Source organism: uncultured Brevundimonas sp. (genome assembly GCF_963977465.1).
Classification (GTDB): Bacteria; Pseudomonadota; Alphaproteobacteria; order Caulobacterales; family Caulobacteraceae; genus Brevundimonas.
Genome location: NZ_CAXBOQ010000007.1, coordinates 1 through 54,960, shown reverse-complemented (window position 1 = coordinate 54,960; position 54,960 = coordinate 1). Strand labels below are relative to the sequence as shown.

Genomic DNA, 54,960 nt, shown 5'->3' with positions numbered 1-54,960 from the left:
GCTAACCATCGAATATGACGGCCGCGCCTATCACGGCTTTCAGGCCCAGGACGGCCTGCCGACGGTCCAGGGGGCGATCGAAGCGGCGATCACCGGCTTCAGCGGTCAGACGGTGCGCATCGCCGCCGCCGGCCGCACCGACACCGGCGTCCACGCCACCGGCCAGACTGTTCACCTCGACCTCGACAAGGCCTGGGCCGCGGGCACGGTGATGAATGCTCTCAACGCATGGCTGGTGCGCGAGGCGGTGGCGGTGCTGGACTGTGTGGTGGTTGCCGACGACTGGCACGCGCGTTTCTCGGCCACCGGCCGCCGCTATCTGTTCCGCCTGCTCAACCGCCCGGCCCCGCCGGTGCTCGACGCGGGTCGGGTCTGGCATGTGAAAAAGCCGCTGGACGCCGACCGGATGCAGGCGGCGGCCCTGACCCTGATCGGGTTGCACGACTTCACCACCTTTCGCGATATCGGCTGTCAGGCCAAATCCCCGCTGCGCACCCTCGATGTCGCCCGGGTCAACCGGGTCGGGGATGAGGTGCGTCTGGAGTTCGCGGCCCGCAGCTTCCTGCACAGCCAGGTCCGCTCGATGACCGGCACCCTGGTCCAGGTCGGGCTCGGCCGCTGGAGCGTCGAGGACGTCTCCGCCGCCCTGGCCGCCCGCGACCGCGCCGCCTGCGGCCCGGTCGCCCCGCCCGACGGTCTCTATCTGACCGGGGTCGCCTATGATCCGATGGATCCGGTCTCCGCCGCATAGCCAGGCACGGGGTCGATCTGCTAGCAGCGGCCTATGACCCAAGCGCCCAACACCGCCGCCCGCCGTCTGGTTGAAACCCTCGTGATGAACGGGATCGACCGCGTCTTCTGTGTGCCCGGCGAAAGCTATCTGGCCGTGCTCGACGCCCTCGCCGACGTCCGCGACAAAATTCAGGTCATCGCCTGCCGTCATGAAGCGGGCGCTGCCAACATGGCTGAGGCCTGGGGCAAGCTGACCGGCAAGCCGGGCGTCTGCATGGTCACTCGCGGGCCGGGCGCGGCCCACGCCTCGATCGGCGTCCATACCGCCCATCAGGACTCGACTCCGATGATCCTGTTCGTCGGCCAGATCGCCCTGACCGACCGCGGCCGCGGGGCCTTCCAGGAGGTCGATTATCGCGAAGTGTTCGGCGGCCTGGCCAAATGGGCCACCGAGATCGAGAGTCCGCAGCGCACGGTCGAGATCGTCGAACGCGCCTTCGCCACCGCCCTGCAGGGCCGGATGGGGCCGGTGGTCATCGCCCTGCCCGAAGACCTGCTGCACGAGGACGGCGGCCCGGCACCGATCCGGCCGGTGGTTCCGGCCCGCGCCGGGCTCGACCCCGCCTTCGCCGATCAGGTTCGCGCCCGTCTGGCCGCCGCCGAACGGCCGCTGCTGGTGCTGGGTGGCTCCGGCTGGAGCGAGGCGGCCACGACGGCGATCGGCGACTGGGCCGAGAAGATCGGCCTGCCGGTCAGCCTGTCGTTCCGGCGCAAGGACCTGCTGTCCAACGACCGTCCGAACTACGCCGGCGATCTCGGTCTCGGCTGCAACCCGGCCCTGACGGCCCGGGCCAAGGGGGCCGACCTGATCCTCGCCATCGGGGCCCGTCTCGGCGAAAATCCGACCCAGGGCTACACCCTGTTCACCCGGGAACAGACCGCCGAACGCCTGATCCACATCCATCCTGGTGCCGAGGAACTGGGCCGGGTCTGGACGCCGTCGCTCAGCGCCACCGCTGATAACGCCTTGGCCGCCCTGGCGTTGTCGTCGATCGATCCCGGTCGCGCCTGGCATGACCAGTCCGCCGCTGCCCACGCTGACTATCAGGCCTTCTCGACCCCCGTATCTGTCACCGGCGCGGTCAACATGAGCGAATGCATGGCCCATCTCGGCGAGGTGCTGCCGCCGACCGCCATCGTCACCAACGGCGCGGGCAATTTCGCCGCCTGGCTGCATCGCTTCTATCGCCACCGCGCCTGCCGCACCCAGCTGTCCCCGACCTCGGGCGCGATGGGCTACGGCTATCCCGCCGCCATCGCCGCCAAATCGGTCCACCCCGACCGCGACGTGATCTGCATCGCTGGTGACGGCGACTACCTGATGACCGGCCAGGAACTGGCGACGGCGGTCCAGTACGGCATCAATGTCGTCGTCGTGGTCGTCGACAACGGCACCTACGGCACCATCCGCATGCATCAGGAGATGCACTACTCGGGCGCCGACCGGGTCATCGCCACCGATCTGAAGAACCCCGATTTCGTCAAATATGCCGAGGCCTTCGGAGCCTTCGGCATCCGCTGTGAGACCACCGCCGACTTCCCCGCCGCGCTACAGGCCGCACGGAACGCCGGCCGTCCCGCCCTCGTTCACCTGATCACCTCGGCCGAAGATATCGCGCCCAACCGCACCATCACCGGCATGCGCTCAAAATAGGAGCCGCCATGCACGTCCTGCCCGTTCTGCTCGCCTCGACCGCCCTGCTGGCCGCCTGCGCCACGCCCATGGAGCCCGGCCCCGGCGGCCCGCCCATGGCCGACAATGGCGACGACTGCGCCGTCATCGCTGCGGTCGCCCGCGAACACTACAAGTTCAACACCACTGACGCCCTGCCGCCGCCGCTGTGGCTGGATGATGACGGAACCGGCTGGGCTCTGCGCTGCGACTGGGGTCGCTACGGCCTGCGCTTCCCGGAAACCCACGACCCCGCCCGCAGCCCGGCCTCGAGTCAGCCGCTGCGTTGGGTCCAGTTCAAACAGCCGCGCTATGACAGTCAGGGGGCACTGGTCGACAGCGCCATCATGCACGGCCCGCTCGCCGGCAACGGCATCCAGTGCCGCGTCCGCTCCGGATTCGCCGGCTGGACGGTCAGCGACTGCCGCATCACCTGGGTCAACTAGTCCCGGTTGGGGGTTGCGCCGACCCGGGTGAGCAGGGATGGTCGCGGCTGCTTTTTAGGGGGTCCCATGCGCCGCATCCTGATTTCATCCGCTTCTGTCCTGCTTCTGGCCGCCTGTGCCGGTACGTCTGGTCCGGTCGCGCCGTCCGGCATTCCGGTCGCCGCCATTCCGGCACAGAGTGAGGACGCCCGGCTGGACGCTTTCTTTGATCAGGCCTTCCGCGAACAGATCGCCCTCAGCCCCCAGTCGATGACCGCTCTCGGCATCAAGACCGACTACGACCGGCTGAACGACTACACATCCGCTGCCGACGCGCGCCAGCTGGCCTTGTCCGAAGCCCAGCTGGCGCGGATGAAGGCCGGTTTCCGCTTCGACGCCCTGAGTCCCCAGAGCCAGCTCTCGTGGAAGCTGTTCGAGGAAAGCGTCGAGCGTCAGGTGTCCGGCGCGCGCTGGCGCGACCACGACTATATCTTCGCCGCCAACGGTAATCCGGCGACCAGCCTTCCGGTGTTCCTGATCAACAGCCACCGGATCGACAGTCCTGATGACGCCCGCGCCTATATCGCGCGTCTGGTCGAGGTCGAACGGGTGCTGGGCGAGATTTCGGCCGATGTGGAGCATCGCGCCGCCGAGGGCTTCGTCTCCCCGGCCTTCGTCTTTCCCATCACCCTGACCGACACCCGCAATGTCATCTCCGGGGCCCCTTTCGACAGCGGTTCTGACAATCCGGTCTGGGCCGATTTCCAGAAGAAGGTCGCGGCCCTCGATACCAGCGACACGGAAAAGGCCACGCTGCTGGCCGCCGGTCGTGACGCCCTGACCGGCCCGTTCAAGCGCGGCTATGACGGCATCCTGGCCACGATCGAACGCGTCCAGCCGCTGGCCACCTCCAACGACGGCGTGTGGCGGCTGCCCGACGGCGACGCCTACTATGCCGAGCGGGTGCGGCAATCCACGACCACAGACCTGACCCCCGACCAGATCCACCAGATCGGCCTGTCCGAGGTGGCGCGCATCCAGGCCGAGATGGAGACCATCAAGGGCCGCGTCGGCTTCACCGGCTCGCTCCAGGACTTCTTCGCCCACATCAAGAGCGATCCGCGCTTCCAGTATCCGAACACGGCCGAGGGCCGGGAGGCCTATCTGGTCGACGCCCGTGCCGCCGTCGCCGACGCCATGCGGGTCGCGCCGCAATGGTTCCACACCCTGCCGCGCGCGGCCCTTGAAGTGCGCGCGGTCGAGGCCTGGCGTCAGGAGACTGCCTCGGTCGCCTTCTACAACCGGCCGGCACCGGACGGCTCGCGCCCCGGAATCTACTACGTCAATCTGGCCGACATGACCCAGGTGCTGAAGCCCCAGGTCGAGGCCATCAGCTATCACGAGGGTGCGCCGGGTCACCATTTCCAGATCGCCTATGCCCAGGAGATCGAAGGCCTGCCGCGCTTCCGCCGCTTCGGCGGCTACGGGGCCTTTTCCGAGGGCTGGGGCCTGTATTCCGAGCTGCTGGGCAAGGAGATGGGCTTCTATCAGGATCCCTATGCCGACTTCGGCCGCCTCTCGCTGGAAATTTGGCGGGCCGCGCGCCTGGTCACTGATACCGGCCTGCACTCCAAACGCTGGAGTCGCGAACAGGCGATCGCCTATTTCCAGCAGAACACGCTCGTGTCCGAACGCGACATCGTCAAGGAGGTCGAGCGCTACATTACCAACCCCGGCCAGGCGACCAGCTACAAGATCGGTCAGCTGAAGATTCTCGAACTGCGCGCCCGCGCCCGTCAGGCGCTGGGCGACCGGTTCGACATCCGTGACTTCCACGCCGTGGTGCTGGGCGGCGGCGGCGTGCCGCTGGACGTGCTGGAAACCCAGGTCGACGCCTGGATCGCAGCAGGCGGCGGCCGTCCGGTGCGCTGATTACGGCCCTTGTCCTGAAGCCGTGCGGTGTCCTGCCGTATTCAGGACGGTGACGGGCAGGATCGCGGCGGTGACGGCGGGGAGAAGGGCTCAAGTTCTCTGACGATCATCATCGCGGATCTCTCGGGCACCGTCTCCGGATCGACCGCCTTGAAGGCCGCGCGGTTGTCGGCGAACAGTTGCTCACGCCGGGCCCGGGTCAGGGTGTCGATGTTCGCTTCGTTCCAGCGCTGCCCCGTGTCGTCTTCAAGCGCCAGGGTGAAGCGGCCGCCGGCGGCCATGGCGTCCAAAAGGCCTGGCGTGGCCACGGCCCCGGGGCCTCTGGCTCCTGTGGACCCACTGGACCAGTCATGAGACCGGTCGGGTCCCGCCGGGACGTTCGTGCGAAAGCCACGCCAGACCTGGCCGGCGGGACCGATCAACACGGACTGAACCCAGCTGTCGCGGTTCCGGCAATAGGCCCCGAGCTTGACTGTCCATCCTACCGAGCGTGGTGCGCCGAGTTCGGTACCCTCGCTGTCGAAAAAAACACCCAGCGAGAAGAGCGAATCCTGTGTGTCGGCCCCCGCTTTCAAGACCGAATCGCCCATCCGGGGCGGCTTCCCCGGATCCCGCAGGATTTCGAGCGGCATCGTCGCCTGATGGACCGAAGGTGCGGTAGCGCAGGCGGACAGGGCCAGCAGAACGAACGGGAGCAACAGGGTGCGCATGGAGTCTCCTGGAGTCGGAGAGTCGATTTGAGGGTCCGGGCCTTTAAGGTCAATTGCCAATTGCCCCGGCCACCGCTTCGGGCCTGCCGGGACCGTCTCGCCGCCGGCCCGGCTTTCCTGTATGAGCCGCCGCCATGCCCTTTACCGCCACCGTCCTGACCATGTTCCCCGAGGCCTTTCCCGGCCCGCTCGGCGTGTCGCTGATCGGCACCGCTTGGCGTGAGCGGAACCTGTGGGCGCTCGAGACAGTGGACATTCGCGCGTTTTCCGAAGATAAGCGCGGCTTCTTGGACGACACCCCTGCGGGTGGCGGTCCCGGAGCCGTACTCAAGGCGGACGTGGTGGCCCGGGCACTCGACAGTGTTTCCGGGTCGGCCAACCCTTCGAAAGGGGGTCCGCTTTTGTACATGAGTGCCCGGGGTCGGCCCCTGACCCAGGCGCGCGTCAAGGACTGGGCAAAGGCGGACGGGATCACCGTCCTCTGCGGCCGGTTCGAGGGGGTGGACCAGCGCGTGCTCGACGCGCGCGGGTTCGAGGAGGTCGCCGTCGGCGACGCGGTTCTCGCCGGTGGCGAGGCGGCGGCGATGGTGGTGATCGAGGCGTGCGTACGACTGATCCCCGGTGTTCTGGGCCAGGCCGAAAGCCTGTCATCCGAGAGCTTCGAGGACGGCCTTCTGGAACACCCGCAGTACACGCGACCGCGGACGTTCGAGGGGCTGGAGATTCCCGAGGTGCTGCTGTCGGGCGACCATAAAAAGGTCGCTGCCTGGCGTCAGAGACAGCGGGAAGAGACCACGCGGGAGCGACGGCCGGACCTCTGGGCGGCGCATCCTGCACAGACGACCGCGGGGCATGACCCCGCCAAATCACAGGTAAAGAGCGCAAAGCTCGAGGAGAAGTAGATATGAATATCGTCCAGCAGATCGCGGCTGAAGAAAAAGCCCGCCTGACCGACATCCGTCCGATCCCGGTCTTCCAGCCCGGCGACACCCTGCGCGTCAACGTCAAGATCAAGGAAGGCGAGCGCGAGCGCGTCCAGGCCTTTGAAGGCGTCTGCATCGCCCGCGCCGGCGGCGGCATCAACGAGAATTTCACCGTCCGCAAGATCAGCTTCGGCGAGGGCGTCGAGCGCGTCTTCCCGCTGGTCTCGCCGATGATCGAGTCCATCGAGGTCAAGCGTCGCGGCGTCGTGCGGCGCGCCAAGCTCTATTACCTGCGTGACCGTCGCGGTAAATCGGCCCGGATCGCCGAGAAGCAGACCGTGCGCCCGGACAAGAAGGCCGCTGCGCCCGAAACCGCCAAGGCCGAGACGCCCGCCGTCGAGAGCTGATCCCTCCGGATCACCCCAATTGATCAAGGCCCCGGCGGGATCCGCCGGGGCCTTTTTCGTGGTCGCGTCGTCGGATCGCTCGTTGGGGGACGGGCGGTCGTCGGAGTCCTATTGCCGTTCCAGGCTGTGCTTCAGGTCGCGCATCTGGTCGTGACCGTCCTTGACCGTCGAATAGGCGCGGCGGATGGTTTCGCGGGTCGAGGCCGAGACATCGGAATCCTCAAGCGCCTTCTCGAACTTGGCCTTGATGAAGTCCTCGCCGTTCTCGACCGAATTGACCACGGCCTGTTCGTCGCGGAGCAGGGCGTGTTTGACGTCGAGAAAGGCGCGGTGGGCCTTGGCCAGCACCGAACCGTCATCCTCGGGCTCGCCGCCCAGGGTCAGCACCGCGCCCTTGAGGTCACCGGCCAGGCCCTGACGCTCGAAGCTGCGCTGCTCGAACAGGGACTTGAAGCGCCGGTCCTCGGTCTCGCTGGCGGCCTCGCGATAGCCGTCGGCGCTGTCGAGGGTGGTCTCGATCAGACCGTTCAGGACGTGGATGTCGTGGGATTGGGGGGTGCTCATGATTGTGCCTTTCGCTGTGGGAGGAACAGCAGCAAAAGTGCCGAGACTGCGCTTTGGTTTCAGCTTGGCCGTTCAGAGTTTGGTGCGCAGCGACCACAATTCCGGGAAACAGCGCCGCTCCAGGGTCGAGGCCAGATAGGCCACACCCTCGGTTCCACCGGTGCCGCGGCGCCGCCCGATGATGCGTTCGACCGTCACCACATGTTTGTGTCGCCAGGTCAGCAGGGCGTCGTCCAGATCGACCAGTTTCTCGGCCAGCTGGTACAGGGGCCACCAGCGGGTGGTGTCGCGATATACCTCCAGCCAGGCCGCCTCGACGCCTTCCGAGGCCACATAGGGCTGGCGCACGTCACGGTTCAGCACCTCGGTCGGGACGGGCAGGCCCGCCGCCGCCAGCTGCGACAGGGCGTCGTCATACAGGCTGGGCGCATCCAGTGCCGCCGTCAGGGCGGCGTGGGCTTCGGGTCGGTCGGTGTGGAATTTCAGGAAGCTGTCGTCCTTCAGCCCCAGCATCGTCTCGACGCGGCGGAACTGGTCGCTCTGGAAACCCGACGAGGTGCCCAGCGATCCGCGAAAGCGCAGATAGTCGGCCGGGGTCATGGTCGCGAGGATGTCCCAGCTGTGTGTCATCACCGCCTGGATACGGCTGACCCGGGCCAGACTCTTGTAGGCAGGCACCAAATCGCCGGCTCGCACCAGCCGCTGGGCCAGGGCCAGTTCGTGCAGGATCTGCTTGAGCCACAGTTCCTTGGTCTGGTGGATGATGACGAACAGCATCTCGTCATGTTCGTCCGAGCGCGGGTTCTGGGCGCTCAACAGGACGTCGAGGTCCAGATAGCTGGCATAGGTGAGCCTGGACGTGTCGTCGGCAGTCGCTTCGGGGGTCTGGTCGGTCATGACCAATCCATACCGCCGTCCGCCCGTCGGGAGCCAGTCCCGGGCCGCCGATTCCGGATCAGGGCTGGCCGTTGGCCGTGCTGTCACGCGGCGCGTTGAAGGCGTCGCGGGCGTTCTTGTAGATGAATCCGTAGGTCGGATAGACGGTCGAGCCCAGGTCGTTGATCGGATTGTACCAGACCTTGACCCGGCTCCAGTCGCCGTCACCGGACACGTCGACGACGGTGACGTTTTCCTCGACCTTGCCGCGGCTGCCGCCCCAGTTGGCGTGGGTCACGCGAATTACCCGGTCGGTCAGGATGTCGGAGACCACGGCGACGTGGCCGCGGCTCATCCGGCCCTCGGGCCGGAACACCAGCACCGACCCGGTCTCGGGTGCGTCGCCGGTCCGCAGGCGGTTGACCGCCTGGCTCCACCAGGTCCAGGCGTCGCCGAAGATATTGATGCCCGAGAACATCCGGGCAAAGGTCACGCACTGCCAGTAGGGATCATCGGCCTTTGCCGGTGCTGCGCCCAGGGCAAAAAACCCGAGGGTGGCGGCAACCAATGCGGCGGTGATCCGTTTCGTCATACTGGCGTGTTTCCAATTGTTTCCGGAAAGTAGCCTTAGACGATAGTTTCCGAAGGTTGAAGAACCCTTTCCGGGGAATTTACCCTATCGGCGGTATCCGCTTGTCTGGCGCGCCGCCGTTCGGCCATGCCCCGCAGCGCCGTTCGCGCGGGGCGCTCGACCACATGATAAGACAGGGCCGCCACCACCGGCAGCAACGCCACGACAACCAGCCACACGGCCAGCGACAGTTGCTTGTCCTCGGCACCGGTCAGGCGGGCCGCGACGTTCACTGCCAGGATCTGCCACGGCACACAGACCATATAGATCGAATAGCTGATCTCCCCCAGATAGACGGCCGGCTTCGACGCCAGCCAGCCGGCTTCGGCGTTGGTCATCGAGGCCAGGCCCAGGATCAGGGCACCGGCCGATAGCACGGTGAACCCGTCCCATGCGCCCAGCGAGGCGCTGACCGCCATCCCCGTCGCCCCCGCGGCCGCCCATAGCCCGCCCCGCTTCAGCGGCGCGCGGCGATAGACCAGGTACAGCGCGCAGCCCAGGGCGAAGCACGGCACGATCCGCAACGCCCCCCAGGCGAAGGTCGCCTCGGTCAGGGAAAATCCGGCCGCGGCCTCGAAGGCCAGATACAGGCCGATCAGGAACAGGGCCGCCCCCGTCACCGCCAGCCAGGGCCGCGCCCGCAACCGCCAGGCCACAAAGGCGAAGGCCGGAAAGGCCAGATAGGCGAACCATTCAGCCGAGATCGACCAGGACGGATGGTTGAACGCGGCCGCCGGGGCCAGGCCCCAGGCGTGGGTCATCGTCAGCTGCGCCGGCAGGGAGGCCCAGCCCAGGACATTGGCATCGATGGTCAGGCCCGCGGCCACCGCGCCCAGTCCCAGGGCCATGATCCCGGCCAGGGTCGCCAGATGCAGCGGATAGACCCGCGCGATGCGGGCCCACAGGAAGTCGCCGTAGCGGAACCGCTTCTCGCCCGCCGCCTGCAGATAGACGTGGCTGAGAATGAAGCCGGACAGAACAAAGAAGGTCTCGACCCCCAGATAGCCCCGCGTCACAGCCACCGGCACGAAGCCGACCTTCAGGTCCGGCCAGAAGGTGAACATCACCACCCAGGCTGCGGCGAGAAACCGCAGCGAGGTCAGGGCGCGCAGGTCAGCGGGAGTCGATACCGGAGTCATGGTCGCCATCTTGCCGGAACACCGCTTGGCGAAGCGTTAAGCCGCGCCTCCCAATGCCGGTAATTTCGCAATTGGCCGCCGTTCGGGTAACAAGGATCTTTGTGGCGGCTGGCTGTGGAGTACGCCAGCGGCCAATCCGGGGAACCGGACATGCAAGATCCCGAGGGGGGATACCGTCATGAAGAGCCTGGCCGTCCTTTATGGAGCCGCGGCCTACGCCGTGTTTCTCGCGAGCTTTCTCTATTCCATCGGCTTTGTCGGTGGCTTCGCCGTGCCGAAGACGATCGACAGCGGGACACCCGCCCCTCTGGTCGAGGCCCTGATCGTCAACAGCCTGCTGCTCGGTCTGTTCGCGGTTCAACATAGCGTCATGGCGCGCCCGGCCTTCAAGTCGTGGTGGGCGCGGCTGGTGCCGCCGGCCATCGAACGGTCGACCTATGTCCTGCTGTCCAGCCTGGCCCTGTTCCTGCTGTTCTGGCAGTGGCGGCCGATGACCCACGTCGTCTGGTCGGTCGAGTCACCGGCCCTGACGACCGTACTCTGGATCGTGTTTGCGATCGGCTGGGTGACGGTGCTGCTGTCGACCTTCCTGATCAATCATTTCGACCTGTTCGGTCTGCGCCAGGTCTGGGCCTACCGGCGAGGCCATCAGGTGCCGCCGAGCGATTTCCGCACCCCGCTGTTCTACAAGCTGGTGCGTCATCCGATCTATCTCGGCTTCATCATCGCCTTCTGGGCCGCCCCGACGATGACGCTGGGTCATCTGTTCTTCGCCGTGGCGACCAGCGCCTACATCCTGATCGGGATCCGGCTGGAGGAACGCGATCTGGTCGACTATTTCGGGGATCGCTACCGCGAGTACAGCGCCCGCACCGCCATGTTGTTTCCGTTTCCGCGTCGCGCCCCGCCGAACAGGCCCTAGGGCGGCCTCCCCGCGGGGTCAGTCCTTGTCGACCACCAGCCCCGATTCCCCGGCCGTCGCCAGGGCCGAGATTGATGCGGCGCAGCCGGTCAGGGTCTCGCCGTCCACCTTGACCACGGCGGTCAGCGGATAGGTGCGGTCGCTCATGCCGTCGGAACAGGTGGTGGCGATCAGGGCCACCGTCAGCGGCTTGCCGGTGCCGGTCGTCGCCTCATAGCGGGCGGTGGTCCCCTGCAGCAGCGGCCCGGGGTTGTCGGCCCGCTGCTCGGGCCGGTCGACGCCGGAATAGACCAGACCCTCCGGCTTGATCTCCACGGCCCAGAACGGCTCGTTGCCCAGGGCCCGGATCGGGCGGCTCAGATCGACGCCGGCCAGGGTGGCGGGCGAGACGTCGATCGGCGGGGCCTCCGGGGTCTCGGGCGACGGCGAACAGGCAGCCAGCACAAGGATGACCAGCACGAGGGCGGGCAGGCTGAGAAGGGGGACGATACGCATGACGGGCTCCGCAAGATCGTGTGTATGGAGCGCCGCCTCCCGGCACCGGTCAAGAGGGGGGCGCCAGCCGTATCGGCGTGCCCTATGCTTCCCCCATGACGATTCGCGTCGATGTCTCCGCTATGCCGGCCGCCGCCGCTCCGCCCGTGGCGTGGGAATTCTTCGCCGGGGGTGGTCTGGCCGGGCTCGGTCTGGCCGGGTTCAGCATCGGTCTGGCCAATGACATCGACGCGATGAAGGCGACGGCCTTTCGCGCCAATCATCCCGATATTCCGTTTCACAAAGCCGACGTCTGGTCCCTGTCGGCGGCCGACCTGGCCGGAACGCCCGACCTGTGCTGGGCCTCGTCGCCCTGCCAGGACCTCAGCCTCGCCGGCGCACGCGGCGGACTCCAGGCGACCCGCTCCGGGGCCTTCTGGGGTTTCTGGCGTCTGATCCAGCAACTGGACGCCGGAGGGCGTGCTCCGCCCGTCATCGTCGTCGAGAATGTCGCCGGCCTGCTCAGCTCCGGCGGCGGTGCCGATTTCGCCGCCGTCTGTCAGGCTATGGCGGCTGCCGGCTATCGTGTCGGGGCTCTCGAGATGGATGCCGCCCTGTGGCTGCCCCAGTCACGGCCACGTCTGTTCATCGTCGCCATGCGCGGGGTCGCGAGGCCGACCGTGCCGGGGCCCGTCGCCCCCTTCCACTCCGCTCGACTGGTCGCCGCCCATGATCGCCTGCCGGAAGCCGTGCGCCATTCCTGGGTCTGGTGGTCGTTGCCGGCTCCCGCCCGGCGCAATCTCGACCTGTCGGCCGTGCTGGAGCCGGACAATGCGGTCGACTGGTTTGATGCCGCGCGCACCGAAGCTCTGCTGGCCCTGTGCGCGCCCCTGCACCGGACACGGCTGGACCGGGCCGCCGCCGACGGCGCGCGTCAGGTCGGGGCCGGCTATCGCCGCGTCCGCACCGAGGCCGGACGCAAGGTCCAGCGACTCGAACTGCGTTTCGACGGTCTGGCCGGCTGTCTGCGCACCCCGGCGGGTGGCTCGTCGCGGCAATATGTCGTGGTCTGCGCCGACGGCCGGATCAGGGCCCGTCGGCTGACGGGGCGCGAGGCGGCGCGGCTGATGGGGGTCGATGACGCCTATGTCCTGCCGGCAGGTGAGGGGGCGGCGCTGAAACTGATGGGCGACGCCGTGGCCGTGCCGGTGGTCCGCGCCCTGGCCGACGGTCTGCTGTACCCGGCCCTGTCAGGGCGCTTTTAGGTTTCCGGCGGGGGCGGGATCTTCGAGTCTGCCGCCTCGTCTTCCGCCACGCTGTCGGCCCGATCGTCCCAGCCGTCCCGATCCGAACGGAAGGCCAGGGCCATCAACACCCAGGCCAGGGCCACAGTGCCACCGATGCCGAGGACCATGGCGACCCAGCCGTGAATCGACAGCGGTGCGCCGCCAATCCCGATCCAGATCCGCGCCGTGCCGATCGAGCCCAGTACGGCCAGGGCCACGACCGCCACGGCGATCAGGACCCGTTTCTGCAGGATCGACATGGCGGACCTAGCGCCTGACCCACTGGCCGTTGGTCGTGCGGTACCACTGGCCGGTGGTCATGCGTGGCAGCAGCTGGCTTTCAAACATCCGGGCCGCGGCCACTTCAGTCGTGGTCCCGGCGGCGGCGGCGCTCTCGGTATAGAGCTGGCGGCGCGCCGTATTGATGGTCTGGACCGCGATCGTCAGCTCGGCGTTGGGGGCCGGGACGCGGAAGCCCAGATAGCCGTCGGCCTGTTCGCCGACCACCCCTTCAGCCTTGGCCGTGTCGACCATGGCCTTCTGCGACGGAGACTGGGCGATGGCGGCCCCGGCGGCGACGCCCAGGGCAGCGATGGCAGCCCCGACGACGAAGATCTTGCGCATGTTCATCTGAGCGACTCCCTAGAACAGGTTGGGGTTTTCGACGAGGAGGTCCTGGAGCTCCTTGTCGAGACGGATGCGCACGTCGGCATCCAGCTTGGCATAGATCTGGATCGGGTCGACCTGCAGCCGGATGGTCGGCGTACAGGCCGTCAGTCCGGCGGTGGCCAGGCTACCGGCGAGTATCAGGCCGAGATGGCGCTTGGTGATCATATCGAGGCGCTCCGGGGGTGGGAGGTGCGGTTGTACTCATCTAACACAAGTCGGCGTGAATGGGTCCTGAACGGCGGGCTGACGGCTACCGCGGACCGACCCCGCCGTTGCGGGCATGGTTCAGATCCAGCAGGTCGCTGACAAGCTGATTGACGTTCAGCGTTGTGTCCAGTGTCAGGTCGATCGCCGTTCCTGACGGCAGGGGCAGGGTTTCCTTCAGGAAGTCGCGCCGGATCAGCTGCGACAGGGTCAGGCGGATTTCCTGCTTCTGCGGCGGATCGTGGCGCCCCTTGATATGAAACAGCACCGACAGCCGCCCCTCGTCCATGCTATTGACCTCGGCGGTCAGGATATCGAAGGCTAGGTTCTCCATCGCCTGATAGGCCAGGTCCTCGACAGTCGACGGCGGCACGGCACCGCCGCCCCCTGCCTCGAGATCGCTCAGGGCGGTGCGCTGGATCGACAGTCGCCCCGGCCGCGCCGCATACAGTGACCCGCCGGTGACCTTCACCCCCCTGGCGGGGTCCGAGACGAACGGCACGCGACCGGACACGACCGCGTCCATCTGCACCCGGTCGCCGAACCCGGCCCCGGCGATGATTTCGCCCAGTTGCAACTGGTCCAGCACGATGACCCCGGTGAAGGGCAGGCTGCGGTCCAGCGGCAGGCTGAACGGCTCGAGCCGGATCGTGCCCCCGGCCACGGCCAGTTCGCCGCCCGCGACGGTGATCGCCGCCGCGTCGAGGCCGAAGTTCAGGTCCAGGTCGGTCAGCGGGGCGAACGACTCCAGCCGACTGGCGGTCAGCACCTGCCCGGGGGCGGTGATCAGCGGCGTCAGGCTGGTGAAGGCGATGTCGCCCTTCAACCCGGTCACCGGCCCGAACGGGCTGGTGAAGTCGAGCCCGGGTACGGTCAGCAGGCCGGAACTCGTGCCCGCGCGGTCGGCGGTCCAGTCGACCCGCCCCTCGAACCGGGCCGTGCCGGTCACCGGCGGTCCCAGTAGCGCCGCCAGCGGCGTCAGTTCGGCCGGCTGCAGTCCGCCCTCGGCGAAGACCAGTTCGGGCGTGGTGATGTCGATACCGCCGGTGCCGCTGCGGCCGTCGTGGGTCAGCACCAACCGGCCCAGCCGGTGCCCGCGGCGGTCCAGGTCGAAGGTGCCGCGCCAATTCTGGTCGACCAGCCGCGCCGCGCCGGCCGCATCGACCGGATAGAAGCGCACCGGGCTGGTCGTGTCGGCAACGCGGGCCGCGTCGATCCGGGCGTCCAGACCAATGCCGGCCGGTCCCCCGGTCGCGGTCAGGGTTCCGCCAACCTCGCCAAATCGCATGGCCAGGAAGGGGGCTTCGGCGCTCAGTCCGCGGACCGCGCCCCCGGCCTGCCAGCGGCCTCCGGCCACGGTCACCAGCGGGCGCCCGTCCGGACACAGGTCGCCGGTCACGCCGGTGACGTCATTGTCGCCCAGCTCCAGTCGCGCCACCGTGGTCGCGACGCAGTCGGTGGAGCTGTAGGTCAGCCGACCCCGGTTCGTGGCCAGCACGCCACGGGTCTGCAGGGTCAGTCCGCGGGCCAGGTCGAAGTCCAGCGCTGCGCGGCCGTCCAGATCGGCGGCGAACCCCCCCGGGGTCAGCCGCCAGGCCGGAACGGCGAAAGTCGCCTCAGGCAGGCCGGGCCCGCGTGTCGCCGTCAGGTTCAGGGCCCCGCCACCCCTCTGTCCGCTCGGGGCAGCGAACACCGGTTCTGCCGCGGGCGTCAGGGTTAACACGCCGCCGCTGGCCGGGGTCACCCGCACCGGACGGTCCATGACCAGCCGCACCCCCGGCTCCCCGGCCGACAGGCTCAACCGTGGCGCGTTTAACGAGAAGTCGCCCAGGGCCCGCTTCATTGCGGCCAGGTCGGGCAGATCGTCGGCCCTGGCCGTGCCGAACAGGGGCCAGGCCCCGTGCGCCGCCCGCAGCGATCCCGCCGCCTCCAGCCGCAGCCCGGCGTCGAAGATCAGGTCCAGATCCAGTGCGCCGACCACATCCTTCAGGTCCAGGTCGCTCCATACCAGCCGTCGCGCCGTCAGCCGCACCGGGCCGGCGGCCTCGACCGCCGCACCGCGCCCGCCGACGGCGAAGCGCGATCCGGTAACGACCAGTGCGGTGCCGTCGACGCCGGCGGCCCGGGCCCGGGCGGCGCGCAGGTTCGCGGCTCCGTCCAGACGCCAGCCCAGACCGCGATCATCGTGGTCGACCGCGGTGCGGGCGTCGCTCAGGCCCAGACGGACCGTGCGCAGATCGAGGTCCTCGCCCTCGATCCGGCCCGCCGTCAGGTCGAGGTCGCTCTGACCCGCCAGCTTGACGGCGTCGGTCCAGCCGGTGACCTGCCCAACAAAGCCCAGCGTCGCCACCGCCGCATTGGCCACGATCCCGCCACCGCTCAGCCGGTCGCCGGTCAGCCGGGCCTGAAGCGTTGCCTCGCCGTCGATCTGTCGGGCCTTGCCGTCCGGATAGGGCAGGTCGCCGGTCGCGCTCAGCCGCAGCTTGCGCCCGCTCCAGCCCTGCAGGTCGGCCCGGTCGGCGGCCGCCGTCAGCTGCAGCGCCACACGGTCGCCGGTGGTGGTCAGGGTCAGGGTCCCGCCCAGTCCCTGCGCCAGCTGGCCGTCGGGTCCGAAGGCCTGGCTCGGCAGGGTCGCGGTCAGCTGCAGCAGCCGACCGTCGTCGACGCGGGCGTCGGCCCGCAGTGCGACCGGTCCCTGGTCGGTGGTCAGCCGGACCTGCCCGCCTTCGATCAGGATGCGGGGCCCCGGTATCGCGTCGCTGGGCGGCCGGCTCATGACATCGGCGATCAGCGGATCCAGCGATCCGAACGACAGCTTGCCGTCGTGCCAGCGCGCCTTGATGACCGGCCGCACCAGGCGGATGCGATCGGGGGTCAGCCCCGCCCCGCCCGACGACCACGGCAGGTTGATGGCATAGTCGACCTCGACCCGGTCGACGACGACATCGGGATCGCCGGGGTCGCCCAGCCGAACCCGGGCGATGATCCCGTCCAGGGTGACCCGCTCGACCGTGACGTCGGCGTCGACCCCCTGGCTTTCCAGCCAGTTGACCAGGACCTCGCGGGTGACCGCCCGCTTGTTCAGATAGAGGGCAGCCAACAGGATCAGCAGTCCGGCGACCAGCCCGATGGCGATGCGACGGCCGCGACCGGTAGCTGGACGGCGACGGGTCGGGCGGGGGGTGTCGATCGGGGCGTCAGTCACCGGTTGTTCCATACATGTCCTGAAGTGGGACGGGGATGGAACAGTTTAACGTTCCAGCCCGGTAGAGCATCGCGAACGTTGCTGATTGAACACTGTAGCGTGGCACTTCAGACACTTTCAGTTCGACGGCGGCAACGGGGCGGGCAGGTGAGTCGTTTGGAGCGCGATTTTTACCCTAACGCCGTGAATAGACTGTTCGCTCCCGGCATCAGGTGGCATGTTGAACTGTGTAATACCGCTGAAACGTCCTGCGGTTAATCATTTGTAACCCTGATGCTTCCCATGATGGGCTTCGCGGGTTATATCGCTCGCTTCGCGACCTTAGGGGCTCCTGGGCGCGATCCTTGCTTTGAAGTGACGTGGCGCCGTGTGGCGTCGTAGTATGTCGGGGACCGATGGCCCAGTTCGACCCACGACGCCAGCCGATGCGTATCGCACCGCACGCCCTTACGGCGGTGGCCGCGATCTCGGTGGCGCTGCTCGCCGGACGGGTTTACCAACCCGCCCATGCGGTCGAGGCTCCGTCCCTGACCCAACAAGAATTTTCCGTGCTTGAGGCCCAGGCCTTCGCGACGGCCGGTATGCCCGAGGGGCTGACCGCACCTGAGGCCATTCCCGTCCAGATTCGCCGCGGCGAGACCTTCGAACAGGCTGTCCGTCGCACCGGGATCGGTGCCGAGGAAGCCAGCGCCGTCGCCGCCACCATCGCCAGCGCCTTTGATCTCAAGGACCTTCGCGCCGGCCTCCGCTTCGAAACCGCCATCTCCCAGCCCCGCGCCGGTCGCGGCGACGCCCGGTTGATCGGCCTGACCATGCGCACCGGTCCGGCTAGCCAGCTCACCGTGTCGCGCAGTTTCGACGGCGCGCTGCGCCTGCGGGCCCTGGACGAGAAGGTGACCGACGAAACCGTGGTTCTGAAGGGCGAGGTTCGTGGATCGCTTTCGTCTTCGGCCCAGCGTGCCGGTGCTCCCGCCTCGGTCCGGCGCCGCGCCATCCAGCTGTTCGCCCACAAATTCGATCTGGACCGCGATATCCGCGCCAGCGACGACTATACCTTCGTCTTCCCTCGCTCGGTGACCGAGAGCGGTCGCACCGTTGAGTCCGGTGAACTGCTCTATGCCCAGCTCAAGGGCGTCGTCTTCTACCGGTTCAAGCGCGAAGGCGAACGCGAGGCCCAGTATTTCGACGCCACCGGCAAGAACATGCGGTCGACCATGATGCGCACACCGCTGGACCGCGGCTTCCGCATTTCCTCGTCCTTCGGCTTCCGCCGTCATCCGATCGCCGGCTATCGCAAGATGCACCAGGGCATGGATTTCGCTGCCGGGACCGGCACGCCGGTGATCGCCCCCGCTGATGGCGTGGTGGTCGAGGCCCGGCGCTGGGGTGGCTACGGTAACTGGCTTCGCATCCGTCACGCCAACGGGCTCGAAAGCGGCTACGGCCACCTGTCGCGTTACGGTTCCGGCATCCGGGCCGGTCAGCGCGTGCGTCAGGGCCAGACCGTCGCCTATGTCGGTTCGACCGGTGCTTCTACCGGACCGCACCTGCATTATGAGATCTGGCGCAACGGCCAGCGGATCAATCCCGCCGGCATCCGCACCTCCGAAGGCACGATCCTGACCGGGGCGGAACTGACCGCGTTCCGCGCCGAAAAGGCCCGCATCGATCGCATCATTGCCGCCGGTGGTGAACGCAAGCCGGCCGTGCTCGAAGCCTCGGTCGAAGGCCTGCGCCCCGCCCGCGCCTAGGGTCGTCTCCTCCCGGTTTATCCAGCCGCTATCGCTGAACCGCGTGCCCGCATTGCGTCGACGGTCTCAACCAGTCGCGCCAAATCCGCCGGACCGGACAGCCGGTGATCGCCGGCCTCAATGACATCCAGCCGCACGTCGCCGCCGGACAGCTGTTCGGTCAGGGCCAGGGCGTGCCGCCACGGCACCACCGCGTCGGCCCGACCCTGCAGTATGTGAACCGGGGCGGTCAGCGGGATCGCCGCGTCCAGCAACAGCCAGGTCCGCGCCTCCTCGAACATCGTCCGCGTCAGCACATAGGGGCCGAGGCCTTCCTCGACGATCACGGTCTCCCCGTCGCGCAGGATCGCCTGCCGCTCGTGGTCGGCCAGACCCGGCCACATCAGCCGCTCGGTGAAGTCCTGGGCTGGATTGACCAGCACCAGTCCGGCCATCCGGTCCGGCCGCGCCAGCGCCAGCAGCAGGGCGATCCAGCCGCCCATCGATGATCCGACCGGAATGACCGGCCCGTCCAGACTGTCGATCAGGGCCACCGCGTCCTCGCGCCAACGCCCGATGGTCGCCTGTCGCCAGTCACCCGACGACTGTCCATGGGCGAAATGATCGTAGCGCACGAAGGCCCAGCCCCGTTTGCGAGCAGCGGCCTCCAGCACCAGCGCCTTGGTCCCCTCCATGTCCGAGCGAAAGCCGCCGATCCACACGACCGTGGGCCCGTCGCCGGCCGTGGCGCGAAAGGCCAGACGCTCGCCGTCGGGTCGCGTCAGATAGCGGATGGTGTCGTCAGTCATGTCCGTGCCTCTCGCCCAATCGTCCCCGGCCTGATAGCGAACCCTGACCGATGATGCGAAGGCGAATGCGCGTGCCCGACTCCAAGATCGCCCCGAAGGCCCTGTTCGTCACCTCCAACCGCATCGGCGACTGTGTCATCTCCTCGGGCGTCATTCGCGAGATCGAGCGCCAGCTGCCGGGGGCGGCGATCACCGTCGCCTGCGGTCGTCCGCCCGCCCCCCTGTTCCGGTCCGCTCCCGGCGTCGAACGGGTCATCATCCTCGACAAGAAAAAGGCCGCCGGCCACTGGCTCGACCTCTGGAAACAGGTTGTCGGCACCCGTTGGGATCTGGTCATCGATATCCGCGGCTCGGCGCTCAGCTACCTGATCCCGGCGCGGCGGCGGGTGGTCTACAATCGCTCGTGGGAGACCGGTCTGCCCAAGGTCGAGATGGTCTCGCGCCTGATCGGGGCCCCCGCCGCGCTGGACCCCGAACTTTTTCTCGATGATCAGGCGCGGCGCGAGGCGGCCGCGATTATCGATCCGCAACTGGCGGCCGGACCCGGGTCGGGTCCGATCATCGCCCTGGCCCCGATCGCTCATCAACCCGGCAAGAGCTGGCCGGCCGATCGCTGGGGTATCCTGGTCGAAAAACTGCGGGCCGAGCCCCGTTTCGACGGCTGGCGCTTCATGTTGGTCGGCGGTCCCGGTGATCATGCCCCGGCCGCCCCGGCCCTGAAGGCAGCGGCGGAGCGGGCGATAGACTGCGTCGGACGCGGCGACATCCTCGCCTCGGCGGCGGCCATCGACCGGGCGACCCTGTTCGTCGGCAATGATTCCGGACTGATGCATGTTGCCGCCGCGGCCCGTCGTCCGACCCTGGGCCTGTTCGGGCCGACGGAATGGTGGCTGTACGGGCCCTGGGGGGCGACGACCCGCACCGTCGCCTCCAACGAGACCCGCGGGGCCTTTGCACCGATCGAGGCCCTGTCGGTCGACCAGGTCTTTGCGGCAGTCCTGGCTCTGCATGCAGACTTCATCGCATCGCCTTCACCGGCTGCGCCTTGAAGTCAGGCCCTTTCGCGGGCATATAGCGAACCTTGGAGAACGCGATCGTCGATCGTGCGTTTTCTCCTGCAAGTCCATCTACCCTTCGATCACCCGCTTTCGACCACACAAGGAAACGACGCCCATTCGCCGTCCTATGAACCAGCCGCCCGTCAAGGACGGGCCGCCCATGAACCAAGACATCCGCGCTCCGCGCGTTCTGCTGATTGATCAGAACGGTGAGAAGCAGGGCGTGATGCCCACCTCGGCCGCGCTTGAGGCCGCCGAGGAAGCGGGTATGGATCTGGTTCAGATCGTTTCCACGTCCGAGCCGCCGGTCTGCAAGATTCTCGACTACGGCAAATTCCGTTTCCAGGAACAGAAGAAGAAGGCCGAGGCGCGCAAGCGTCAGAAGGTCGTCGAGCTGAAAGAGATCAAGCTCCGCCCGAACATCGACGTGCACGACTACGAGGTGAAGTCGCGGGCCATGCATCGCTTCTTCGACGAGGGGGACAAGGTCAAGGTGACCTTGCGCTTCCGTGGCCGTGAAATGGCCCATCCGGAACTGGGCATGAAGCTGCTCAACAAGGTCCAGGCTGATTTCGACGAAGTCGCCAAGGTCGAATATGCACCGCGCATGGAAGGCCGCCAGATGATCATGATCCTGGCCCCGCGCTGACGGGACGCGAACCCCGAAATTGACAGACGCCCCGGCCCCTGCGGCTGGGGCGTTTTGCGTTTCCGAACCCTGTTCGATTAGCATGCGAGGTCATTTTGTGCCGATATCGCCACCCGGTAGCGCTTTTCAAACCCGACACGTCTTGCGATAAAGACGGCTGGGGAGGGCAGCGGTATCCGCAGTCCGGCACGGAACAGGGGAATTCATGATTCGATCAATTCTGGCGGCCGGGGCGTTCGCCCTGACCAGCGTTGCGGCCCTGCCCGCGGTCGCCCAGCCGGCACCGCCGCCGATCGAGGCCTATGCCTCCCTGCCGGCCCTGTCCAACCTGGCCCTTTCGCCGAACGGCGAGCGCATCGCCTTCATCGGCCAGGTCGGTGCGAACCGTCGCCTCGGCATCCAGTCGGTCACCGGTGAACCGCTTGGCGTGGTCGACATCGGCACCCAGAAGGTTCGCAACGTCCGTTGGGCGGACGACGATCACGTACTGATTCTCACGTCGACCTATTCCGACCTCGCCGGCATGACGGGCGACGGCGAGTACTACACCGCCCAATCCTACAATGTCCGGACCCGCCAGTTTGTGACCCTGCTCAACCGCACGGTCGGTGGCGGGGCCAATATGGCGAGTACCCGCATCGCCGGTGGGGCCGGCGTGTTCAATATCGTCGTCGGGCCGCCGTTTGTGCATGTCGTCAACGGGGAGCCGCGGACCTTTGTCACCAGCTTGAATCGCGAATTTCAGTCGCAGACTTTCGAGGTCGATCTCGATACCGGCGTCGGCACGCCGCGCGATGATTTCAACGGCGTGATGGGACCCGATGGTCGTGCCGTGGCGCGCGCCAGCTGGGATGCCGAGCGCGGGCGCTGGTGGGTTTCGGCCCGCCGCAACGTCGGTCTTGCGCAGATCTGGACCAGCGAAGACCACATGATCGATACACCGTCCCTGCTCGGCTTCGGGCGGACCGACGAGTCGGTGATCGTCCGGGTCCCCGAGGATGGCGGGGATCATCTCTATGAAATCCCGCTGGACGGCAGCGATCCGCGCAAGCTGGCCTTTGGCAATGTCGGCGAAGCTACGCCGATCTATCACCCGCGTACCGGGGCCCTGCTGGGCTTCTATTTCCTCGGCGACAACGACCAGGAATATGTCTTTACCGACGAAACCGTCGGTCAGGCCTGGGCCTCGATCTCGGCTGCCTATCCGGACCAGGATGTGCGACTGGTCTCGTCCACGCCTGACTATTCGAAATTTATCGTCCAGACCCAGGGGCCGGGCGACACGGGCACCTACCAGCTCGTCGATCTGAAAGCCGGTCGCGCGGTCCGGATCGGCTCGCAATATCCGGCCGTTCCCGCCGAGGCGATGGGTGAGGTGCGCTTCATCCATTATGCTGCCGCCGACGGCACCAGCATTCCCGCCTACCTGACCCTGCCGCCGGGCCGCGAGGTGGCCGATCTGCCGCTGATCGTCATGCCGCACGGTGGCCCCCAGGCGCGCGACGAGCCAGGCTTTGACTACTGGACCCAGCTGCTGGCCTCGCGCGGCTATGCGGTGCTGCAGCCGCAGTTCCGCGGATCCGTCGGCTTCGGCAAGGCCCACTATGAGGCCGGCTTCGGCGAATGGGGTCGCAAGATGCAGACCGATCTGTCCGACGGGGTCCGCTATCTGGCCGCTGAAGGCATTGCCGACCCTGCCCGGGTCTGCATCTGGGGTTGGAGCTACGGCGGCTATGCCGCCATGGCTGGCCCGACCATCGACCCGGGCGTCTATCGCTGTGCCGCTGCCGGGGCCGGCGTCTCTGACCTGCCGCGCATGCTGGACTGGGAACGCGACCAGACCGGCGGTCGCGACACCCCGGTGATGCGCTACTGGAAGCGCTTTATGGGCGCGTCGCGCATCAATGACGGCTCGCTGACCGAGGTCTCGCCGACCCGCATGGTGCAGAATGCCGATGTGCCGATCCTGCTGATCCATGGCCGCGACGACAGTGTCGTGCCCTACGCCCAGTCGGAGATGTTCGCCACGGCCCTGCGCCGGGCCGGCAAGAATGTCCAAATGGTCGATCTGGAGGGCGAGGACCACTGGCTGTCCAGCGCCTCGGGGCGTCTGGCGGTGTTCAACGCCCTCATCCCGTTCCTCGAGCAGCACAACCCGCCTCGCTGAGCGGCCCCGCCGCCTCACGTGCTCCGGCCGTGAGGCGGCATCCGGTCGGGCCGGCCCAGACTCATCTTGCCTTCCGCTCAGGCCTGGCCTACAAGCCGCGCCTTCGCGTACCGAACCGCCGGGCTTACAGGCATGCCTGGGCGGTTCTTAATCAAGGGTCTGCGCCCCGAGAGCTCATCGAGCTCAAAGGGGCGATAGCCCACTCAAAAGAGAGTAGAAATGCCCAAATTGAAGACGAAGTCAGGCGCTAAAAAGCGCTTCAAATTCACGGCGACCGGCAAGGTCAAGTCCGGTGTGGCAGGCAAGCGCCACCGTCTGATCAGCCACAACAGCAAATATATCCGCCAGAACCGTGGCACCAAGCTGATGGCCGCCGCCGACGTCAAGAAGATCAAATCCTACATGCCCTACGCCTGATCGGCGTAGCGGTTCGATCTGATCTCCTCACACTGAATTTGAACACTGCCCCCGACATCGCCGAGCGCCAAGAGCGCCGCGTCAGGGGCCCAGACAAGGATAAAGCCACATGGCTCGCGTCAAAAGGGGCGTAGTTTCCCACGCCAAGCACAAGAAGGTTCTGGCCCAGGCCAAGGGTTTCTACGGCCGCCGCAAGAACACCATCCGCGCCGCCAAGGCCGCGGTCGATCGCGCCGGGCAATATGCCTATCGTGACCGTCGGACCAACAAGCGGAATTTCCGCTCGCTCTGGATCCAGCGCATCAACGCCGCTGCCCGGGCCGAAGGCTTCACCTATTCCCAGTTCATGCACGGGCTGGACAAGGCGGGCATCGAGCTGGACCGCAAGGTCCTCGCCGCCCTGGCCATGGACGGCACCGGCTTCAAGGATATCGCTGACAAGGTCCGCGGCGCACTCGCCGCCTGATCTTCCCGTCGATGTGACGTTACAGACGCCCGCTCCGGGGAACCGGAGCGGGCGTCTTCCGTTGGCCTAGGGCTCCCGGCGCACGGCCCTGACCGTCCGACGACACGTCGCGACCGGGTCGAACGTCACGGAGACCTCCATGTCCATCGCCCGCGTCACCGAAATCACCTCCTCGTCGACCACCAGTTTCGAGGATGCCGTCAGCCAGGGCATCAGCCGGGCCGACAAGACGCTGAAGAATGTCGAGGGCGCCTGGATCCAGGACCAGAAGGTCGTCGTCCGCGGCGGCAAGATCGTCGAATACCGCGTCAACATGAAGATCACCTTCATCCTCAACGACTGACCGGGTTCCCGGCCGGCGAGGGCGGGCGACGGCGTTTCCGGTATCCTGTCCTTTGCGGTTAGGGTCGGGTCATGACCCCACGCCTGATCCTGCTGATTGTCGCCGCCCTGTTGCTGGCAGGCCCCGCCGCCGCCGGGCCGCGGACGGTCGCCGTCACCTTTGACGACCTGCCGTATCAGGGCGAAGGCCGCCGCCTGTGCGACCGGGACCAGGCCCTGGCCCTGACCGGGGAATTTCTCACCATGTTGGTTCCGCTGGACGCGCACGCCACCGCCTTCGTCAACGAGGGCAAGGTCTGCGAGGCCGGTCGCGACGAGATTCTGCCGGCGATTCTCGACCTGTGGCTGGATGCGGGCGTTGCGCTGGGCAACCACACCTTCAGCCATATCAACATCCACCAGACCACCGCCGAGGCCTGGCTGGACGACGTCGACCGGGGTGCCGAGGTGACCCGGTCAGTGCTGGCCGCGCGCGGTCAGATCCTGCACTGGTTCCGTCACCCCTATCTGTTCACCGGCGAGACGGCGGAGAAGCACGACGCCATGGCCGCCGGGCTGGCCACGCGCGGCTACGATGTCGCGCCGGTGACCATCGACAACAATGACTGGATGTTCGCCGCCCTCTACCGGCGCGCCGAGGCGGCCGGTGACCCGGCCCTGATGGCCCGGATCGGCACGGCCTATGTGGCCCACATGACCACGGTCCTCGACCACTGGGAGCCCTACAGTGCCGAACTGACCGGCGGGCGGGAGCCGGCGCAGGTTCTGCTGCTGCACGCCAACAGTCTGAACCGCGACTGGTACCCGCAGATTCACGCCCTGTATCTGGCGCGCGGCTACCGGTTCGTGTCGCTGGAGACTGCCCTGGCCGACCCGATCTATCAGCATGCCGATACCTATGTGCGGGCCAATGGCGTGTCCTGGCTGCACCGCTGGACCTTCAGTGACGGCCGCCCGATCCGCTGGGAGCCCGAGCCCCCGGCCTGGATCGTCGAGGCCTATGAAGCCGCGAACTGAGCGTCGTCGGCTATCCTTGCGCTTGCCCCGTGACGAAAGCGCCGTCAGCCGCTAGACGACACGGCACCATGACTGATCTCGCCCAACTCGAACTCGACCTCATCAACGCCGTCGGCGGAGCTACCACAGTGGTCGCCGTCGAGGAGCTGCGCGTCGCCGCCCTCGGCAAGTCCGGTGCCGTGTCTGGCCTGCTGAAGGGGATGGGCTCCATGAGCCCCGACGAACGGCGCGAACAGGGGCCGAAGCTGAACGGTCTGCGTGACCGGGTGCAGGCGGCCCTGACCGCGCGCAAGGCCGAACTCGAAGCCGCCGAACTCGACGCCCGTCTGCTGGCCGAAGGCATCGACCTGACCCTGCCGGCCCGGCCGCGCCGCAAGGGCAGCGTCCATCCGACCATGCAGGTGATGGACGAGATGATCGCCGTCTTCGCCGACATGGGCTTTGCCGTGGCCGAGGGGCCGGACATTGAGGACGACTTCCACAATTTCACCGCCCTGAATTTCCCGCCCAAACATCCGGCGCGGGAAATGCACGACACCTTCTTCCTCAAGCCCGACCCCGAGACCGGCGAGCGCAAGGTGCTGCGTACCCATACCTCGCCTGTGCAGGTGCGCACGATGATGGCGCAGAAACCGCCGATCCGCATCATCGCCCCCGGCCGCACCTTCCGGAAGGACTCGGACGCCACCCACACGCCGATGTTCCACCAGATCGAGGGTCTGGTCATCGACCGCGACATCCACATGGGTCACCTGAAGACGACGCTGACCAATTTCATCGCCCGCTTCTTCGAGGTCGACGACGTCGACGCCCGCTTCCGGCCGCACCATTTCCCTTTCACCGAACCCTCGGCCGAGATGGACATCCGCTGCGACCGCTCGGGTGGCCAGCTGAAGCTGAACACGGGCACCGACTGGCTCGAGATTCTGGGCTGCGGCATGGTCCACCCCAGTGTGCTGCGCAACTGCGGCATTGATCCCGACGAATACCAGGGCTTCGCCTTCGGCATGGGCGTCGATCGCCTGGCCATGCTGAAATACGGCATCTCTGACCTGCGCCCGATGTTCGAGGCCGATACCCGCTGGCTGGCCCACTACGGCTTCTCCGCCTTCGCGGCCCCGAATGCCGCCAGCGGCCTGAGCTGAGGACACGACGATGAAATTCACCCTGTCCTGGCTCAAGGATCACCTTGAGACCGACGCCACTGTCGCCGACATCGCCACCGCCATGACCATGGCCGGGCTCGAGGTCGAACATGTCACCGACCCGACCGCGGCCATGGCCCCCTTCACCGTCGCCCGCATCGTCGAGGCGGTGCAGCATCCCAATGCCGACCGCCTGCGCGTCTGTCAGGTCGACACGGTCGACGGCATGAAGGAAATCGTCTGCGGCGCACCGAACGCCCGCGCGGGACTGGTCACCATCTATGCCCCGATCGGGGCCTTTGTGCCCGGCCTCGGCGTGACGCTGGTCGAGAAGCCGGTGCGCGGCGTCGTCTCCAACGGCATGCTCTGTTCAGCGGCCGAACTGGAACTGGCCGGTGACAGCGACGGCATCCTCGACCTCGACGACGGCCTCAAGGTCGGCATCCCCGCCGCCGAGGTGTTCGGGGCCGAACCGGTCATCGATTTCGAGGTCACCCCGAACCGCCCCGACTGGCTCGGCGTCGCCGGCATCGCCCGCGACCTGTCCGCCGCCGGCCTCGGCCCGCTGAAGACCCCGGCCATCGATCCGGTGCCCGGCACCTTCCCGTCGCCGGTCACGGTGCGGATCGACGCCCCCGACCTGTGCCCGGTCTTCGCCGGACGGCTGATCCGCGGCGTCAGTAACGGACCCTCGCCCGAGTGGCTGCAGGCCCGGCTGACCGCCATCGGCCTGCGCCCCATCAACCGGCTGGTCGATATCACCAACCTGGTCACCTACGACCGCGCCCGGCCGTTGCACGTCTATGACGCGGCCCAGCTGGTCGGTGGCGAGATCGTGGTGCGCGGCGGCCAGGTGGCCACGGACACCCCAAGTCACGAGGGGGGCGAGCCCGAACATCTGATCGCCCTCGACGGCAAGACCTACACCGTCGATCCGGCCATGTGCGTTATCGCCGATGCGGCGGGTGAGCGCCCGATCGGCCTCGGTGGCGTGATGGGCGGCGAGTCGACCGGCTGTTCGGACTCGACCACCGACGCCTTCCTCGAGAGCGCCTGGTTCGATCCGATCACCACGGCCCAGACCGGCCGCAGCCTCGGCATCAATTCCGACGCCCAGTATCGCTTCGCCCGCGGCGTCGATCCGGCCTCGGTGGTGCCCGGTCTCGAACTCGCCACCCGGCTGATCCTCGACCTGTGCGGCGGCGAGCCGTCGGAGATCGTCGTCACCGGACAGGTCCCGGCCGATCCCGTCGCCTTTGATTTCGATCCCGCCTATGTCCAGCGCCTGTCGGGCCTGTCCCTGACCGACGACCGTATCGCCGACATCCTGCTGGCCCTCGGCTTTGCCGTGGAACGCGCCAAACCGTGGCGCGTCACCCCGCCCAGCTGGCGCCGCGATGTCGAAGGCCCGGCCGATCTGGTCGAGGAAGTTGCGCGGATCGAGGGCTTCGACGCCCTGCCCGACACCCCCCTGCCGGAGATGCCCCGCGCCTCGAAAGGCATCCTCAACCCGCGTCAAGCCCGCGTCCGTCTGGCCCGCCGCGCGCTTGCGGGTCTCGGCTATGCCGAGGCCGTGACCTGGTCCTTCACCCGCCGCGCCACCGCCACCCTGTTTGGCGGCGGCGACGAGCGTCTGGTGCTCGAAAACCCGATCGCTTCGGACCTCGACTGCATGCGGCCGTCGATCCTGCCCAACCTGATCCAGGCCGCGGCCCGCAATGCCGCGCGCGGCCATCCCGACGCGGCCCTGTTCGAGATCGGTCCGATCTATCTCGGCGACGGTCCCGGCGACCAGCGCACCGTCATCGCCGGCCTGATCGCCCCCCATCCGGCCCGCCACTGGACCGGGGCGGGCGAGGATGCCCTGTTCGCCCTCAAGGGCGACCTGCTGGCCCTGCTGGAGCAGATCGGGGCTCCGGTCGCGTCGTTGCAGCTGAATCAGGGTCACAATCGCGACTGGTGGCATCCCGGCCGTTCGGCCCGGCTGCAGCTGGGTCCCAAGACCGTCATCGCTGAATTCGGGGCCCTGCATCCGCGCGTGCTCAAGGCGCTGGACGCCGACGGCCCGATGCTGGCCTTCGAGATCGTGCTGGATTCCGTGCCCGAACCGCGCGGCAAGGGTGGCAAGGCCCGTGGCCCGGCCAATCTGGCCAATCTGATGCCCCTGACCCGTGATTTCGCCTTCCTCGTCGAGGACGGCACAGCCTCGGGCGATCTGGTCCGGGCGGTCAGCGCGGCCGACAAGGCTCTGATCGCCGAGATCCGGGTGTTCGACCTCTATCGCGGCCCCGGCGTGCCCGAAGGCAAGGCCTCGATGGCGCTCGAGGTGGTGATCCAGCCGCGCGAGGCCACCCTGACCGAGGCCGAGATCGATGCCCTTTCGGCGAAGATCGTGGCGGCGGCGGAAAAAACCGGCGCGACCCTGCGCGGATAGCGGTCGCGGCCGGAACCGTCGCGGTCGCGCGAATATCCGCGCGGCTGGGGTCCGCACGACTCGAGGCTTTAGCCGGACAACATCCGGCGTCCGACGACGCGGGTTCAGATCATGTACGGCCCCCACATGAAGGCGATGGCACCGGCCACGCCGACCGCCGTCAGGCCCGTCGCCAGGATGATCAGCCCGGCTGTCCATCGCTTCCTCGCCGGAGAGCGGCTGTCCTGCGCCCGGAAATAGAGTTCGAGAATGGCCACCGGCAGCAGATAGGCGCCGAACTGGAGCGCGAGGTCAGCCGGGCCTGAAAAGGTGCTGTTCATGCCAATGCCGCCGCCTGAGATCATGACCCAGGCCATCAGGGCCACCCGCAGGAACCAGACCCCGTTGACGGCCAGGAAGGCGCGCATGGCCCAGCGGCGGTGGTCGTCAAAACGCCGGGCTCTCGCCATCCGGAAGGCCTGGATGGCGAAGAGCAGAATCAACCCGGCGTTCAGGGTGATCGCTATGGCGGATATCTGCGACAGGTAGGTCGGCCTTACCCACGTCATCCACAGTCCGCCGACCGCCATCACACAGGCGATGACGATAAACAGACGGCCATTCCAGCGGTGCAGGACGGGCACGCGCTGGCGGATCGCCGGAATGAGCTGCAGCAGGCCACCCAGTGTAACGACCGCGGCCAGCAGCACATGCACCCCGAACATGAGGTTGCCGGCGTCGTCGCCCGGCACATAGCCCTTGATGAGGGGCTTGTCGTTCCAGCCGGCGAAATCACTGGCGAGCGTCTTGCGACCGTAGTGAGCCACGATCATCCAGATGAAAGCGGTTTGACCGAGCGCGGCAACGAGGAACCAGCAAAGGCCGGACCGGCGCAGGAGGACCACGCCGGAACGGGCGGAGGTCGGCGGGCCATTGGGATTGGCGTCTGTCACGGTGGGGTCTCTCCGGCATTGTCACTGAAGAACCCTGACGTGCCGCCTTGCGCGCGCCTGGTCTCGCCGATTTGGAAATCGGCCTTGTTTTTGGCCCCAGTCTTGCGTGGGCCCCTCCTGGATAGGAGACTACAACCCCATGAGTGCTGATGTCCTGACCGCCCCGTCGCACGTCGATCGACGCCTGCCCGACGTTTATCTGTACGGCGGTCTGTTCACCGCGGCCGTGGTCGCCTCCTTGCTGGCGCGACTGGCTGGACAGCGGCTTGGCCCGGCCTCGGAGATGATCGCTGTCGCCGGTTACGCGACCTGTGGCTGGTCATGGCTTCTGGTTCGCGCCCTGTTTCAACCGGCCGGGGCGCGACAACCGCTCTGGCCCCTGCTGCTGGTGCTGGTCCTGGTCGCGACGGGGGCCTTTCTCCGATTGTTCGGCGAGAATTCCGCATCGCTGCCGCGCATGGCCGGGAATTTTGCGACGTTGGTCAGCTCGACGCTGTTGTTGCTCGCCATGATCGAACCGCTCAAGGGCCTGCAGTGGAACGGGCCGAAGGGCGAGCGGCGCTTCCGGCTCGGCTTTGCCGCAGGTTATGGCTCGCTGCTGGGGATCTCGGTCATCTGGGTCAACGGCGCGCCGGCGGGCAGTCTGGCAGGGCATTGGGATGTGGCCATAACGACGGCATGCACGCTGCTGGCGATGGCGGGGATGGGTTTTGCGGTCTGGTATCGCCTTCGCCATCCGCTGGACGCGACCAGCCCCGTCAGACGGCGGGCGCGGCCCGCCGACACCGGCGACATGGCCGAACGCCTGACGCGCCTGATCGTGGATGAGGCGATCTTCACCCGCCAGAATCTGAAAGTCGCGGACGTGGCCCGTCGCCTCGGTGAGCCTGAATACAGGGTGACGCAGTGCATCACCGGGGCCCTCGGTTTTCGCAACTTCAATCAGATGGCCAACCATTATCGCATCGAAGACGCAAAACGGCTGTTGGCCGATCTCGGCAATGATCGCCTGCCGATTCTCACCATTGCCTATGACTGCGGGTTCAATTCGACCGGGCCGTTCAACCGAGCCTTCAAGGCGGAGACCGGGCTCACGCCGAAACAATTTCGCCGCGGCAGCACGACCTCCGCCGGCGCGTTCGTCGGCGTGATGACCTCGGATGCACGGTTGGCAACCTCCCGTTAACCTCGCCGCCGCAAGGCTGACGCAAAGGCCGGTGACGGTATTGACCAGCGCCCGCGCGAGTCGGGCGGCCCGTCCCCGCCTATCGGAGCCATCCCATGCATCGTCGCCAACTGATCCTGTCCGGTCTCGCCGCCACCGCCGCCGGGTCCGCCCTCAGCGCCTGCGCCTCGGGGCCGCGCCAGCCGTCCGAGCCCAGCTATCCGATCTCGTCGGACGCCGCCGCCCCAGCCTATACGGCCGACGAACTGATCGCCGCCGGCTCACGCGAACTGGGTATCGCCGCCGAGGCCATGGGCGGGGCCATCGAACGCGTCTTCGCCGAACAGGGCGACCGCCCCACCGCCTATATCGCGGGCGAGGAGGGGGCCGGGGCCGCCGGCATCGGCCTGCGTTACGGCCGCGGGGCCCTGCATATGAAGGACCTGTCGGCCTCGCAGGAGGTGTTCTGGCAGGGCATTTCCATCGGCTGGGACGTCGGCGGCAATGCCAGCCGGGTCTTCACCCTGGTCTATGGCCTGTACCAGCCGGACGCCCTGTACCGTCGCTATCCCGGCGTCGAGGGCAGTGCCTATCTGATCGGTGGCCTCGGCGTGAACTACCAGCAGGCCGACGGCATCGTGCTGGCCCCGATCCGTACCGGCGTCGGCCTCCGCCTCGGGGCCAATGTCGGCACCATGGCCTACAGCCGCCAGCGCAACCTGCTGCCTTTCTAGGACGCTACCGCTCGCGCCACGGGCGCTCGCTGCTTCAGCGCAATCTGCTGCCTTTCTAGGACGCTACCGCTCGCGCCACGGGCGCTCGCTGCTTCAGCGCGGGTTCTGGATGATCCGGATCAGGCTCCCGTCCGGATCGATCAGATAACCAATTCTCAGGCCCGAAGCCTCCAGCCTCGGAGCCTGCAGTCGGGGTGTCCCGGCGGACTGCTCCGGCACGCCTGCCGTCATGCAGGCGGCGTAAAAGGCGTCGAGATCGTCGAGCCGCAGGCAGCAGCCGAACGAACTCGCCGCCGGATCCAGGTCGGGATAGGGGAAGAACTCCAGCGTGATCGCCCCGCGCTGCAGGATCATCCAGCCCGCGTCACGCCAGCCCTGCTCGAAGCCCAGCGCCCGGTAAAATTGCGAGGTCAGCTCGAAATCCCGCGCGGGCAGGTTCGGGGTCGCATGATCAGCCATCGGTAAATATCCCCTGCCCCGTGTCGACTATGTCCCGGCGGCGTCGATCAGCGCCTGTAGTCCCTCACGATACGATGGATAGCGCGGTCGCCAGCCCAGTTCGGCCTTGGCCCGGGCGTTCGAGATCCGTTTCGAGTCCAGATAGAAGCGCCGCATCCCCTCGCTGACCGATGGGTCGGTCCAGTCGACCTCGGGCGGGCGCGGCAGGCCCAGCCGCTCGGCGGCCCAGGCCGTTACCGTCTCGGCGGCACAGGGTTCGTCATCGGTCAGATTATAGGCGGCCCCGGGTCGCGGCCGCGCCATCGAGGCGAATAGGCCCGCGACCACGTCGTCGACATGGACGCGGTTGAACACCTGACCCGGCTTGCGCACCAGTCGCGCCGAGCCGTCACGCAGCCGTTCGATCACCGACCGCCCGGGCCCGTACAGGCCGGGCAGGCGGAACAGCTGCACCGTCAGCCCCATCCCCTGTCCGGCGTCGAGCCAGTCCTGTTCGGCCCGGACCCGACGCGCGCCCTCCAGACTGGCGGCGTTCAGGGCGTCGTCCTCGAACGCCCAGCCGCCGTCCCGGTTGCCATAGACCGCGGTCGAGGAGACATAGCCGATCCAGTCCGGCCACGACCCCGAGGCCGCCAGTGCCGGGATCAGGTCGCGCGCGCCGGGGCAGCCCCCGGCCTCGGGCGGGGCGGTGATCAGGATGGCCGACGCCTCGGCTACGGCGGTCCGCAGCCCGGCCGCATCGGCGGGATCGATCGGCGTAATCCCGTCTTCGGCCAGCTGCGCCCGTCGTCCGGCATCGCGCGAGGTGGCGGTGACGCTGCCACCCAGCGTCAGCGCCGCCCGGGCCACGGCCTGGCCCAGCCAGCCGCCGCCGTAGATCAGCAGCGACGGCGGCACGGCGGGCGCGGGTCGGGCCATCCGGATCAGGCGCTGCGGGCTGTGGTCGACGGGGTGGCGGCCGGGACCGTGGCGGCAGACTGCACGGCCTCGGCCCGCGCACTGTTCCACGGCGATACACAGGGCACCTTCGACAGGTCGGCGCGGTCGGCGTAGCGGCGGGCAATGCCGGTGACCTCGTCCAGCAGCCCCTGGGCCAGGGTGATCGGCTTCAGGCCCAGATCGCGGAACTGGTCATTGGCAACGACCAGATCGTTCTCGTCGGCCTCCAGTCGCGGATTGGCGACATTCGACACCGTCGCCCCGGTCATGCCGGCGATCATCGCCGCCAGATCACGCACCCGGTGGCTCTCGGTCATCTGGTTCAGGATCTTGACCCGCTCGCCGCGCCGGGGCGGATTGGCCAGCGCCAGTTCGACGCAACGCACCGTGTCCTGCAGATGGATGAAGGCCCGCGTCTGGCCGCCGGTGCCGTGCACGGTCAGCGGATAGCCGACCGCCGCCTGCATCAGGAACCGGTTCAGCACCGTGCCGTAATCGCCGTCGTAGTCGAAGCGGTTGACCAGCCGCTCGTCCTGCCGGGTCTCCTCGGTCTGGGTGCCCCACACGATGCCCTGATGCAGGTCGGTGACCCGCAGGCCGTCGTTCTTGGCGTAGAACTGGAACAGCAGGGCGTCCTGCGTCTTGGTCATGTGATAGATTGAGCCGGGGTTCGGCGGGAACAGGATCTCCTGCTCGGTCGGACCGTTGTCGGTGTCGACCGTGACCTTCAGATAGCCCTCGGGGATGCGCAGGCCGGCGGTGGCATAGCCATAGACCCCCATGGTCCCCAGATGGGCCAGATGCACGTCCAGCCCGCTCTCGACGATGGCCGCCAGCAGATGGTTGGTGGCGTTGATGTTGTTGTCGACGGTGTACAGCTTGTGCCGCGCCGACTTCATCGAATAGGGGGCGGCCCGCTGTTCGGCGAAATGCACCACGCTGTCGGGCTTTACGTCGCGGATCAGGGCGACCAGCCGGTCGAACTCCTTGCCGACCGTCATGTTGACGAAATCGATGGTCTGGCCCGAGACCGCTTTCCACGCGGCGATCCGCTCCCCCATCGTGCGGATCGGGGTCAGCGACTGGATTTCCAGCTCATTGTCGATGTTGCGGCGCGACAGGTTGTCGACAATCGTCACGTCCCAGCCACGGGCCGACAGGTGCAGCGCCGTCGGCCAGCCGCAAAATCCGTCACCCCCCAGAACCAGTACGCGCATGATACTCAAGCCTCGTTGTTACAGGGCTCCTTGACTAGCCCAAGCGGGGACGGGGGCAAAGCGCAGCCGTAGACCTAGAGCAACGCCTCGATCGCCGCCCGCGCCGCGGCCCCCAGATCGGGCCGCTTCAGCGCCAGGGCGACGTTGGCCCGTAGCAGGCCAATCTTGTCGCCACAGTCATGGGTCACGCCCTCATATTCGACGGCGGTGAAGCTCTGGTCCTGCATCAGCCGGGCCATGGCGTCGGTCAGCTGGATCTCGCCGCCGGCCCCGCGTTCCTGGGTCTCGAGGAAGTCGAAAATCTCCGGCTGCAGGATGTAGCGGCCCGAGATCGACAGGTTCGACGGGGCGGTGCCGGCGGCGGGCTTTTCGACCATCCCCTTCATGCGGATGTTGCGACCGTCGCGATCGATCGGGTCGACGATGCCGTATTTGTGCGTGTCCTCGTCGGGCACGGCCTCGACGCCGATGACATTGCCGCCGACCGAAGCATAGACCTCGGCCAGCTGCTTCAGCGCCCCCGGCCGCGAGTCGACGATGACGTCGGGCAGCAGCACGGCGAACGGTTCGTCACCGATGATGTCGCGGGCGCACCAGATGGCGTGGCCCAACCCCAGCGGCTGCATCTGGCGCGTGAAGCTCATCTCGCCGGCGGTGGCCAGTTCGGCATTCATGGCCGCCAGGATCTCGGTCTTGCCCTTGGCCAGCAACTGGGCTTCCAGCTCGATCTGATGATCGAAATAGTCCTCGATCGCCCCCTTCGACCGTCCGGTGACGAACACGATGTGCTCGATTCCCGTCTCGCGCGCCTCTTCCACGATATAGCTCAGGATCGGCCGGTCGACGACGTTCAGCAGTTCCTTCGGCGTGGTCTTGGTCCCGGGCAAAACCCGGGTACCGAGCCCGGCGACGGGCAGGACGGCCTTGCGAAGACGACGGGGCGTGGAGGTCATGGACGGTCCTGATTCAGCGAAGCGCGATCCTAACGCATGATCGGACGGACGGGTGCCATTTTCAAAGCGATCGTCATCCCGAGGCGCGAAGCGACCCCGGGGCGGTCGGCTACTCCACCGTCACCGACTTGGCCAGATTACGGGGCTGGTCGACGTCGGTGCCCTTCTGCACGGCGGTGTAATAGGCCAGCAACTGCATCGGCACCGCATAGACCAGCGGCGCGATCAGCGGATGGCAGTCGGGCGCGGCGATGCGGCGGATACCAGCCCCGTGCGGGTCGGGGGCTGCGGCCGGGGCGATCATGATCACCGGGCCGCCACGCGCGGCCACCTCCTGCAGGTTGGAGGCGGTCTTTTCGAACACATCGTCCAGCGGGGCCAGGGCCACGATCGGGGTGAATTCGTCGACCAGGGCGATGGGGCCGTGTTTCAGCTCGCCGGCGGCATAGCCCTCGGCGTGGATATAGCTGATCTCCTTCAGCTTCAGCGCGCCCTCCATGGCCAGCGGGAACATCGGTCCGCGGCCCAGGAAGATGACGTCGGTGGCCTTGGCGATGTCCTGGGCTACGTCGCGCAGGTCGCCGTCCATCTGCAGGGCTTCGGCGATCAGGCGCGGGGCCTCGAACAGGGCCTTGACCAGTTCGGCCTCGGTCAGGGCGTCGATCCGGCCCCGGGCCACGCCGGCAGCCACGGCCAGCGCCAGCAGGGCCGCGACCTGGGCGGTGAAGGCCTTGGTCGAGGCCACACCGATCTCGGGTCCGGCGTGGGTCGGCCACAGGGTCCCGGCCTCGCGCGCCATGGACGAGGAATGGACATTGACGAGGGCGGCGGTCTTAAGGCCGCGCGCCTTGCACCAGGCCAGACAGGCCAGGGTGTCGGCGGTCTCGCCCGACTGGGACACGGCCACAGCCAGGGTGCCCGGGGTGACGGCCGGTTCGCGATAGCGGAACTCCGAGGCGATTTCGACATCGCACGGCAGACCCGCCAGCCGTTCGAACGCATAACGCCCGATCTGCCCGGCATAGAAGGCGGTACCGCAGGCGACGATCTGGATGCGGTCGATGGCGGTAAAGTCGATGGCGGGCTCCTTGGCCCGGCCGTTCACGAAATCCAGATATTCCGAAAGCGTGCGCTGTACGCTGTCGGGCTGCTCATGGATTTCCTTCTCCATGAAGTGGCGATACTCGCCCTTCTCGACCATGGCCGACGAGGCCGAGACCTGGACGACCTGCCGCGCCACCTCGGCCCCGTTGACGTCGAACATCCGTGCGCCGTCGCGGTTGAGGGCGACATAGTCGCCTTCCTCCAGATAGCTGATCTTCTGGGTGAAGGGGCCAACCGCCAGGGCGTCCGAGCCCAGATACATTTCGCCCTCGCCCCAGCCGACCACCAGCGGACTGCCGCGCCGCGCGCCCAGGATCAGGCCGTCTTCTCCCTCGATCAGCACCGCCAGGGCATAGGCCCCGATCAACCGGTCGAGCACCGATTTGAACGCCGTCAAAGGGTCGGAGTCCCGCTTCAGCGCCTCATCCAGCATATGGGCCATGACCTCGGTGTCGGTCTGGCTCTCGAACACGCAGCCGGCGACGGCCAGTTCGGCCTTCAGTTCGGCGAAATTCTCGATGATGCCGTTGTGGACCAGCACCACCCGCCCCGCCTTGTGCGGGTGGGCGTTGGTCGTGGTCGGGGCACCGTGGGTAGCCCAGCGCGTATGGCCGATGCCGAGGGTCGCCTCCAGCGGTTCGGCCGCCAGCACGGCTTCCAGCTCGCGGATCTTGCCCTTGGCCCGACGGCGTTCGATGCGCCCGTCGACCAGGGCCGCGATCCCGGCCGAGTCATAGCCGCGGTATTCCAGTCGCTTCAGGCTGTCGATAATCCGCGGGACCGCAGGGCCGATACCAGTGACTCCGATGATGCCGCACATGATGTCTTCCCCGGAAATAAATGGACGCCGCTTTGCGTGCTGGTGTCTGACGGTCTAATCCGACGTCTAACGTCCGGTTGCGCGTCTAGGCGATATGCGGCGACCTGACACCTAAAATGCGGTTTCGCAAGGTTTCCACGACCTTCGAAATCAGGAGAAATATCCTTGGGCGAGCGACGCTATTTCGGCACTGACGGCATCCGTGGCCAGGCCAACACCTATCCGATGACGCCCGAGGTCGCCCTGCGCGTCGGCCTCGCGGCGGGTCGTCTGTTCATGTCCGGCAACGAGCGCCGCCATCTGGTCGTCATCGGCAAGGACACGCGTCTGTCCGGCTACATGATCGAACCGGCCCTGGTGGCCGGCTTTGCCAGCGCCGGAATGGACGTGCTGACCTTCGGCCCCCTGCCGACACCGGGCGTGGCCATGATGACCCGGTCGATGCGCGCCGATATCGGGGTGATGATCTCGGCCTCGCACAACAGCTATGTCGATAACGGCATCAAGCTGTTCGGCCCTGACGGCTACAAACTGTCCGATTCGGTCGAGCTGCAGATCGAATCGATGATGGATACGGCCCTCGACGAGGGGCTGGCCGCCCCGGACAAGCTGGGCCGGGTCAAACGGGTCGACGATTCCCAGGCCCGTTATATCGAGATCGCCAAGGCCAGCTTCCCCAAGGCGCTCAGCCTGCAGGGCCTGCGCATCGCCATCGATTGCGCCAACGGGGCCGGCTACCGCGTGGCTCCGACCACCCTCTATGAGCTCGGGGCCGAGATATTCCCGATCGGGGTCGATCCGGACGGGCTGAACATCAATGCCGAATGCGGCTCGACCTATCCGATGGCCCTGGCCGAGGCGGTTAAACGCTACCGGGCCGATATCGGCATCGCCCTCGACGGCGACGCGGACCGGCTGATCATCTGCGACGAGCACGGCAAGGTCGTCGACGGCGACCAGATCATGGCGCTCGTGGCGCGCGACTGGTCCCGGCGCGGCCTGCTGACCGGCGGCGGCGTCGTCGCCACGGTCATGTCCAATCTCGGGCTGGAACGCAGCCTTCTCGCGGACGGCTTGACGCTGGAACGCACCAGGGTCGGTGATCGCTATGTGATGGAGCGGATGCGCTCGGGTGGTTTCAACCTCGGCGGCGAACAGTCCGGCCACATCATCCTGCACGACTATGCCACCACGGGAGACGGCCTGATGTCGGCCCTGCAGGTGCTGGCCGTGATGGTCGAGAGCGGCCGCACCATGAGCGACCTTGCCAAGCAGTTCGAGCCGGTGCCGCAGCTGCTGCAGAACGTCCGCTACAAGGCCGGCAAGCCACTGGACACCGACGGGGTCAAGACGGCCATCGCCGTCGGTGAAGCCCGCCTGACGGGTACCGGCCGGTTGCTGGTGCGCAAGTCCGGCACCGAGAAGCTGATCCGCGTGATGGCCGAGGGCGACGACCCGGCCCTGGTCGAAAGCGTGGTCTTCGACATCGTCGCGGCGATCGAGGCCGAGGGTTAGCCTTCGGCCCGGGCCTTGAGGTCCTCCAGCATCGTCACCGCCTGCCGCGCATAGGGGGCGATCCAGCGATCGTGGACCGCCTTGATCGGCATGGCGTTCAGGTGATTCCAGCGTTCGCGACCCTCGCGCCGGACGAGGATCAGATCGGCGGTCTCCAGGATCTTCAGATGCTGCATCACGGTGCAGCGGTCCAGCGACCGCTCGGCCTCGCACAACTGGCCCGTGGTGCGCGGCCCGTCCTTCATCGCATCCAGCAGGCGGCGGCGAACCGGATTGGCCAGGGCCTTGAAAACATTGTTCAGATCCTCGCCGTTTGACATGTTTTATTTTTATAACATAAATACGCACGGAGCAACCACGGAGAAGGTCGATGGAGCTGAAATTCGAGGTCAGCACGCGGGTGGGACGGCCGGTGCATGAGGTGTTCGAGGCTGTGGCCGACCCCGCAAGGCTGTCGAGCTATTTCACCACCGGCGGCGCCGTCGGCCGGCTCGAGACCGGTGCGACGGTCCAGTGGGATTTCGCAGACTTTCCCGGGGCCTTTCCGGTCGAGGTGATCGAGGTGGTGCCGGACCAGAGGATCGTCCTGCGCTGGGCGGGCAAGGAGGGGCTGGATGACGGCCGGACGACCGTGACCATGACCTTCACGCCGCTGGACGACGGCACCCGCACCCTGGTCACCATCGCCGAGGCCCGCTGGAAGCCAACCCCTGCGGGTCTGAAAGCCTCGTACGGCAACTGCGCCGGCTGGACCGAGATGCTGGCGGCCCTGAAGGCGTGGGTCGAATACGACATCAACCTGCGGCAGGGAGCCTACAGCTAGGCCCCCAACCCGTCGACCTGACGCAATTCGGTGGCGGGGTGATGGAACGGCCGGGCTGCGTGGCGCAGTCTCACCCGATGATTCCTGTCCGCCTGTCCTCTGTCCTGTCCGTGGTGCCCGGTGTGATCGCGTGTGCCGCCGTGACCGGCCTCGCGCTCGCTGTCCAGGCATTGGAAGTCGGCCTTTTCGGGCGTGCGTGGATCGACGGCATTGTGCTGGCCATCCTGATCGGGACCGCCATCCGCTCGGTCTGGACGCCGCCCGCGATCCTGCGGCCGGGCATCGTGTTCAGCGCCCGCACCCTGCTGGAGATCGCGGTGGTCCTGCTCGGGGCCTCGGTCAGCGCGGCGACGGTCATGGCCATCGGGCCCGGCCTGCTGGCGGGAACGGTCCTGATCGTCGCCGTCGCCCTCGCGGTCAGCTACGGCATCGGTCGTCTGCTGCGCCTGCCGCGCCGGATGGCGGTCCTGATCGCCTGCGGTAACGCCATCTGCGGCAACTCGGCCATCGCCGCCGTGGCCCCGGTGATCGACGCCGACGCCGAGGACGTCTCCGCCGCCATCGCCTTCACCGCGGTGCTGGGGGTCGTGGTGGTCCTGACCCTGCCGCTGCTGGGCGTGCTGTTGCGGATGCCGCATGTGGAATATGGCGTGCTGGCGGGGCTGACCGTCTATGCCGTGCCCCAGGTGCTGGCCGCCACCATGCCCGTCGGGGCCATCGCCACCCAGTCCGGCACATTGATCAAACTGGTGCGGGTTCTGATGCTGGGCCCGGTGTGTCTGGGTCTGGCCCTGGTGATGGCGCTGCGGCGGCGGGCCGACGCAGTGGCCGTGACCGACGCGCCCCGCATACCCGGCATTCCGCTCGGCCGGCTGGTGCCGTGGTTCGTGATCGGCTTCCTGCTGATGATGGCCGCGCGCTCGCTGGGTCTGATCCCGGTCGCCGCCCTGCCGACGATGGCCGCCATCGCCACGGCCCTGACCGTGATCTCCATGGCGGCCCTCGGCCTCAGCACCGACGCCCGGGCGGTGGCGCGCTCGGGCCTGCGCATCGCCACCGTGGTAACCCTGTCGCTGATCGTTCTGGTCGGCCTCGCGCTCGGCCTGATCTATCTGCTGGCCCAGCTCTGACGGCGACCGTCAGATTTCCTGATTGTAGGCCCCGATCTCCGGGTATTTGGCCAGCCGCGGCTTGACCTCGTCGTGGAACAGGGCGCGCATGTCGTCGGCCGAGCGCATGCTCTCGACGACCACCACCAGCTCCGGCTTGTTGGACGAGGCCCGCACCAGCACCCACGATCCATCGTCCAGATGGACCCGTACGCCGTTGACGGTGATCGCCTCGACGATCTTGCGCCCCAGGATCGACCCGCCCGCGTCGGCCAGCGCCTGATAGTCGGCGACGATCCGCTCCAGCACTTCGTACTTCAGCTCGTCGTCGCAGTGCGGGCTCATCGTCAGCGACGTCCACGCATCCGGCAGGGCCGCCTTCAGCTCGGACAGCTTCTTGCCCGGGTTGCGATCCAGCATGGCCAGGATGGCCGCGGCCGCGACGATGCCGTCGTCATAGCCACGCCCGATCGGGGCGTTGAAGAAGAAATGGCCCGACTTCTCGAACCCGGCCAAGGCCCCCAGCTCAGCGGTCTTGCGCTTGATATAGCTGTGGCCGGTCTTCCAGTAGACGACGTCCGCGCCGTTCGATTTCAGCACCGGATCGGTCTTGTACAGGCCGGTCGACTTCACATCGACGACGAAGGTCGCATCGGGGTACAGGGCCGACAGGTCGCGCCCCAGCATCAGGCCGATCTTGTCGGCGAAAATCTCCTCGCCGGTGTCATCGACCACGCCGCAGCGGTCGCCGTCGCCATCGAAGCCCAGCGCCAGATCGGCCCCGGTCTCACGAACCCGCGCCGCCATCTGGCTCAGCATGGCGTGGTCTTCGGGGTTCGGATTGTATTTGGGGAAATTGTAGTCGAGCTCGGTGTCCATCTCGATCACCTCCACCCCCATGCGGCGCAGGGCTTCGGGCGCGAAGGCCCCGGCCGTGCCGTTACCGCAGGCGGCGACCACCTTCAGCGGCCGGGTCAGTTTCACCCCGGTGGTGACCTCGTCCAGATAGCGGTCGCGGAAGCCCTCGACCCGCTCCAGCCGCCCGCCGGGCCGGGCCACGCCCTGGCCCTCCAGTACGATCGTCTTCAGCCGCCCGATCTCGTCGGGGCCGAAGGTCAGCGGCGGATTGGCCCCCATCTTGACCCCGGTCCAGCCGTTCTCGTTGTGGCTGGCCGTGACCATGGCCACGCAGGGGGCGTCCAGCGCGAACTGGGCAAAATAGGCGGTCGGCGACAGGGCCAGGCCGATGTCCAGCACCTCCATCCCGCCTTCCAGAAGACCGAGGATCAGCGCCTGTTTCACACTCAGCGAATAGGACCGGTAGTCGTGGCCGACCACGATCCGCGGCCGGGTGCCGACCTCATGCACATAGGTGGCCAGTCCCAGCCCCAGCGCCTGCAGGCCCAGCAGGTTGATCTCCTTGTCCAGGATCCAGCGCGCATCGTATTCCCGGAACCCCGTCGCCTTCACCAGCGGTATGGTCTCGTACTCGGCGGTATTGGAACGGAGGTCGGAACGGGGCTTTTGCATGGAGAGAGCCTTGAATGAGACCGGACTGGGGCTGGCTATAGGACAACCGGGGCGGGGCCAACAACAACGCCCGTCGCCCGCGACGGCTCCACCGGTCTGCCGCACACCGCGCGACCGTCGCCTTGACCCGACGCGCACCCGGTCCTACGCCCCGTCTATTGCCGTCGGAGACCCTGAATGCCCCGTCTGATCCTGTTGCGTCACGGCCAGAGCCAGTGGAATCTCGAGAACCGCTTCACCGGCTGGGTCGATGTCGATCTGACCGCCAAGGGCGAGGCCGAGGCTCGCCGCGGCGGTGAGCTGATCGCCGCGTCCGGCTTCCGGCCCGACGTGATGTTCCTGTCGGTGCTGACGCGCGCCAAACGCACCGGGGCCCTCGCCCTGCAGGCCGCGGACCTCACGGACATTCCCACGGTCGAGGACTGGCGACTGAACGAGCGCCACTACGGCGGCCTGACCGGCCTCAACAAGGCCGAGACCGCTGAAAAACACGGTCAGGACCAGGTCCGCATCTGGCGGCGCAGCTACGATGTGCCGCCGCCGCCGCTGGCCCCCGGCGGCGAGTACGATTTCCATGCCGACCCCCGCTATGCCGGCCAGCCGATCCCCGACACCGAAAGCCTCAAGATCACGCTCGAGCGGGTCCTGCCCTACTGGACCGACGCCATCGCCCCCCGCCTCAAGGCGGGTGACGACGTGTTGATCGTCGCTCACGGCAATTCGCTGCGCGCCATCGTCAAACATCTGTTCCAGGTGCCGGACGACCAGATCGTCGGCGTCGAAATCCCGACCGGCAATCCGCTGGAGATTGACCTGGATGACGACCTGAAGCCGGTCGCCGCCCGCTATCTCGACGTCGACCGGGCCCAGACCCTGCCGGTGCTGCCGTGAGCGACGCCGCAGCCGATCTCGGCTTCATGCGGCGGGCCATCGATCTGGCCCTGGCCCGGATGGGCGACACCTGGCCCAATCCGGCCGTCGGCTGCGTCATCGTCCGCGACGGAGCGGTCGTGGCCGAGGCGGCTACCGCCGCCGGCGGCCGCCCCCATGCCGAGGAGCAGGCGATTCCGGCCGCCGGTGACCAGGCCCGTGGCGCGACCGCCTATGTGACGATGGAGCCCTGTGGCGCGCGCTCGTCGGGGCGCACCTCCTGCGCCCAGTTTCTGGTCGAGGCCGGGATCGCCCGGGTCGTGATCGCCGCCGTTGACCCGTCACCGTTCGCGTCAGGCCGTGGGGTCGAGCGCCTGCGCCAGTCGGGACTGACGGTGGAAACCGGCCTGCTCAGCGAGGATGCCGGAGTCCTGTACGAAGGCTATCTGCACCGGCTCGAAACCGGCCGCCCGATGGTCCGTATCAGCGAAGACGGTGTCGGGTTCGACGCCCAGTTCGCCGCCGCCCCCCGGGCCGATTTGGGCATGGAGCTGAAACGCCTCGGCGAGGCGGGCTATACGCGCCTGTGGACCGGACCCGGCAAACTGGCCGATGCCCTGACTGAACAGGGCCTGCTGACGGCTTGAGCCGGAACGGAAAACCGGGGTTTCCTCAAGCCTTCATTAAGCGAACGGGTTTATCATGAACCCATGCTTGCGCCCTCGCCAGATGTCGCCCGACGACGCCTCACCCAGCCGGAGCTGGACGCGATCTGCGTCCGGCACGACCGCCTGTGGCAGGCCAAGCCCGGCGGCGCGCGCGCTGTTTTCGCCTGGATGGATCTCAGCGGCCTGAGCATGGCCGGGCGCAATCTCGCCGATGCCGACTTCTCCGCCGCCTGTATGATCGGCTGCGATCTGAGCGGCGCGCGGCTCGACAATGCCACCTTCTTTGGCTCCGATATGCAGGACGTCCTCCTGGTCGAGGCCAGCATGCGCCGCGCCGACCTGCGCGGGGCCTGTCTGCGCGGGGCCGACCTGTCCGGTGCCGACATGTTTGAGGCCGATCTGCGCGAAGGCACCATCGCCGCCGCCGATTCCCGGCTTGGCTTCCGCGTGGTCGAATCGAAGTCCCGAGCCGACACCCAGGCCCAGGGGGCCTGTCTGGCCGGGGCCAATCTGCAGCGGTCCAAGCTGACTGGCATCATCGCCGTCTCTGCGGACTTCACCGATGCGATCATGAAGGACTGCAAGCTGGTCCGGGCCAATCTGAAACAGGCCAGTTTCCGGGGCGCGGACCTCGCCGGGGCCGATCTGTCCGGTGCCGATCTCTCGGGTGCCGATCTGCGCGACGCCATCCTCGTCGGGGTCAAGGCGGACCTGTGGCGGACCGACGGGGCCAATATGGAGGGGGCGCTGACCGATCATCGCTCCGCCGGGGAACCGGTATCGACCATGCCGGCCGCCGACATGCTGGGCGAGCACGCCCGCTGGTGTGACACCGGCGGTGCCGAGGGCCAGCCTTCGGTGTTCGACGGCGTCGACCTGCGGGAGTTGGGATCGATCACCGGACTGAATTTGACGGCCCTGTCGGCCCGTGGCGCGGTCTTCTACGGCCTCGACATGGCCGGGGTCCAGCTGCAGGGCGCGCATCTCGAGGACGCCGACCTGCGCTCGGCCAATCTTCAGGGGGCTGATCTGCGCGGGGCGCGACTGGCCCGGGCACGGCTCAACGGGGCCGATATGCGTGGGGCCCAGCTGGGGCCGTTGATGCTGGCTGTTGACCGGTTGCTGCCGGCCGATCTCACGGGGGCCTGCCTGCGCGGCGCTGACCTGACCGGGGCGGATCTCCGGCGGGCGGTACTGACCGGCGCGGACCTGTCCCGATCCATTCTCCATGGAGCCCAGATGCGTCAGGCCGAACTGACCGACGCTGTCCTGGTTGGAACCCGCGGCATGGAAATGCCTGCGGCCCCCGACGCCGCCGCCTGATACGAAACGGGGGGCGGCGCGAACGCCACCCCCCTATCTGTCCGATGTCCGTCGGAGTGTCGTCTCGAAAGTCCGCGCTAGGCGGCCTTGGCCTTGGTCTTGCGGCCCTCAATCATCGGCGCAGTGGTGCCGATCTCGATCCGACGAGGCTTCAACGCCTCAGGCAGCTCCCGGTTCAACTCAATACTGAGAAGTCCGTTGACCAGGTCGGCCTTGGTCACGATCACATAGTCGGCCAGCTGGAAGCGGCGCTCGAAATCCCGCTCTGCCAGGCCGCGATGGAGAAACGACCGGGCGTTGGTGTCGTCATTGGCGGTCTTGCGACCGGTGACGGTCAGCAGGTTTTCCTTCACCTCGAGATTCAGCTCATCCGGCTTGAAGCCGGCGACCGCGATTTCGATGCGATAGGCGTTCTCGCCGGTGGTTTCGATGTTGTAGGGCGGCCAGCCGTCGGCCTCACCGGTGCGAGCGGCCGTCTCCAGCATGGTCGCCAGTCGGTCGAAGCCGACGGCAGAACGATAGAGGGGGGAAAAATCATAGGCACGCATGGGTCATCCTCCTGGGGATCAGCAAGGTTGAGTCGTCCGGCGATTTGGCCCCGGACGACGGTGGGGATCAGGCCGTGACGGTCCCTTCTGGGCCCCGCCTGGTCTGGAGAGCCCGGAACCGGCGCTCTCGGAGTCCGATGTGGGAAGCGGCGCGCGGACGTCAAGGGGACGCGCGTCAATCGGCGACCAAATGCAGGATCGTGACTTGCCCCTGCCGCCATCCGTCGTATGAAAACCCGTCACCTTCCTGTTTCCTGCGGAGTTCGCCGATGCGTCTGCTCGCCCTGGTCCTGTCGACCGCCCTGATCCTGCCCTCCACGGCTCTCGCCGAAAGCGGGGCAGCCGCAGCCGGCCCGACCGCCGACGCCCGCCTGACCATGGTTCCGCCGGTGCTGCAGGAGGACGAAGTCCTGCAGGCCGTGATCGCCGATCCAGCCCGCCCGGCGGCGGATACGGCCCGGGACGCCGCGCGTCATCCGTTTGAAACCCTGACCTTCTGGGGCCTGACGCCCGGCCTGACCGTGGTCGAGATCGAGCCGGGTGCCGCCGGCTGGTGGCGAGGCATTCTGGAGCCCTACGCCCGCAACAGCGGCGGCCGCTATGTCGCGGTCAACCGTCCCACGGACGGCATGGGCGTGGCCGACGGTACCGCCGACATGGTCGTTGTGGCCCGCGCTTTTCATAACTGGTCCCGCGACGGTCGCACCGCCCCCTATATGGCCGCCTTCTTCCAGGCCCTGAAGCCCGGCGGCGTGCTCGCGGTCGAGCAGCATCGCAGTCCCGGCGATCTCGACGTCTCGGTCACGGCCCCGACCGGCTATGTCTCTGAAGCCTATGTCATCGAAGCGGCCCGGCAGGCCGGGTTCGTGCTGGATGCCCGCAGCGAACTGAACGCCAATCCGAAGGACGATCACGATCACCCGTTCGGGGTCTGGACCCTGCCGCCGGTGCGGCGCTCGTCCGGCCAGGGGCAGACCCTGACCCCGGCCGAGCGGGCCCGGTTCGACGCGGTCGGCGAAAGCGATCGCATGACCTTGCGGTTCCGCAAGCCGGGCTGAGCCAATGGTCGTTTTGACGATGGCAGCGAACGTGGTTAATCCAGCCCTGTCGGGGTCGACGCAGTGGACGCGGCGTAACGACACGGGGGAATTGAATGGGTGAATCTTGGCAGGGCCGGCAACAGGTCGCGTCGCGTCGCGGGGTGCTTTTTGGTGCGTCTGCCGCTGTCCTGATCGGGCTGGGGGCCTGCGGGCGCGGCAAGGCCGTCGAGGAGCCGGTCGCCGAGGACGCGCCGTCGGGACCGCCTGTCGGTTCGCTGGAGTGGGCCATCGCCGGTCCGTGGCGGGCCCAGGACCGGGATCGCGACGCGGACCGTCATCCGATGGAGACACTGCGTTTCTTCGGTCTGCAGCCGAACATGACCGTGGTCGACTTCTGGCCGGGCAGTGGCTGGTATACCGAGATCCTCGCCCCCTATCTGGCCCGCGGTGGCGGCACCTACTATGCGGCGGGCTTCCAGACCGGTGGCGGTGACGACCCGGCCCAGTCGGCCCTGATGGCGGCCTTCCAGTCCCACTTCACCGCCGACCGCAAATTGTACGGCGACCTCAAATTCAGTGCCTTCGGGCCGACCAGCGGCCCGGTCGCCCCGGCCGGTTCGGCAGACCTGGTCCTGTTCATGCGCAATATCCACGCCTGGATGGCCGCCGGCGTGTCGGAAAAGGCCTTTTCCGACGCCTATGCAGCCCTGCGTCCCGGCGGGACGCTGGGCATCGAGCAGCACCGCCTGGCCCCCGACGAGGATCAGGACCCGGCCGCCGCCAACGGCTATGTCCAGGAAGCCTTCGTTCGCCAGCTCGCGGCCGAGGCCGGATTTGTTTTCGTCGCGTCTTCGGAAATCAACGCGAATGAAAGAGATACCAAGGATCATCCGTTCGGCGTGGAGACCTTGCCGCCCCGGAGTTTGACGGCAGCGCGGGGTGAGGCGCCCGATCCGGAGTTCGATCGGAAGAAGTACGACGCGATCGGTGAGAGCGATCGCATGACCTTGAAGTTCAGGAAGCCCGAGTGAACCGTGCTGTAGCCTATGCCGCCAACGCCCCCCTGATGGGCGTACCAGGCGCGGCCCCTCCGCCCGGCGGACAGGGCGAATGGTTCCGTGGAGCCGGCGGCCTGCGCCTGCGCGCGGCGCTGTGGACCCCCTCGACCCTGGTGGCCGCCAAGCCGCGCGGCACGGTGGTTCTCAGCACCGGCCGGACCGAGCCGATCGAGAAATATTTCGAACTGATCGGCAACCTGCTGGCGCGTGGCTTCTGCGTCCTGGCTCATGACTGGCGCGGTCAGGGGTTGTCCGCCCGCCTGCTGCCCGACCGGCTCAAGGGTCATGCCCGCGCCGTCGAGGAATTTCTCGACGACTATGGCCGCCTGCTGGAAGCCTTCGAGACCCGCGCGCCCAAGCCGTGGATCATGATCGGCCATTCGATGGGGGCCACGCTCAACCTGATGACACTTGAGGCGGGCGAGACCCGCTTTTCGGGAGCAGTGCTGTGCAGCCCGATGCTGCGCCTCAAGACCGGTAAACGGTCGATGTGGTCGGTCAAATTGGCGGCGCGCTGGAATCTGCGCCACGGCAAGGCCGGCGACTATGTGCTCGACGACTCCGATGATCCGTTCGACCACACGTTCGAGAACGACGCCCTGACGTCGGACGAGACCCGTTATGAGCTCTGGCGTCAGCAGCTATACGCCTGCCCGCACCTGGCGGTCGGCGGCCCGACCTGGGGCTGGCTGGCCTTCGCCCTCGATGCGGGCGAACGGTCTCTCAAGCCCAAGGCGCTGAAATCCGTAAAAATTCCCGTCGCCATCGTTCAGGCGGGCGAGGACGATCGCGTCTGGAAACAGACCAACAAATGGGCAGCCCGCCGCCTCAGTCGCGGGCGCTATGTCGAGGTGACCGGGTCCCGGCACGAGGTCATCATGGAGACCGACGCCCTGCGCGGCATCTTCCTGGAAGAGTTCGACGCGATGGCAGCCTATGTCTCGCCGATCCAGGACCTGTCGCCAGTCGTGGCCGAGCCCGAGGCTGAGCCCGACGTCGACCGGGACGGGGAGCCGGCCGCCCTGTCGATCCCTGAATCGAGCCCGGAGTCAACGTTCGAGCCCGAGCCCGAGCCCGCCAGGGATTCCTCTGAAGTCGTCTGACGCCGCTCGACGCTAGACGCTAGACGCTTCGGGCCAGGGCCGCAGGGCTGAGCGCGGACAGCGCCGGTGCCTGCAGGCCCGCGTCGCCGACCGCCAGGATCTGTCCGCTGTCGTTCGGGGTTTCGCCGTGCCAGTCGGTGACGCGGCCCCCGGCGGCCTCGATCACCGGCACCAGCGCCGACCAGTCCCAGATTTTCAGGTCGCTCTCGGCCACCAGATCGATGGTTCCGGCCGCGACCATCGCATAGGCATAGGCATCACAGCCCAGCCGGGCCAGCCGGGCACCGGCGCGCAGTCGGACCCAGGCCTCACGCTCTGCCGGGGTGAACAGGTCGGGGTCGGTGGTGGCGATCAGGGCCTGGTCCAGACCGGCACACGACCGGGTCCGCAGCGGCGTCTCGGTCCTACCCTTCAACAGGCGCGCGCCCGAGGGACCGCCCACGAAGATCTCGTCCAGATAGGGCTGGGCGATCGTCCCGATGCGCGGCTGACCGGCGTGGCGCAGCGCAATCAGACAGGTCCAGACCGGCAGGCCGGCGATGAAGGCCCGCGTGCCGTCGATCGGATCCAGCACCCAGACGTGTTCGGCCTCGGGACGATCCGCGCCATATTCCTCGCCGATCACCCCATGGCCAGGATAGCGGGCGGTGATCAGGCGGCGGATCGCCGCCTCGGCCGCACGGTCGGCCTCGGTGACCGGATCGAAGACGCCGCCGGTGCCCTTGTCCTCCTGGGCGAACACGCTGCGGAAGAAGGGCAGGGACACCCGGGCCGCTTCGCGGGCCAGATCGACGGTGAAGGCTTCAAGCTCGGTCATCGCCGGCGGCATACAGCAAGCGCCGCCGGCAAGTCACCCTTCAACTGGCCCGGCGTGGGGCCAGTCCGGTCTCAGGCGGCGTCGCCCTCGGCGTGTAGCGACTTGGCCAGGTCGAGCAGCCGACGGCGCGGCCGCTCTCCCAGCTGATAGTAGGCCTGGATCAGGTCGAGCGTTTCTTTTCGGGAAAACATTTCGCCACCGTTCGCGCCGGCAGCCTCCTGTCGCTCGATCGCCTCTTCCAGACCGTCGTAGAAATAGCTGACCGGCGACTCCAGGGCCTCGGCCAGCTGCCACAGGCGGGCGGCCGAGATGCGGTTCGCGCCGCATTCGTATTTCTGGATCTGCTGGAAGCGGATGCCGACCTGCATCGCCAGTTGCTGCTGTGTCAGGCCCAGAAGGCGACGACGACGACGCAGACGGCGTCCCAGGTGAAGATCGATGTCGGTAGCCATGGCCCCAAATCCCCTTGGTCGTTCGCTGTCCCGAAACGGAACGGCTCGCCTTTCATGCGGCAAGGGGCGTGCCGCGTTCGCGCACCGGGGGAAAATCGCCGAACGTTGACTTTCGAGATGGACGCAACCGGATTGTGGTCCGGGCATTTAGGTCCCGAGCTTAGCTTTTTAGGGAAGGGATTTACTCATGAGCATTCTGTTCTGGATCATCGTTGGTATCATTGCCGGTTTTCTCGCCGAGAAAATCATGGGTCGTAGCCACGGCCTGATCACCAACCTGATCGTCGGCATCATCGGTGCCGTCATCGGTGGCTTCCTCGCCAACGCCCTCGGCTTCTCCTGGGGCGGCTGGATCGGGTCGACCATCGTCGCCACCATCGGCGCGATCATCCTCCTGTTCCTGCTGGGCCTGGTTAAGCGCCGCTAACAGCGACGAGGGGATAAACCAAAAAGGGCGGCCCAGACGGGCCGCCCTTTTTTCATGTCCGGTGCGAAACCGCGGCGACCCTATTCCGGGCGCGCGCGCTTCTTGCGGAAGCTCGGGTTCAGGATCTGCTTGCGCAGGCGGATCGACTTGGGCGTGACCTCGACCAGCTCATCCTCGCCGATATAGGCGATGGCCTGCTCCAGCGACATGGCCCGCGGCGGGGTCAGGCGCACGGCCTCGTCCTTGCCCGAGGCGCGGATGTTGTTCAGCACCTTGCCCTTGATCGGGTTGACGTCGAGATCGTCCCAGCGGGCGTTCTCGCCGATGATCATGCCCTGGTAGGTCTTTTCGCCGGAGCCCACGAACATCACGCCGCGGTCCTCGAGGTTCCACAGGGCGAAGGCGGCGGTCTCGCCGTCCGAGTTGGACACCAGCACGCCCTTCAGACGGCCCTCGATGGCCCCCTTGTGCGGCTCATAGTGGCTGAACACCCGGTTCAGCACGCCCGAGCCGCGCGTGTCGGTCAGGAACTCGCCCTGGTAGCCGATCAGCGAGCGCGACGGGCACATCAGGCTGATGCGCGTCTTGCCGGCACCCGACGGACCCATGTCCTTCAGTTCGCCCTTACGCGCCGACAGCTTCTCGATGACGATACCGGTATATTCGTCGTCGACGTCGATCATGACGTCCTCGATCGGCTCCAGCTTCTCGCCGTTCTCGCCGGTCTGATAGACGACCCGCGGACGCGAGATCGACACTTCGAAGCCTTCGCGACGCATGTTCTCGATCAGCACGCCCAGCTGCAGTTCGCCCCGGCCGGCGACCTCATAGGCGTCGCCGCCCTCGCTCGTGGTGACGCGGATGGCGACGTTGGCTTCAGCTTCCTTCAGCAGGCGGTCACGGATCACGCGCGACTGGACCTTGTCGCCTTCGCGACCGGCCAGCGGGCTGTCGTTGACCGAGACGGTCATCGAGATGGTCGGGGGATCGATCGGCTGCGCCGGCAGCGCGTCGGTGACTTCCATGGCGCACAGGGTGTCGGCCACGGTGGCCTTGGACAGGCCCGCGATGGCGACGATGTCGCCGGCCTCGGAACCCTCGTCCAGCGCCGTGCGCTTCAGGCCGCGGAAGGCCAGCACCTTGGTGATGCGGCCGCGTTCGATTTCCTTGCCGTCGCGGTCGAGGGCATGGATGGCCATGCCGGGAACGGCCTTGCCGCTCTCGATGCGGCCGGTCAGCAGGCGGCCCAGGAACGGGTCGGACTCGATCAGCACGTTCAGCATCTGGAACGGCTTGTCCTTGTTCTCCTGAACCTTGGGCGGCGGGACGTGGTCGACGATCAGGTCGAACAGCGGGGCCAGATTGTCGTTGGGCACATTCATGTCCAGCGTCGCCCAGCCGTTACGGCCCGAGGCGTAGATGTGCGGGAAGTCCAGCTGCTCGTCGGTCGCGCCAATGGCGGCGAACAGGTCGAAGGTCTCGTTGTGGACCCGGTCGGGATCGGCGTGGGGGCGGTCGACCTTGTTGATGCACAGGATGGGGCGAAGACCCATTTTCAGCGCCTTGGTGAGCACGAATTTGGTCTGGGGCATAACGCCTTCTTCGGCGTCCACCAGGATGACGCAGCCGTCCACCATGCCCAGGATGCGCTCGACCTCACCGCCGAAGTCGGCGTGACCGGGGGTGTCGATGATGTTGATCCGGGTCTCGCCGGCCTTCCCGTTCCAGAGCACCGAGGTGCATTTGGCCAGGATGGTGATCCCGCGCTCTTTTTCCTGGTCGTTGGAGTCCATGGCGCGCTCGGTGGTCGCCTCATTGGCTCGGAACACGCCGGACTGGGCCAGCAATTGGTCCACCAGTGTGGTCTTGCCGTGGTCGACGTGGGCGATGATGGCGACGTTGCGCATGTTCATTTTGAAATCAGACGTGAAAAGCGGCCGGCAAGCGGGGTAAGCCGGGGCGGGCCGCGGAGAAAGAGCGACAGTTCAGGGAGCGCGCCCCATACAGGGACACGGGCGCAAACGCCAGAGGGTGCGAAACACGACCTCCGGTGAAATGCCCGCGCTCTATGCCCGCAAAAAACGGCGAGGGCAGGGCGGTTGGCGGAACCCGGCTCTGTGAACCGGGGCGAGACCCCGGAGGGTTAGACCCGGGCTGCGCGGCGCCGCGTCCAGGCGTACAGGCCGATCACGCCAAGCACGAAGGCAATCGTGCCCGCGGCCATGGCCGGCCAGGCGGATCCCTCCGGCAGCAGGGCGAACGGCGCGCTGTTACGGCTGCTGACGATGACCGCCGCGGTAAACACGCCGAACAGGCTCTCGCCGACGATCAGGCCCGAGGCCAGCAACACGCCCAGCCGACGCGCCACGGCGGCGTACGGCGATGCGGACACCGCGTCATTGTAGATACGGCCGGCGATGGCCCCGACAACGACGGTCGAGACCACGGAAAACGGCAGGTAGATGCCCAGGGTCACCGCCAGCGGATGCAGTCGCGCCCGGGTCCGGGCCCCCAGGATTTCATCGATCACGATGATGGCCACGCCCAGGGCGATGCCGATGCCGATGAAATTCCACGGCAGGTTGCCGTCGATGACACCCCGCGCCAGGGACGAGATCAAGGTGGCCTGGGGTGCCGGCAGGGGCTGGGCCCCGACGACCGTGGCCGCCGGACCGCCGACGAAGCCATAGGCCCCGTTCAGCAGGTCGAGGATCGGCGGAATGACCAGCGACCCGGCGACGACGCCGACGATCAGGGCCAGCTGCTGCCGCCACGGCGTCGCCTCGACCAGCTGACCGGTCTTCAGGTCCTGCAGATTGTCATTGGCGATCACGGCGATGGCAAAGACCACGGCGGTGACCAGCAGGGCATAGGCGATGACCGAGGGGTCGGCCGGAATGTTGGCCAGCCGCATGGCCCCCACCATCATCAGGGTGGCGACGATCACCGCCAGAATGCCGACGCCGGAAACCGGGCTGTTCGAGGATCCGATCAGTCCGGCCATATAGCCGCAGACCGAGGCGACGACGAAGCCGATCACGACCACGTACAACAGGCCGCCGACGACCAGCATCGGCGCATGCGGGGCCAGCGGCGTCCCGGCGGTAAAGCTCCACAGCAGCACCCCGATGGCGGCAACCGCCGCCAGTGACGCCAGCCCGACCAGTCCGATCGGAATGTCCTGCTCGACCCGCTCCAGCGTCTGGGCCGTGGCGCGTTTGGCCTGGGCCGCCAGGGCCGCGGTCAGCCCCAGGACCAGCGGTCGAACCAGCTTGGTCAGGGTCCACAGGGCGGCCACGCCGATCGCCCCGGCCCCGATGAAGCGCACCTGGTTCAGCCACACATCCATCGCCGCCGCCTCGGCGGCGCCGGGCGTGTTCTGCATCGCGGTCAGCAAGGGCACGGCCACGCCCCAAGCGATGACCAGCCCGGCCATCATCGACAGGCCGACGGCCAGGCCGATCAGATGGCCCGCCCCCAGCAGCGCCATGGACACCCCGCCGCCCATGCCGGTGGCCCCGCCACCCAGGGCGGTCGGCAGGCGGAAATAGGTGACCGCCTCGGCGGTGAAGACCCGTGCTGATGCGAGAAAGGCCAGTGCGGTCGAGGCGACAGCCCCGACGATGACGGTGATCAGGCCGGCCTTGTTCTCGCGCACGGCCGATTCGGTCTGGTCCTCGCCGCGCGACCCGACCTTCAGCACCTCGGCGGCGGCGACGCCCTCGGGGTAGGGCAGGTCGGTGTTGACCACCAGGGCCCGGCGCAGCGGGATCGACAGGGTCACGCCCAGCACGCCGCCGAAGGCGCAGATCATGAACGAGGTCCAGAACGGAAAGGACGTCCACCAGCCGACCATGACCAGCGTCGGCAGCACGAAGATGATCGCCCCCATGGCCCCGCCGACCGAGGCCACCGTCTGGACTGTCATATTCTCCCAGATGGTCGAGGACCGGAACGCCCGCAGTACCGCCATCGAGATCACTGCGGCGGGGATGGCCGAGGCGAAGGTCAGGCCGACCCGCAGGCCCAGATAGACATTGGCCGCCGTGAACACGAGCGCCAGCAGCGATCCCAGAACCAGGGCACGAAGTGTCAGTTCCAGCCGCTTGGCTGGCCGTGCCGGGGTATCAGTCATCGTGGGGTCGTCTCCGTGTGCAGGTGGACCTAAGCTGGAAACGGCAAAAGAGGCTAGTGAGATAGTGGGTAGGGCTTAGGGAGTAGGCAGAAGCACCGACCTGTCCCCGCTCCAAGCCCCAAGCCCCAAGCCCCAAGCCCCAAGCCCCAAGCCC

At 67.5% G+C, this 54,960-nt stretch carries 54 protein-coding genes (1 of these 54 only partly in view); 30 read left to right on the top strand and 24 right to left on the bottom strand.

What is annotated here, in order from left to right; all coding sequences use genetic code 11:
• From truA to AAC067_RS14365, 4 genes are all read left to right on the top strand, one after another.
• A protein-coding gene (truA, locus tag AAC067_RS14380) for a tRNA pseudouridine(38-40) synthase TruA (RefSeq protein ID WP_339933540.1) crosses the window boundary here: on the top strand, window positions 1-751 show its 3' portion. The gene continues 14 nt to the left of window position 1, outside the view; 751 of the gene's 765 nt are visible here — the last part of the coding sequence; the start codon falls outside the window, past its left edge; it ends in the stop codon at window positions 749-751.
• Between the two features lie 33 nt (window positions 752-784).
• Window positions 785-2,446 (top strand): thiamine pyrophosphate-binding protein, encoded by a 1,662-nt coding sequence (locus AAC067_RS14375; protein WP_339933539.1) that lies wholly within the window; start codon window positions 785-787, stop codon window positions 2,444-2,446.
• 8 nt (window positions 2,447-2,454) lie between these two features.
• Complete coding sequence (locus AAC067_RS14370) at window positions 2,455-2,910, top strand: hypothetical protein (protein ID WP_339933538.1); 456 nt, start codon at window positions 2,455-2,457, stop codon at window positions 2,908-2,910.
• A 66-nt stretch (window positions 2,911-2,976) separates the two neighbouring features.
• Window positions 2,977-4,821 carry a DUF885 domain-containing protein gene (locus AAC067_RS14365; RefSeq protein ID WP_339933537.1) on the top strand — a complete coding sequence of 615 codons (1,845 nt, stop codon included), beginning with the start codon at window positions 2,977-2,979 and terminating at the stop codon, window positions 4,819-4,821.
• A 41-nt stretch (window positions 4,822-4,862) separates the two neighbouring features.
• Here the strand turns inward: AAC067_RS14365 and AAC067_RS14360 are convergent, their stop codons facing one another.
• Window positions 4,863-5,531, bottom strand: a complete 669-nt coding sequence (locus tag AAC067_RS14360; protein ID WP_339933536.1) for a hypothetical protein — start codon at window positions 5,529-5,531, stop codon at window positions 4,863-4,865.
• A 134-nt stretch (window positions 5,532-5,665) separates the two neighbouring features.
• Here AAC067_RS14360 and trmD point away from each other — a divergent pair, with 134 nt between their 5' ends.
• Window positions 5,666-6,433: a tRNA (guanosine(37)-N1)-methyltransferase TrmD gene (gene trmD / locus AAC067_RS14355; RefSeq protein ID WP_339933535.1), complete on the top strand. Its 768-nt coding sequence runs from the start codon at window positions 5,666-5,668 to the stop codon at window positions 6,431-6,433.
• A gap of 2 nt (window positions 6,434-6,435) precedes the next feature.
• Window positions 6,436-6,861 carry a 50S ribosomal protein L19 gene (gene rplS / locus AAC067_RS14350; RefSeq protein ID WP_339933534.1) on the top strand — a complete coding sequence of 142 codons (426 nt, stop codon included), beginning with the start codon at window positions 6,436-6,438 and terminating at the stop codon, window positions 6,859-6,861.
• Between the two features lie 108 nt (window positions 6,862-6,969).
• On the opposite strand, the gene AAC067_RS14345 is transcribed toward rplS, so the two are convergent.
• From AAC067_RS14345 to AAC067_RS14330, 4 genes are all read right to left on the bottom strand, one after another.
• Window positions 6,970-7,425 carry a PA2169 family four-helix-bundle protein gene (locus AAC067_RS14345; RefSeq protein WP_339933533.1) on the bottom strand — a complete coding sequence of 152 codons (456 nt, stop codon included), beginning with the start codon at window positions 7,423-7,425 and terminating at the stop codon, window positions 6,970-6,972.
• A 72-nt stretch (window positions 7,426-7,497) separates the two neighbouring features.
• The gene (locus AAC067_RS14340; protein ID WP_339933532.1) at window positions 7,498-8,322 is read right to left on the bottom strand and encodes a tryptophan 2,3-dioxygenase; all 825 of its coding nucleotides are present in this window, start codon (window positions 8,320-8,322) and stop codon (window positions 7,498-7,500) included.
• Between the two features lie 58 nt (window positions 8,323-8,380).
• On the bottom strand, window positions 8,381-8,893 hold the full coding sequence (locus AAC067_RS14335) for a CHAP domain-containing protein (RefSeq protein ID WP_339933531.1): 513 nt from the start codon (window positions 8,891-8,893) through the stop codon (window positions 8,381-8,383).
• 35 nt (window positions 8,894-8,928) lie between these two features.
• The gene (locus AAC067_RS14330) at window positions 8,929-10,071 is read right to left on the bottom strand and encodes an acyltransferase (RefSeq protein WP_339933530.1); all 1,143 of its coding nucleotides are present in this window, start codon (window positions 10,069-10,071) and stop codon (window positions 8,929-8,931) included.
• Between the two features lie 178 nt (window positions 10,072-10,249).
• Between AAC067_RS14330 and mddA the strand changes: the two genes are divergently transcribed.
• Window positions 10,250-10,993: a methanethiol S-methyltransferase gene (gene mddA / locus AAC067_RS14325; protein WP_339933529.1), complete on the top strand. Its 744-nt coding sequence runs from the start codon at window positions 10,250-10,252 to the stop codon at window positions 10,991-10,993.
• 18 nt (window positions 10,994-11,011) lie between these two features.
• Here mddA and AAC067_RS14320 read toward each other — a convergent pair whose 3' ends face one another.
• Window positions 11,012-11,488: a hypothetical protein gene (locus AAC067_RS14320; protein WP_339933528.1), complete on the bottom strand. Its 477-nt coding sequence runs from the start codon at window positions 11,486-11,488 to the stop codon at window positions 11,012-11,014.
• Window positions 11,489-11,583: 95 nt separating this feature from the next.
• Here AAC067_RS14320 and dcm point away from each other — a divergent pair, with 95 nt between their 5' ends.
• A complete protein-coding gene (dcm, locus tag AAC067_RS14315; protein WP_339933527.1) occupies window positions 11,584-12,732 on the top strand; it encodes a DNA (cytosine-5-)-methyltransferase in 1,149 nt (382 codons plus the stop codon).
• Here the strand turns inward: dcm and AAC067_RS14310 are convergent.
• From AAC067_RS14310 to AAC067_RS14295, 4 genes are all read right to left on the bottom strand, one after another.
• Entirely contained in the window at window positions 12,729-13,013 is a 285-nt protein-coding gene (locus tag AAC067_RS14310) for a hypothetical protein (protein ID WP_339933526.1), read from the bottom strand. The genes dcm and AAC067_RS14310 overlap by 4 nt on opposite strands.
• A 7-nt stretch (window positions 13,014-13,020) precedes the next feature.
• Window positions 13,021-13,383 carry a YdbL family protein gene (locus AAC067_RS14305; protein ID WP_339933525.1) on the bottom strand — a complete coding sequence of 121 codons (363 nt, stop codon included), beginning with the start codon at window positions 13,381-13,383 and terminating at the stop codon, window positions 13,021-13,023.
• A gap of 12 nt (window positions 13,384-13,395) precedes the next feature.
• Complete coding sequence (locus tag AAC067_RS14300; protein ID WP_339933524.1) at window positions 13,396-13,587, bottom strand: YnbE family lipoprotein; 192 nt, start codon at window positions 13,585-13,587, stop codon at window positions 13,396-13,398.
• 85 nt (window positions 13,588-13,672) lie between these two features.
• Entirely contained in the window at window positions 13,673-16,831 is a 3,159-nt protein-coding gene (locus AAC067_RS14295) for a YdbH domain-containing protein (protein ID WP_339933523.1), read from the bottom strand.
• Between the two features lie 395 nt (window positions 16,832-17,226).
• On the opposite strand from AAC067_RS14295, the gene AAC067_RS14290 reads away from it, so the two are divergent.
• A complete protein-coding gene (locus AAC067_RS14290) occupies window positions 17,227-18,582 on the top strand; it encodes a peptidoglycan DD-metalloendopeptidase family protein (RefSeq protein WP_339933522.1) in 1,356 nt (451 codons plus the stop codon).
• A 17-nt stretch (window positions 18,583-18,599) separates the two neighbouring features.
• Here AAC067_RS14290 and AAC067_RS14285 read toward each other — a convergent pair whose 3' ends face one another.
• Window positions 18,600-19,370 (bottom strand): alpha/beta hydrolase, encoded by a 771-nt coding sequence (locus AAC067_RS14285; protein ID WP_339933521.1) that lies wholly within the window; start codon window positions 19,368-19,370, stop codon window positions 18,600-18,602.
• Between the two features lie 71 nt (window positions 19,371-19,441).
• Between AAC067_RS14285 and AAC067_RS14280 the strand changes: the two genes are divergently transcribed.
• The 9 genes from AAC067_RS14280 (at window position 19,442) to pheT (ending at window position 29,065) form a co-directional block, all read left to right on the top strand.
• Entirely contained in the window at window positions 19,442-20,419 is a 978-nt protein-coding gene (locus AAC067_RS14280; RefSeq protein ID WP_339933520.1) for a glycosyltransferase family 9 protein, read from the top strand.
• A gap of 136 nt (window positions 20,420-20,555) precedes the next feature.
• The gene (gene infC, locus AAC067_RS14275; RefSeq protein ID WP_339933519.1) at window positions 20,556-21,077 is read left to right on the top strand and encodes a translation initiation factor IF-3; all 522 of its coding nucleotides are present in this window, start codon (window positions 20,556-20,558) and stop codon (window positions 21,075-21,077) included.
• A 205-nt stretch (window positions 21,078-21,282) separates the two neighbouring features.
• Window positions 21,283-23,244: a S9 family peptidase gene (locus tag AAC067_RS14270; RefSeq protein ID WP_339933518.1), complete on the top strand. Its 1,962-nt coding sequence runs from the start codon at window positions 21,283-21,285 to the stop codon at window positions 23,242-23,244.
• Window positions 23,245-23,463: 219 nt separating this feature from the next.
• Complete coding sequence (gene rpmI / locus AAC067_RS14265; RefSeq protein ID WP_300446132.1) at window positions 23,464-23,661, top strand: 50S ribosomal protein L35; 198 nt, start codon at window positions 23,464-23,466, stop codon at window positions 23,659-23,661.
• Between the two features lie 109 nt (window positions 23,662-23,770).
• Entirely contained in the window at window positions 23,771-24,127 is a 357-nt protein-coding gene (rplT, locus tag AAC067_RS14260; protein ID WP_300446134.1) for a 50S ribosomal protein L20, read from the top strand.
• Between the two features lie 139 nt (window positions 24,128-24,266).
• Window positions 24,267-24,470: a dodecin family protein gene (locus tag AAC067_RS14255; protein ID WP_339933517.1), complete on the top strand. Its 204-nt coding sequence runs from the start codon at window positions 24,267-24,269 to the stop codon at window positions 24,468-24,470.
• Between the two features lie 71 nt (window positions 24,471-24,541).
• On the top strand, window positions 24,542-25,486 hold the full coding sequence (locus AAC067_RS14250; protein WP_339933516.1) for a polysaccharide deacetylase family protein: 945 nt from the start codon (window positions 24,542-24,544) through the stop codon (window positions 25,484-25,486).
• A gap of 68 nt (window positions 25,487-25,554) precedes the next feature.
• On the top strand, window positions 25,555-26,631 hold the full coding sequence (gene pheS / locus AAC067_RS14245) for a phenylalanine--tRNA ligase subunit alpha (protein ID WP_339933515.1): 1,077 nt from the start codon (window positions 25,555-25,557) through the stop codon (window positions 26,629-26,631).
• A gap of 10 nt (window positions 26,632-26,641) precedes the next feature.
• On the top strand, window positions 26,642-29,065 hold the full coding sequence (gene pheT / locus AAC067_RS14240; protein ID WP_339933514.1) for a phenylalanine--tRNA ligase subunit beta: 2,424 nt from the start codon (window positions 26,642-26,644) through the stop codon (window positions 29,063-29,065).
• 104 nt (window positions 29,066-29,169) lie between these two features.
• Here the strand turns inward: pheT and AAC067_RS14235 are convergent, their stop codons facing one another.
• Window positions 29,170-29,997 (bottom strand): DUF2306 domain-containing protein, encoded by an 828-nt coding sequence (locus AAC067_RS14235; RefSeq protein WP_339933513.1) that lies wholly within the window; start codon window positions 29,995-29,997, stop codon window positions 29,170-29,172.
• 106 nt (window positions 29,998-30,103) lie between these two features.
• On the opposite strand from AAC067_RS14235, the gene AAC067_RS14230 reads away from it, so the two are divergent.
• Together AAC067_RS14230 and AAC067_RS14225 are read left to right on the top strand one after the other, a co-directional pair.
• On the top strand, window positions 30,104-31,183 hold the full coding sequence (locus tag AAC067_RS14230; RefSeq protein WP_339933512.1) for an AraC family transcriptional regulator: 1,080 nt from the start codon (window positions 30,104-30,106) through the stop codon (window positions 31,181-31,183).
• 95 nt (window positions 31,184-31,278) lie between these two features.
• Window positions 31,279-31,896: an EipA family protein gene (locus tag AAC067_RS14225; protein ID WP_339933511.1), complete on the top strand. Its 618-nt coding sequence runs from the start codon at window positions 31,279-31,281 to the stop codon at window positions 31,894-31,896.
• A 93-nt stretch (window positions 31,897-31,989) separates the two neighbouring features.
• Here the strand turns inward: AAC067_RS14225 and AAC067_RS14220 are convergent, their stop codons facing one another.
• The 5 genes from AAC067_RS14220 to glmS all read right to left on the bottom strand — a co-directional run bounded on the left by AAC067_RS14220 (window position 31,990) and on the right by glmS (window position 37,388).
• On the bottom strand, window positions 31,990-32,355 hold the full coding sequence (locus AAC067_RS14220; RefSeq protein WP_339933510.1) for a bleomycin resistance protein: 366 nt from the start codon (window positions 32,353-32,355) through the stop codon (window positions 31,990-31,992).
• Between the two features lie 27 nt (window positions 32,356-32,382).
• The gene (locus AAC067_RS14215; RefSeq protein WP_339933509.1) at window positions 32,383-33,273 is read right to left on the bottom strand and encodes an SDR family oxidoreductase; all 891 of its coding nucleotides are present in this window, start codon (window positions 33,271-33,273) and stop codon (window positions 32,383-32,385) included.
• Window positions 33,274-33,278: 5 nt separating this feature from the next.
• On the bottom strand, window positions 33,279-34,511 hold the full coding sequence (locus tag AAC067_RS14210) for an NAD-dependent epimerase/dehydratase family protein (RefSeq protein WP_339933508.1): 1,233 nt from the start codon (window positions 34,509-34,511) through the stop codon (window positions 33,279-33,281).
• A 74-nt stretch (window positions 34,512-34,585) separates the two neighbouring features.
• Window positions 34,586-35,464 carry a UTP--glucose-1-phosphate uridylyltransferase gene (locus tag AAC067_RS14205; RefSeq protein WP_339933507.1) on the bottom strand — a complete coding sequence of 293 codons (879 nt, stop codon included), beginning with the start codon at window positions 35,462-35,464 and terminating at the stop codon, window positions 34,586-34,588.
• A 109-nt stretch (window positions 35,465-35,573) separates the two neighbouring features.
• Entirely contained in the window at window positions 35,574-37,388 is a 1,815-nt protein-coding gene (glmS, locus tag AAC067_RS14200) for a glutamine--fructose-6-phosphate transaminase (isomerizing) (RefSeq protein WP_339933506.1), read from the bottom strand.
• Window positions 37,389-37,553: 165 nt separating this feature from the next.
• On the opposite strand from glmS, the gene glmM reads away from it, so the two are divergent.
• Window positions 37,554-38,903 (top strand): phosphoglucosamine mutase, encoded by a 1,350-nt coding sequence (gene glmM / locus AAC067_RS14195; RefSeq protein ID WP_339933505.1) that lies wholly within the window; start codon window positions 37,554-37,556, stop codon window positions 38,901-38,903.
• Here glmM and AAC067_RS14190 read toward each other — a convergent pair.
• Entirely contained in the window at window positions 38,900-39,223 is a 324-nt protein-coding gene (locus AAC067_RS14190; protein WP_339933504.1) for a metalloregulator ArsR/SmtB family transcription factor, read from the bottom strand. The two genes, glmM and AAC067_RS14190, sit on opposite strands and share 4 nt — an antisense overlap.
• 50 nt (window positions 39,224-39,273) lie before the next feature.
• Here AAC067_RS14190 and AAC067_RS14185 point away from each other — a divergent pair, with 50 nt between their 5' ends.
• Both AAC067_RS14185 and AAC067_RS14180 read left to right on the top strand, forming a co-directional pair.
• Window positions 39,274-39,726, top strand: a complete 453-nt coding sequence (locus AAC067_RS14185) for an SRPBCC domain-containing protein (protein WP_339933503.1) — start codon at window positions 39,274-39,276, stop codon at window positions 39,724-39,726.
• Between the two features lie 59 nt (window positions 39,727-39,785).
• Window positions 39,786-40,856 carry a putative sulfate exporter family transporter gene (locus AAC067_RS14180; protein ID WP_339933502.1) on the top strand — a complete coding sequence of 357 codons (1,071 nt, stop codon included), beginning with the start codon at window positions 39,786-39,788 and terminating at the stop codon, window positions 40,854-40,856.
• A gap of 9 nt (window positions 40,857-40,865) precedes the next feature.
• Here the strand turns inward: AAC067_RS14180 and AAC067_RS14175 are convergent, their stop codons facing one another.
• On the bottom strand, window positions 40,866-42,365 hold the full coding sequence (locus AAC067_RS14175; protein ID WP_339933501.1) for a phosphomannomutase/phosphoglucomutase: 1,500 nt from the start codon (window positions 42,363-42,365) through the stop codon (window positions 40,866-40,868).
• 177 nt (window positions 42,366-42,542) lie between these two features.
• On the opposite strand from AAC067_RS14175, the gene gpmA reads away from it, so the two are divergent.
• The 3 genes from gpmA to AAC067_RS14160 all read left to right on the top strand — a co-directional run bounded on the left by gpmA (window position 42,543) and on the right by AAC067_RS14160 (window position 45,226).
• Window positions 42,543-43,256 (top strand): 2,3-diphosphoglycerate-dependent phosphoglycerate mutase, encoded by a 714-nt coding sequence (gene gpmA / locus AAC067_RS14170; RefSeq protein ID WP_339933500.1) that lies wholly within the window; start codon window positions 42,543-42,545, stop codon window positions 43,254-43,256.
• Entirely contained in the window at window positions 43,253-43,882 is a 630-nt protein-coding gene (locus AAC067_RS14165) for a bifunctional diaminohydroxyphosphoribosylaminopyrimidine deaminase/5-amino-6-(5-phosphoribosylamino)uracil reductase RibD (protein ID WP_339933499.1), read from the top strand. Before gpmA ends, AAC067_RS14165 begins: the two co-directional genes overlap by 4 nt.
• A gap of 63 nt (window positions 43,883-43,945) precedes the next feature.
• Window positions 43,946-45,226, top strand: a complete 1,281-nt coding sequence (locus tag AAC067_RS14160; RefSeq protein ID WP_339933498.1) for a pentapeptide repeat-containing protein — start codon at window positions 43,946-43,948, stop codon at window positions 45,224-45,226.
• A gap of 77 nt (window positions 45,227-45,303) precedes the next feature.
• On the opposite strand, the gene AAC067_RS14155 is transcribed toward AAC067_RS14160, so the two are convergent.
• Window positions 45,304-45,774, bottom strand: coding sequence for an Hsp20 family protein (locus tag AAC067_RS14155; RefSeq protein ID WP_339933497.1), 471 nt, complete (start codon window positions 45,772-45,774; stop codon window positions 45,304-45,306).
• Between the two features lie 269 nt (window positions 45,775-46,043).
• On the opposite strand from AAC067_RS14155, the gene AAC067_RS14150 reads away from it, so the two are divergent.
• The 3 genes from AAC067_RS14150 (at window position 46,044) to AAC067_RS14140 (ending at window position 48,975) form a co-directional block, all read left to right on the top strand.
• Window positions 46,044-46,832 (top strand): methyltransferase, encoded by a 789-nt coding sequence (locus AAC067_RS14150; protein ID WP_339933496.1) that lies wholly within the window; start codon window positions 46,044-46,046, stop codon window positions 46,830-46,832.
• Between the two features lie 95 nt (window positions 46,833-46,927).
• Entirely contained in the window at window positions 46,928-47,845 is a 918-nt protein-coding gene (locus AAC067_RS14145; RefSeq protein ID WP_339933495.1) for a methyltransferase, read from the top strand.
• Window positions 47,842-48,975: an alpha/beta fold hydrolase gene (locus AAC067_RS14140; RefSeq protein ID WP_339933494.1), complete on the top strand. Its 1,134-nt coding sequence runs from the start codon at window positions 47,842-47,844 to the stop codon at window positions 48,973-48,975. The genes AAC067_RS14145 and AAC067_RS14140 overlap by 4 nt, the downstream gene beginning before the upstream one ends.
• Before the next feature lie 19 nt (window positions 48,976-48,994).
• On the opposite strand, the gene hisN is transcribed toward AAC067_RS14140, so the two are convergent.
• Both hisN and AAC067_RS14130 read right to left on the bottom strand, forming a co-directional pair.
• Window positions 48,995-49,792, bottom strand: a complete 798-nt coding sequence (gene hisN / locus AAC067_RS14135) for a histidinol-phosphatase (protein WP_339933493.1) — start codon at window positions 49,790-49,792, stop codon at window positions 48,995-48,997.
• Between the two features lie 71 nt (window positions 49,793-49,863).
• A complete protein-coding gene (locus tag AAC067_RS14130; RefSeq protein WP_300446174.1) occupies window positions 49,864-50,244 on the bottom strand; it encodes a helix-turn-helix transcriptional regulator in 381 nt (126 codons plus the stop codon).
• A 187-nt stretch (window positions 50,245-50,431) separates the two neighbouring features.
• On the opposite strand from AAC067_RS14130, the gene AAC067_RS14125 reads away from it, so the two are divergent.
• Window positions 50,432-50,671, top strand: a complete 240-nt coding sequence (locus AAC067_RS14125; protein WP_339873331.1) for a GlsB/YeaQ/YmgE family stress response membrane protein — start codon at window positions 50,432-50,434, stop codon at window positions 50,669-50,671.
• A gap of 80 nt (window positions 50,672-50,751) precedes the next feature.
• Here AAC067_RS14125 and typA read toward each other — a convergent pair whose 3' ends face one another.
• Both typA and AAC067_RS14115 read right to left on the bottom strand, forming a co-directional pair.
• Window positions 50,752-52,584, bottom strand: coding sequence for a translational GTPase TypA (gene typA, locus AAC067_RS14120; RefSeq protein WP_339933492.1), 1,833 nt, complete (start codon window positions 52,582-52,584; stop codon window positions 50,752-50,754).
• 230 nt (window positions 52,585-52,814) lie between these two features.
• Window positions 52,815-54,806 (bottom strand): oligopeptide transporter, OPT family, encoded by a 1,992-nt coding sequence (locus AAC067_RS14115; RefSeq protein WP_339933491.1) that lies wholly within the window; start codon window positions 54,804-54,806, stop codon window positions 52,815-52,817.
• Window positions 54,807-54,960: the final 154 nt, after the last annotated feature.

Excerpts from the sequence above, each read along its gene's own strand:
- AAC067_RS14130 (WP_300446174.1), bottom strand. The coding sequence starts at position 50,244 with ATGGCTACCGACATCGATCTTCACCTGGGACGCCGTCTGCGTCGTCGT.
- AAC067_RS14310 (WP_339933526.1), bottom strand. The coding sequence starts at position 13,013 with ATGTCGATCCTGCAGAAACGGGTCCTGATCGCCGTGGCGGTCGTGGCC.
- AAC067_RS14160 (WP_339933498.1), top strand. The coding sequence starts at position 43,946 with ATGCTTGCGCCCTCGCCAGATGTCGCCCGACGACGCCTCACCCAGCCG.
- rplT (WP_300446134.1), top strand. The coding sequence starts at position 23,771 with ATGGCTCGCGTCAAAAGGGGCGTAGTTTCCCACGCCAAGCACAAGAAG.
- AAC067_RS14365 (WP_339933537.1), top strand. The coding sequence starts at position 2,977 with ATGCGCCGCATCCTGATTTCATCCGCTTCTGTCCTGCTTCTGGCCGCC.
- gpmA (WP_339933500.1), top strand. The coding sequence starts at position 42,543 with ATGCCCCGTCTGATCCTGTTGCGTCACGGCCAGAGCCAGTGGAATCTC.
- AAC067_RS14210 (WP_339933508.1), bottom strand. The coding sequence starts at position 34,511 with ATGCGCGTACTGGTTCTGGGGGGTGACGGATTTTGCGGCTGGCCGACG.
- typA (WP_339933492.1), bottom strand. The coding sequence starts at position 52,584 with ATGAACATGCGCAACGTCGCCATCATCGCCCACGTCGACCACGGCAAG.
- AAC067_RS14345 (WP_339933533.1), bottom strand. The coding sequence starts at position 7,425 with ATGAGCACCCCCCAATCCCACGACATCCACGTCCTGAACGGTCTGATC.
- dcm (WP_339933527.1), top strand. The coding sequence starts at position 11,584 with ATGACGATTCGCGTCGATGTCTCCGCTATGCCGGCCGCCGCCGCTCCG.
- AAC067_RS14370 (WP_339933538.1), top strand. The coding sequence starts at position 2,455 with ATGCACGTCCTGCCCGTTCTGCTCGCCTCGACCGCCCTGCTGGCCGCC.
- AAC067_RS14205 (WP_339933507.1), bottom strand. The coding sequence starts at position 35,464 with ATGACCTCCACGCCCCGTCGTCTTCGCAAGGCCGTCCTGCCCGTCGCC.
- AAC067_RS14300 (WP_339933524.1), bottom strand. The coding sequence starts at position 13,587 with ATGATCACCAAGCGCCATCTCGGCCTGATACTCGCCGGTAGCCTGGCC.
- AAC067_RS14150 (WP_339933496.1), top strand. The coding sequence starts at position 46,044 with ATGCGTCTGCTCGCCCTGGTCCTGTCGACCGCCCTGATCCTGCCCTCC.
- pheS (WP_339933515.1), top strand. The coding sequence starts at position 25,555 with ATGACTGATCTCGCCCAACTCGAACTCGACCTCATCAACGCCGTCGGC.
- rplS (WP_339933534.1), top strand. The coding sequence starts at position 6,436 with ATGAATATCGTCCAGCAGATCGCGGCTGAAGAAAAAGCCCGCCTGACC.
- AAC067_RS14155 (WP_339933497.1), bottom strand. The coding sequence starts at position 45,774 with ATGCGTGCCTATGATTTTTCCCCCCTCTATCGTTCTGCCGTCGGCTTC.
- AAC067_RS14335 (WP_339933531.1), bottom strand. The coding sequence starts at position 8,893 with ATGACGAAACGGATCACCGCCGCATTGGTTGCCGCCACCCTCGGGTTT.
- AAC067_RS14270 (WP_339933518.1), top strand. The coding sequence starts at position 21,283 with ATGATTCGATCAATTCTGGCGGCCGGGGCGTTCGCCCTGACCAGCGTT.
- AAC067_RS14185 (WP_339933503.1), top strand. The coding sequence starts at position 39,274 with ATGGAGCTGAAATTCGAGGTCAGCACGCGGGTGGGACGGCCGGTGCAT.
- trmD (WP_339933535.1), top strand. The coding sequence starts at position 5,666 with ATGCCCTTTACCGCCACCGTCCTGACCATGTTCCCCGAGGCCTTTCCC.
- rpmI (WP_300446132.1), top strand. The coding sequence starts at position 23,464 with ATGCCCAAATTGAAGACGAAGTCAGGCGCTAAAAAGCGCTTCAAATTC.
- pheT (WP_339933514.1), top strand. The coding sequence starts at position 26,642 with ATGAAATTCACCCTGTCCTGGCTCAAGGATCACCTTGAGACCGACGCC.
- infC (WP_339933519.1), top strand. The coding sequence starts at position 20,556 with ATGAACCAGCCGCCCGTCAAGGACGGGCCGCCCATGAACCAAGACATC.
- AAC067_RS14215 (WP_339933509.1), bottom strand. The coding sequence starts at position 33,273 with ATGGCCCGACCCGCGCCCGCCGTGCCGCCGTCGCTGCTGATCTACGGC.
- AAC067_RS14360 (WP_339933536.1), bottom strand. The coding sequence starts at position 5,531 with ATGCGCACCCTGTTGCTCCCGTTCGTTCTGCTGGCCCTGTCCGCCTGC.
- glmS (WP_339933506.1), bottom strand. The coding sequence starts at position 37,388 with ATGTGCGGCATCATCGGAGTCACTGGTATCGGCCCTGCGGTCCCGCGG.
- AAC067_RS14225 (WP_339933511.1), top strand. The coding sequence starts at position 31,279 with ATGCATCGTCGCCAACTGATCCTGTCCGGTCTCGCCGCCACCGCCGCC.
- AAC067_RS14255 (WP_339933517.1), top strand. The coding sequence starts at position 24,267 with ATGTCCATCGCCCGCGTCACCGAAATCACCTCCTCGTCGACCACCAGT.
- AAC067_RS14285 (WP_339933521.1), bottom strand. The coding sequence starts at position 19,370 with ATGACTGACGACACCATCCGCTATCTGACGCGACCCGACGGCGAGCGT.
- AAC067_RS14320 (WP_339933528.1), bottom strand. The coding sequence starts at position 11,488 with ATGCGTATCGTCCCCCTTCTCAGCCTGCCCGCCCTCGTGCTGGTCATC.
- hisN (WP_339933493.1), bottom strand. The coding sequence starts at position 49,792 with ATGACCGAGCTTGAAGCCTTCACCGTCGATCTGGCCCGCGAAGCGGCC.
- AAC067_RS14175 (WP_339933501.1), bottom strand. The coding sequence starts at position 42,365 with ATGCAAAAGCCCCGTTCCGACCTCCGTTCCAATACCGCCGAGTACGAG.
- AAC067_RS14220 (WP_339933510.1), bottom strand. The coding sequence starts at position 32,355 with ATGGCTGATCATGCGACCCCGAACCTGCCCGCGCGGGATTTCGAGCTG.
- AAC067_RS14145 (WP_339933495.1), top strand. The coding sequence starts at position 46,928 with ATGGGTGAATCTTGGCAGGGCCGGCAACAGGTCGCGTCGCGTCGCGGG.
- AAC067_RS14375 (WP_339933539.1), top strand. The coding sequence starts at position 785 with ATGACCCAAGCGCCCAACACCGCCGCCCGCCGTCTGGTTGAAACCCTC.
- AAC067_RS14330 (WP_339933530.1), bottom strand. The coding sequence starts at position 10,071 with ATGACTCCGGTATCGACTCCCGCTGACCTGCGCGCCCTGACCTCGCTG.
- AAC067_RS14340 (WP_339933532.1), bottom strand. The coding sequence starts at position 8,322 with ATGACCGACCAGACCCCCGAAGCGACTGCCGACGACACGTCCAGGCTC.
- AAC067_RS14250 (WP_339933516.1), top strand. The coding sequence starts at position 24,542 with ATGACCCCACGCCTGATCCTGCTGATTGTCGCCGCCCTGTTGCTGGCA.
- mddA (WP_339933529.1), top strand. The coding sequence starts at position 10,250 with ATGAAGAGCCTGGCCGTCCTTTATGGAGCCGCGGCCTACGCCGTGTTT.
- AAC067_RS14290 (WP_339933522.1), top strand. The coding sequence starts at position 17,227 with ATGGCCCAGTTCGACCCACGACGCCAGCCGATGCGTATCGCACCGCAC.
- AAC067_RS14115 (WP_339933491.1), bottom strand. The coding sequence starts at position 54,806 with ATGACTGATACCCCGGCACGGCCAGCCAAGCGGCTGGAACTGACACTT.
- AAC067_RS14190 (WP_339933504.1), bottom strand. The coding sequence starts at position 39,223 with ATGTCAAACGGCGAGGATCTGAACAATGTTTTCAAGGCCCTGGCCAAT.
- AAC067_RS14125 (WP_339873331.1), top strand. The coding sequence starts at position 50,432 with ATGAGCATTCTGTTCTGGATCATCGTTGGTATCATTGCCGGTTTTCTC.
- AAC067_RS14305 (WP_339933525.1), bottom strand. The coding sequence starts at position 13,383 with ATGAACATGCGCAAGATCTTCGTCGTCGGGGCTGCCATCGCTGCCCTG.